This window comes from Rhodococcus sp. I2R (genome assembly GCF_020889545.1).
Lineage (GTDB): Bacteria > Actinomycetota > Actinomycetes > Mycobacteriales > Mycobacteriaceae > Rhodococcoides.
In genome coordinates, this window is sequence record NZ_JAHUTG010000012.1 from 115,343 (window position 1) to 173,013 (window position 57,671).

At 60.6% G+C, this 57,671-nt stretch carries 43 protein-coding genes (2 of these 43 running past the window's edge); 17 read left to right on the forward strand and 26 right to left on the reverse strand.

Annotated elements, in window-relative coordinates; translation table 11 throughout:
- The 3 genes in view from KVY23_RS14615 to KVY23_RS14625 are tightly spaced (each overlapping or abutting the next) and all read right to left on the reverse strand, a layout consistent with a single transcriptional unit that may run on beyond the window.
- Positions 1 to 2,564: the 5' portion of a helicase-related protein gene (locus tag KVY23_RS14615; RefSeq protein ID WP_230557202.1), read on the reverse strand. The gene continues 571 nt to the left of window position 1, outside the view; 2,564 of the gene's 3,135 nt are visible here — the first part of the coding sequence; the start codon lies at positions 2,562 to 2,564; the stop codon falls past the left edge of the window.
- Entirely contained in the window at positions 2,564 to 4,297 is a 1,734-nt protein-coding gene (locus KVY23_RS14620; RefSeq protein ID WP_230557203.1) for a UvrD-helicase domain-containing protein, read from the reverse strand. The genes KVY23_RS14615 and KVY23_RS14620 overlap by 1 nt, the downstream gene beginning before the upstream one ends.
- The gene (locus KVY23_RS14625) at positions 4,281 to 8,984 is read right to left on the reverse strand and encodes a DEAD/DEAH box helicase (RefSeq protein ID WP_230557204.1); all 4,704 of its coding nucleotides are present in this window, start codon (positions 8,982 to 8,984) and stop codon (positions 4,281 to 4,283) included. The genes KVY23_RS14620 and KVY23_RS14625 overlap by 17 nt, the downstream gene beginning before the upstream one ends.
- Before the next feature lie 271 nt (positions 8,985 to 9,255).
- Between KVY23_RS14625 and KVY23_RS14630 the strand changes: the two genes are divergently transcribed.
- Positions 9,256 to 10,500 carry a DNA cytosine methyltransferase gene (locus KVY23_RS14630; protein WP_268995124.1) on the forward strand — a complete coding sequence of 415 codons (1,245 nt, stop codon included), beginning with the start codon at positions 9,256 to 9,258 and terminating at the stop codon, positions 10,498 to 10,500.
- A 171-nt stretch (positions 10,501 to 10,671) separates the two neighbouring features.
- Here the strand turns inward: KVY23_RS14630 and KVY23_RS14635 are convergent, their stop codons facing one another.
- Together KVY23_RS14635 and KVY23_RS14640 are read right to left on the reverse strand one after the other, a co-directional pair.
- Positions 10,672 to 11,325: a response regulator transcription factor gene (locus KVY23_RS14635; RefSeq protein ID WP_230557206.1), complete on the reverse strand. Its 654-nt coding sequence runs from the start codon at positions 11,323 to 11,325 to the stop codon at positions 10,672 to 10,674.
- A 38-nt stretch (positions 11,326 to 11,363) separates the two neighbouring features.
- Complete coding sequence (locus KVY23_RS14640) at positions 11,364 to 12,569, reverse strand: histidine kinase (protein WP_308070942.1); 1,206 nt, start codon at positions 12,567 to 12,569, stop codon at positions 11,364 to 11,366.
- Positions 12,570 to 12,735: 166 nt separating this feature from the next.
- On the opposite strand from KVY23_RS14640, the gene KVY23_RS14645 reads away from it, so the two are divergent.
- Positions 12,736 to 13,359, forward strand: coding sequence for a DUF4352 domain-containing protein (locus tag KVY23_RS14645; protein ID WP_230557208.1), 624 nt, complete (start codon positions 12,736 to 12,738; stop codon positions 13,357 to 13,359).
- 269 nt (positions 13,360 to 13,628) lie between these two features.
- Complete coding sequence (locus tag KVY23_RS14650; RefSeq protein ID WP_230557260.1) at positions 13,629 to 14,123, forward strand: DUF3558 family protein; 495 nt, start codon at positions 13,629 to 13,631, stop codon at positions 14,121 to 14,123.
- 198 nt (positions 14,124 to 14,321) lie between these two features.
- On the opposite strand, the gene KVY23_RS14655 is transcribed toward KVY23_RS14650, so the two are convergent.
- Positions 14,322 to 20,327, reverse strand: coding sequence for a DUF3320 domain-containing protein (locus KVY23_RS14655; protein WP_230557209.1), 6,006 nt, complete (start codon positions 20,325 to 20,327; stop codon positions 14,322 to 14,324).
- A 270-nt stretch (positions 20,328 to 20,597) separates the two neighbouring features.
- Between KVY23_RS14655 and KVY23_RS14660 the strand changes: the two genes are divergently transcribed.
- Positions 20,598 to 21,746, forward strand: a complete 1,149-nt coding sequence (locus KVY23_RS14660) for a hypothetical protein (RefSeq protein WP_230557210.1) — start codon at positions 20,598 to 20,600, stop codon at positions 21,744 to 21,746.
- 146 nt (positions 21,747 to 21,892) lie between these two features.
- Positions 21,893 to 23,506 (forward strand): GIY-YIG nuclease family protein, encoded by a 1,614-nt coding sequence (locus KVY23_RS14665; RefSeq protein WP_230557211.1) that lies wholly within the window; start codon positions 21,893 to 21,895, stop codon positions 23,504 to 23,506.
- A 767-nt stretch (positions 23,507 to 24,273) separates the two neighbouring features.
- Here the strand turns inward: KVY23_RS14665 and KVY23_RS14670 are convergent.
- The 6 genes from KVY23_RS14670 to KVY23_RS14695 form a co-directional block, all read right to left on the reverse strand.
- Positions 24,274 to 25,467 carry an ABC transporter permease gene (locus KVY23_RS14670; protein WP_230557212.1) on the reverse strand — a complete coding sequence of 398 codons (1,194 nt, stop codon included), beginning with the start codon at positions 25,465 to 25,467 and terminating at the stop codon, positions 24,274 to 24,276.
- A complete protein-coding gene (locus tag KVY23_RS14675; RefSeq protein ID WP_230557213.1) occupies positions 25,460 to 26,200 on the reverse strand; it encodes an ATP-binding cassette domain-containing protein in 741 nt (246 codons plus the stop codon). The genes KVY23_RS14670 and KVY23_RS14675 overlap by 8 nt, the downstream gene beginning before the upstream one ends.
- A 432-nt stretch (positions 26,201 to 26,632) precedes the next feature.
- Positions 26,633 to 27,250: an IS630 family transposase gene (locus KVY23_RS14680; RefSeq protein WP_230557214.1), complete on the reverse strand. Its 618-nt coding sequence runs from the start codon at positions 27,248 to 27,250 to the stop codon at positions 26,633 to 26,635.
- Between the two features lie 730 nt (positions 27,251 to 27,980).
- Positions 27,981 to 29,036: a hypothetical protein gene (locus KVY23_RS14685; protein WP_230557215.1), complete on the reverse strand. Its 1,056-nt coding sequence runs from the start codon at positions 29,034 to 29,036 to the stop codon at positions 27,981 to 27,983.
- A gap of 126 nt (positions 29,037 to 29,162) precedes the next feature.
- Positions 29,163 to 29,756, reverse strand: coding sequence for a serine/threonine protein kinase (locus KVY23_RS14690; RefSeq protein WP_230557216.1), 594 nt, complete (start codon positions 29,754 to 29,756; stop codon positions 29,163 to 29,165).
- Between the two features lie 327 nt (positions 29,757 to 30,083).
- Positions 30,084 to 30,575: a hypothetical protein gene (locus KVY23_RS14695; protein WP_230557217.1), complete on the reverse strand. Its 492-nt coding sequence runs from the start codon at positions 30,573 to 30,575 to the stop codon at positions 30,084 to 30,086.
- A gap of 375 nt (positions 30,576 to 30,950) precedes the next feature.
- On the opposite strand from KVY23_RS14695, the gene KVY23_RS14700 reads away from it, so the two are divergent.
- Both KVY23_RS14700 and KVY23_RS14705 read left to right on the forward strand, forming a co-directional pair.
- On the forward strand, positions 30,951 to 32,396 hold the full coding sequence (locus KVY23_RS14700) for a phenylacetate--CoA ligase family protein (protein WP_230557218.1): 1,446 nt from the start codon (positions 30,951 to 30,953) through the stop codon (positions 32,394 to 32,396).
- Positions 32,393 to 33,493 carry a ThiF family adenylyltransferase gene (locus tag KVY23_RS14705; protein ID WP_230557219.1) on the forward strand — a complete coding sequence of 367 codons (1,101 nt, stop codon included), beginning with the start codon at positions 32,393 to 32,395 and terminating at the stop codon, positions 33,491 to 33,493. The genes KVY23_RS14700 and KVY23_RS14705 overlap by 4 nt, the downstream gene beginning before the upstream one ends.
- Positions 33,494 to 33,508: 15 nt before the next feature.
- Here KVY23_RS14705 and KVY23_RS14710 read toward each other — a convergent pair whose 3' ends face one another.
- From KVY23_RS14710 to KVY23_RS14720, 3 genes are read right to left on the reverse strand one after another with little or no spacing between them, the layout of a single operon-like run.
- Positions 33,509 to 34,933 carry a CHAT domain-containing protein gene (locus KVY23_RS14710; RefSeq protein ID WP_230557220.1) on the reverse strand — a complete coding sequence of 475 codons (1,425 nt, stop codon included), beginning with the start codon at positions 34,931 to 34,933 and terminating at the stop codon, positions 33,509 to 33,511.
- Positions 34,930 to 36,333: a hypothetical protein gene (locus KVY23_RS14715; protein WP_230557221.1), complete on the reverse strand. Its 1,404-nt coding sequence runs from the start codon at positions 36,331 to 36,333 to the stop codon at positions 34,930 to 34,932. Before KVY23_RS14715 ends, KVY23_RS14710 begins: the two co-directional genes overlap by 4 nt.
- Complete coding sequence (locus tag KVY23_RS14720) at positions 36,330 to 37,817, reverse strand: hypothetical protein (RefSeq protein ID WP_230557222.1); 1,488 nt, start codon at positions 37,815 to 37,817, stop codon at positions 36,330 to 36,332. The genes KVY23_RS14715 and KVY23_RS14720 overlap by 4 nt, the downstream gene beginning before the upstream one ends.
- A gap of 213 nt (positions 37,818 to 38,030) precedes the next feature.
- Here KVY23_RS14720 and KVY23_RS14725 point away from each other — a divergent pair, with 213 nt between their 5' ends.
- The 6 genes from KVY23_RS14725 (at position 38,031) to KVY23_RS14750 (ending at position 46,239) form a co-directional block, all read left to right on the forward strand.
- Entirely contained in the window at positions 38,031 to 38,840 is an 810-nt protein-coding gene (locus KVY23_RS14725) for a hypothetical protein (protein WP_230557223.1), read from the forward strand.
- The gene (locus tag KVY23_RS14730; RefSeq protein WP_230557224.1) at positions 38,837 to 41,407 is read left to right on the forward strand and encodes a tetratricopeptide repeat protein; all 2,571 of its coding nucleotides are present in this window, start codon (positions 38,837 to 38,839) and stop codon (positions 41,405 to 41,407) included. The genes KVY23_RS14725 and KVY23_RS14730 overlap by 4 nt, the downstream gene beginning before the upstream one ends.
- Positions 41,408 to 41,537: 130 nt before the next feature.
- Complete coding sequence (locus tag KVY23_RS14735; protein ID WP_230557225.1) at positions 41,538 to 42,023, forward strand: hypothetical protein; 486 nt, start codon at positions 41,538 to 41,540, stop codon at positions 42,021 to 42,023.
- 31 nt (positions 42,024 to 42,054) lie between these two features.
- Complete coding sequence (locus KVY23_RS14740) at positions 42,055 to 43,803, forward strand: hypothetical protein (protein ID WP_230557226.1); 1,749 nt, start codon at positions 42,055 to 42,057, stop codon at positions 43,801 to 43,803.
- Between the two features lie 475 nt (positions 43,804 to 44,278).
- A complete protein-coding gene (locus tag KVY23_RS14745) occupies positions 44,279 to 44,677 on the forward strand; it encodes a hypothetical protein (RefSeq protein WP_230557227.1) in 399 nt (132 codons plus the stop codon).
- Positions 44,677 to 46,239, forward strand: a complete 1,563-nt coding sequence (locus tag KVY23_RS14750; protein ID WP_230557228.1) for an AAA family ATPase — start codon at positions 44,677 to 44,679, stop codon at positions 46,237 to 46,239. The genes KVY23_RS14745 and KVY23_RS14750 overlap by 1 nt, the downstream gene beginning before the upstream one ends.
- A 381-nt stretch (positions 46,240 to 46,620) precedes the next feature.
- Here KVY23_RS14750 and KVY23_RS14755 read toward each other — a convergent pair whose 3' ends face one another.
- Together KVY23_RS14755 and KVY23_RS14760 are read right to left on the reverse strand one after the other, a co-directional pair.
- A complete protein-coding gene (locus KVY23_RS14755) occupies positions 46,621 to 47,517 on the reverse strand; it encodes a hypothetical protein (RefSeq protein WP_230557229.1) in 897 nt (298 codons plus the stop codon).
- Positions 47,514 to 47,915 carry a hypothetical protein gene (locus KVY23_RS14760; protein WP_230557230.1) on the reverse strand — a complete coding sequence of 134 codons (402 nt, stop codon included), beginning with the start codon at positions 47,913 to 47,915 and terminating at the stop codon, positions 47,514 to 47,516. Before KVY23_RS14760 ends, KVY23_RS14755 begins: the two co-directional genes overlap by 4 nt.
- A gap of 471 nt (positions 47,916 to 48,386) precedes the next feature.
- On the opposite strand from KVY23_RS14760, the gene KVY23_RS14765 reads away from it, so the two are divergent.
- Both KVY23_RS14765 and KVY23_RS14770 read left to right on the forward strand, forming a co-directional pair.
- Positions 48,387 to 48,782 carry a DUF3558 family protein gene (locus KVY23_RS14765; protein ID WP_230557261.1) on the forward strand — a complete coding sequence of 132 codons (396 nt, stop codon included), beginning with the start codon at positions 48,387 to 48,389 and terminating at the stop codon, positions 48,780 to 48,782.
- 14 nt (positions 48,783 to 48,796) lie between these two features.
- The gene (locus KVY23_RS14770; protein WP_230557231.1) at positions 48,797 to 49,177 is read left to right on the forward strand and encodes a hypothetical protein; all 381 of its coding nucleotides are present in this window, start codon (positions 48,797 to 48,799) and stop codon (positions 49,175 to 49,177) included.
- Positions 49,178 to 49,285: 108 nt separating this feature from the next.
- On the opposite strand, the gene KVY23_RS24945 is transcribed toward KVY23_RS14770, so the two are convergent.
- Both KVY23_RS24945 and KVY23_RS14775 read right to left on the reverse strand, forming a co-directional pair.
- Complete coding sequence (locus tag KVY23_RS24945; protein ID WP_268995126.1) at positions 49,286 to 49,417, reverse strand: hypothetical protein; 132 nt, start codon at positions 49,415 to 49,417, stop codon at positions 49,286 to 49,288.
- Positions 49,418 to 49,715: 298 nt separating this feature from the next.
- On the reverse strand, positions 49,716 to 49,973 hold the full coding sequence (locus KVY23_RS14775; RefSeq protein WP_230557232.1) for a hypothetical protein: 258 nt from the start codon (positions 49,971 to 49,973) through the stop codon (positions 49,716 to 49,718).
- A 254-nt stretch (positions 49,974 to 50,227) separates the two neighbouring features.
- Between KVY23_RS14775 and KVY23_RS14780 the strand changes: the two genes are divergently transcribed.
- Entirely contained in the window at positions 50,228 to 50,746 is a 519-nt protein-coding gene (locus tag KVY23_RS14780) for a DUF3558 family protein (protein ID WP_230557233.1), read from the forward strand.
- 9 nt (positions 50,747 to 50,755) lie between these two features.
- Positions 50,756 to 51,127 (forward strand): hypothetical protein, encoded by a 372-nt coding sequence (locus KVY23_RS14785; RefSeq protein WP_230557234.1) that lies wholly within the window; start codon positions 50,756 to 50,758, stop codon positions 51,125 to 51,127.
- Positions 51,128 to 51,266: 139 nt separating this feature from the next.
- On the opposite strand, the gene KVY23_RS14790 is transcribed toward KVY23_RS14785, so the two are convergent.
- From KVY23_RS14790 to KVY23_RS14820, 7 genes are all read right to left on the reverse strand, one after another.
- The gene (locus KVY23_RS14790; protein ID WP_230557235.1) at positions 51,267 to 51,797 is read right to left on the reverse strand and encodes an aminotransferase class III-fold pyridoxal phosphate-dependent enzyme; all 531 of its coding nucleotides are present in this window, start codon (positions 51,795 to 51,797) and stop codon (positions 51,267 to 51,269) included.
- A 130-nt stretch (positions 51,798 to 51,927) separates the two neighbouring features.
- Positions 51,928 to 53,190, reverse strand: coding sequence for an IS256 family transposase (locus tag KVY23_RS14795; protein WP_230557236.1), 1,263 nt, complete (start codon positions 53,188 to 53,190; stop codon positions 51,928 to 51,930).
- 368 nt (positions 53,191 to 53,558) lie between these two features.
- Positions 53,559 to 54,782 (reverse strand): type II toxin-antitoxin system HipA family toxin, encoded by a 1,224-nt coding sequence (locus tag KVY23_RS14800; protein ID WP_230557237.1) that lies wholly within the window; start codon positions 54,780 to 54,782, stop codon positions 53,559 to 53,561.
- Positions 54,779 to 55,039 carry a helix-turn-helix domain-containing protein gene (locus tag KVY23_RS14805; RefSeq protein WP_230557238.1) on the reverse strand — a complete coding sequence of 87 codons (261 nt, stop codon included), beginning with the start codon at positions 55,037 to 55,039 and terminating at the stop codon, positions 54,779 to 54,781. Before KVY23_RS14805 ends, KVY23_RS14800 begins: the two co-directional genes overlap by 4 nt.
- Positions 55,040 to 55,291: 252 nt before the next feature.
- Positions 55,292 to 56,395, reverse strand: coding sequence for an alcohol dehydrogenase catalytic domain-containing protein (locus KVY23_RS14810; protein WP_230557239.1), 1,104 nt, complete (start codon positions 56,393 to 56,395; stop codon positions 55,292 to 55,294).
- Positions 56,396 to 56,405: 10 nt separating this feature from the next.
- Complete coding sequence (locus KVY23_RS14815; RefSeq protein WP_230557240.1) at positions 56,406 to 57,365, reverse strand: ROK family protein; 960 nt, start codon at positions 57,363 to 57,365, stop codon at positions 56,406 to 56,408.
- Positions 57,362 to 57,671 carry the end of an HAD-IA family hydrolase gene (locus KVY23_RS14820; protein ID WP_230557241.1) on the reverse strand. The gene runs 359 nt beyond the window's last position, so the window shows 310 of its 669 coding nt (coding positions 360–669); its start codon lies beyond the right edge, outside the window; the stop codon is at positions 57,362 to 57,364. Before KVY23_RS14820 ends, KVY23_RS14815 begins: the two co-directional genes overlap by 4 nt.

A 57,671-nucleotide genomic window follows, 5' to 3' on the forward strand; every position in this document is an offset into this window, starting at 1 on the left:
CGTCGACCGACGCGGCTCGTCGACTGGATGTACTCGGACGAACTCTGTGGCTGCCCGGCGACAACCATGAGTCCCAGGCGGTCGATATCGAGACCAACCGAAATCATATTGGTTGCGAGGACCACGTCAGGACTGTGTGGCGATGGGTACGAGGTCTCCAAACTCCCCATCGCTGTGGGTATTTTGGTCTGGTCGACACGGGAGGTCAGTTCGACTGGCTCCTGGGAGATAGCTCTGGCCTCGGACTGGTGTCGAGCCGCGACGACCCCAATGCGGTCCGGTACGTCGTCTAAGACCTGGAGATACGTAGATCCCAGAACTCGCAAACTGTTGAAATAACCGAGCAGGGTCCAGTAATCGTCTCGCACGGCGTCGTCAGTCTCTAATTCGCGGACCGACTGCAGTAATACCGAGTACAGGCGCACCAGAAGAGTTGCTTGGCTTGTGCCTGGCGCCATCACCCCGACATAGCGGCGGGTTCCCTTTTGCTCGGGAGTCGCTTCGACAGCAAAATAATTGTCGGATGGGTTCAGGCCGGGAGGCGGAAACTGAACGGACTTCCTATCGAAGACTCTCTTTACCTGCTCTTGCGCCCGCCGGATCGTAGCGGTCGACGCCAACACTTTCGGACGTCCGGAATCCGTGCATGCTAAATCCAGCGCCGACTCATAGAGGCCGACCATCGTTCCCAGGGGGCCGGATATCAAGTGCAGCTCGTCCTGGACGATTAGGTCAGGCCTCGAATCTGGACCGTCGACCGACAGAAGTGACCCGACGCGCCACCTCCACGTCATAAGTGCGAATTTGTCGACTGTCCCGATTATCAGAGATGGTCGTATGCGGTAAACATCGTCGTCGGTGACAAAGCACGGGAGGCCATCGCGGAATTCGCACGAATAGTTCGGACATCGAATTACAAGCTCGCTCTTGTCGACGATATGATAATTCTTGTGAGTTAGTTTTGTGGAGCACCACGGGCAGCGCAGGAGCTGAACCGGTGTCGAACCTTCCGGCTGTTCGCCCGATGCGTACTTGTTGAGAATCGTCCGCGCGTCCTCGACCTTGTTCGGCGAAGCTTTATCGCCGACCCACAGACCTAGGGTGATTTCTTTGGATTGGGGTAGGTCGCGACGCCTGATCAGCTCGAGCGCGCATATAAGCCCTGCCGCACGTTCGAATTGTTGTCTGGTCAAGAGGCGAAGCGTGTATCGCATGACCGCCGACACCCCGCCATCGCTGGCGCGCCGAAATCGTCGGAGCAGAACAGTCAGTGCGATGCATCCAAGGTAGGCCTCGGTCTTACCGCCGCCGGTTGGGAACCACAGCAGGTCCACTACGTCCCGGTCACTGTGCGTCGGGTCGGCAATGCCGGGGACGTTCATAAGAATGAAGGCAAGCTGAAATGGTCGCCATGCTTGGGCTGAGGGAGCTTCGCCGCGCGCCTTGTCCTGTGCCTCTCGCTGTGCCACCATCGCTTCGTTCATCAGGCGGAAGGCGAGGCCCACCTTGGGGTCGTCGAGTGCCGCAATACCGGCTCTCATCCGCCGGGCGCATACCCTCGCCATGTCGATGTGCTCAACCGCGGCATCGCGAGACGACTGAGGCAGTGAATCGCTTTCGGCCTGCCGCTCCTCGATCCACAGTTCGTACGCCGAGACCATGCTCGACAATTGTGTTCGGTCGTCGGTTGCCGCCAGGTCGTTCATGATGAGTTGGTAGGACCCGAATGGATCGTCCTCGTCGCCGCCCGACGGCCGAGCGAGGCGCACATCATGAGTGGGGAGGAAAGTCGTGCGGAGTCGAGTTACGTCTGTGGCAGTTTCGTCCCATGAGACAGCGCACCCGTGACCGATGGCTAGGGCTGGCTCGTTTCGGTACAAGAACTCCGACGACCGCACATCGGGGTCAGTACTGGCTACGTCTCGCTGACGCCGGCGATCGACGAATTTGCCACTTTCTGTCGACACGGCGATTGATGGTCGGAACCAGCAGGACGGGTCGTCGTGGCCCTCGCCTCCGCTCTGAACATTCGTATTTACCAACGACAACGTAATTCGAACGATGTCGTCAACCGGGCTACGTACTACGCCTCTGAGCTGAAGGTTCTCAGCGAGGGTGATATTTACCTGGCGAGGTCGTGGGGAGTCTATTTCGACTGTTTTGACCGTCGCAACGTGAATTGGCAACCATGATCCGTCGCTTTGCTCTTCGTAGCGGCGGGCGAAAACATCGACGCGGACTGATGTGGTCTCCACTGAATTTACACTGAAAGTCACACCCATAGACGACGGCTTGTGCGCATGGGACCGTGCTACGGCCGACTCGGTCACGCCTACATCGACGGAAGACGACCGAGCATCCTCCAGCGGTTCGTCCGCCTCAAGCTTTTCGTGATACTCGATCTCGTGCGGTTTCTCGGGTTTTTGTGGGTGAAGAATCCCGACAATGATTCTGTTCAATGGGAACTCGGTGATGGGTCCGTCGGCCGGACCCATCAACTCATCTTCCAAGCTGTCGGCGATGCAGTCGCGCGCCTCGTACCATTGGGAAAGGTCTTCGGGCATTAACTTGGTCCCTCTCGTAGTACCTGAGCCATACCAAATGGCCGAGCCTGCAACCAAAACCGCGTACCTTCTGTCGTGGACCATCTCGATTCGACACCGTCCAGCGCGACGCTGCCGAGCTGCGGCCACCCGCCAGAACAGCGTCCTCGCAGCACTTTAGAGAGCTTCACACCGAACTCGGGTGTCGTCGCGCCGACGACATCTCCACCCACCTTGCAGCGGTAGCTCGGCCAACCCGACCCGGAAGACAGCAGTTCGAACTCGATTCGCTCACCAGGTACGAGCGATCGCAGACGGGATTGACCATCGCCGCCTCCGATCATGTCGTCAATACGCAAGTCCTCTGGGGTTACCAGCACCTCGATTGCGTAGTCGAACGCCGGGTGCGGGCGATACATGAAGTTGCTCCCTGGAGCAGTCTTGTAGTAAGCGCTCTCCCAATTCAGTACGACAACTTTGTCGCGCGCGCGAGACAAGGCTACAAATAGAAGCTCGCCTTCGGGCTCTCGCTTGCCTACTGGTCTGAGAAGCGCAGGGACATCGGCGACTGCCACGTTGTCCCATTGAAGGCCTTTCGCTTGATGGATGGTACTGACGACCGTTGTGCTCGCGTCACGCGCGAACCAAGGCTGTGCCCTATCGAGACCGATCGACAACACTCGCACGATCGATTCCCAGCTGACAATCGACCCCGAGTGGGTTGCGTGAAGGAGGAGTCGAAACCAGCCCACATCCACGTCGTCGCGATGCGACGCGAACTCGTAGAAGGCCGCCATCGATACGGACTGACCGGACACTGCGTTCCAGAGGTCGGTTACCCACGCGGCGGCTGTGATCTGCCGGGTATCTCGATGGTTGGCACGGCACGGCAAACCCAACTTCGCTAGCTCGTCGAAGAGCGCTACAACCTCCGCGTTCGTGCGTACCAGAACGGCCGTGGGGCCAGCCCAGCTGCTCCCCAGGTGCGCAAATTGCGCGGTGTTCAGGTGTGACAGGTTTGTCACCAAGTCGTCGAGCATCTCGAGGCGTTCGGCCTCGCTGGCGCGCCGCATCTCGCGAGCTGTCGACGATACTTTTTTGGGACCGCGCCGCCGGGCCCGGTACTCGTTGTCAAGAGTCAGCAACGAGGTCACCCCACGGTCTTGCAGGCCAAATAAGAGGCTATCCCACGCGGGCTGACCGCTGAGTACTGAAGCGTCGAGGAATTCGTATATGGACTGTAGAGGATCGCCGAAAATGGTTAATCCAGCGTCTTCGGGTAGCCGATCGATGAGTGCGAGCAGAAACATTCGCCTGACACGGGTAACGTCCTGCGCCTCGTCGACGATCAAGTGGACGACATTGTCCAACTCTCCATCGTAGTCGAGAGCCACCTTATCAGTGGCAGCCTCTACAACTTGATCGAAGTCAATCCGATCGCTGAACGAATTTCCGGTCGTGTCGGTCAATTCCCATGCTAAGGAGTCCAGGGTCATGGCGACAACGCCTTCGTTGGCTCCCCGGAGTCCGCTGTCGAAAGCGGAGATCGACGCGGCGATCGCAGCGCGGGAGAACGATACAAAAAGCACCTGCGAATCGTCGTCCTGGTCACCACTCGTACGAGAGATTATGTCCTCGACGAGCGCAACAGCGGTCGCTGTCTTTCCCGCGCCCGGGCCGGCCACGACGATGCGGCGGTCCGACATTCCCGCGTGAACGACTAGTCGCTGGGATTCGTCAAGATCGATGTGCACCTACCTCTGGCTCTTCCGTTTCGAGGATCTCCGTCAGACTGTCGTACACGATACTGTCACCGAACTCGACGATGTTGTCGAGCACATTGACAATGAGGACCTCGTCGCTTCCGCCATTTTTCGGCCCACGAAGCCCTCTTCCGATCATCTGCTGATATCGGACTTCGCTGCTGGTCGGCCTGGTGATGTATACGGCCCGGGTCATCGGCGCGTCGAATCCCTGGGACAGTACGGCGTAATTCGTGAGTACTCGCAGCTCACCGGTCTTGAAGCGCTGCACCGCACTTCTCCGGTCGTCTGGGCTAGTGTCGGTATCAATCGAGGTAGCGGGTCGCCCATGCAACGTCAGCAGGGTTGCGAGTGTCTTTGCATTTTCAACGGACGCGGCAAACACCACGATCGGCCAGTCGTCGGGTTTGCTCAAGATGGAGTCAAGGATGGTCCGGGTGCGGTCCTCGCGCTGTCCAAGCTTCTTTTCCGCATTCTTGGGCATCCAATACTTCTTGCGGAACTCTTCTAATTCTTGATCCGAAAGTTCGATCGAGACGCCGTGGAGGATCTCAAGGCGTGCACGCGCGAGAACTCGATCGCGTTGCAGACGGACCTGCGGTATCTCGTCACCGAACACACCATCGTCGAGCAGGTTGTCGTCAAAGCGTCTGAGAAGACGCATTGTCTCCTCGCTGTCCTTACGTCCCCGGAACGGTGTTGCTGTCAGACCCAGAAGCGGCTTGTCTCGCTCACGGCTGCCCCTGCCGGTCCATTCCAGGATCTGGGTGTACGACTTGTGAAGAGCCCCATGCGCTTCGTCGATTACCACCAACGGGCTGTCCGCAAGCCACGCAAAGTCAGGTTCATTCACTGCCCGTTTCAGAATCTTCTGCCAGGTGGCGACGACGACCTGAACGCCACCGCTTTCCTCTTCTGTCTCGTAATTCGACCAAAACCGGCTGAGCGCCAGTTGAGTATCTTGCTGGCCCTCGGCGCGCCACAAGTAAGACCAAGCATCGATCGCCTGCTCGCAGAGCTCTTCGCCGTCGGCTAGCCAGAGTATGGGGCCGGAAACGCCTGTAGTGGACCCTCCCATCGCACCGCCGCGAATGGCATAGATGATCGTTTCGACTGCGACGCGCGTTTTTCCTGCACCGGTGGGCAGGGACACGATTCCTCGGTTCGGGCCGTCACCGATCAGCATGCCAAGCAAACGGTTCGAGACAGCTTCCTGATAGTCGTGGAGTGGTTCCAGTTTTGTAGGGCCCTCAATATACTCCGTCGGCTTGTTTCGGCGCCCGGTCTTCTGCCCGGCCCACTCGTCTCCGAAGCCGAGCTCGCGAACCCACTTTCGAGTTTGGTAGGACCCGTGCCACGTCGAGGGTGGTGTGACCGGAAGACCGCCAGCCTCAACCCTGCAAACACGTTCCAGCGCACGGGTTCCGAGCATTGTGATGCAAAGCCTTGTCAGCTCAGGTCCGGTAAGCAGGGTGCCGGCGGTGGCGTTGAGGTAGTCGAGGGCATCCTTCGGGATGAGGGCCTTCAACCTGTCCTCTCCCGCGAACAGAAGAAGCCGCTCGCTGTCGTCGGCTGCGCCTCGGATCTGACGCATGAGTTTGGTATCACGTTTGTATTGCCGGGCGTCAAGGTATGAGTCAACCTGTTCGCGCGAGTCGTCCAATTCGAGGCAGGCAAGGACTTGTTGGAGAATGTCCCTCTCGTCCTCACCTGTGACAAGAATTGTGTCGCCTTCCCGACCGTAGTGACAATCGACCCGGACTTCCGGTCTGCCGGGAACTGCAGCAACCTTGCTGATCGAAAGGCACTTCTGGACTGACAAGTCATCTGGGTCGTCGTCCAGATCGGCCTCGTCGAAAATATCGAACAACTCCACGAGACGTGTTGGCTCTGCGCTAGTTTCGTAGGAGTAAGTGAGGGGTAGCTCCCGACCTTCTAAGCAACCCCAGAACTCTCGCAGGTTGTAACAGTCCTCAGCGGTATCCAGCAGCACGCAAGGGATGCCAAATTCTTCGAGGTCGCGCTGGGCCTCGACATTCGGCGCCACTGCTACTTGGCTCGTGGCGGCAGACGCCCAGGTCCCTCGCTGTCGGACCCAGATCGTGGGCGGTGCGGCTTCAGTGTGACTGTGGCACCACCAGCCGTAGACCCGTCCGACGCGCTCGATGTCGTCGCGGTCCTTGTGCACATCGACCAGCCATTGGAAGTCCGCAGCGCTCAGTTTTGCAATGTCAGTTCGGAGTCGCAGCAACTTGAAGATTTCGTCGCTGAGCTCCGAAATGTGTGCTGTAGGCAGCAAACCCTGAAACTCACCCAGTTCGACCGTCGGAGTGAACGCGTTCGACACTCGAACTATGCCGAGGCCAGTTGGGAGCATCCCTTCATTCTTGACCCACCAAAGCTCCGGTGCGATGTATCGGGCAGCTTGACCCACCGAGGGGTGAGAAATACGAATGTGCGAATCGTGCAGATCTTTCAATACCGCTACGGTAAGCGCGGCTCGGTTAGTCGGACTGAGTTCGGGGAGGCATTGGAGTGGTCGTAGAACAGTATCGATGTTGTCCACGTGTAGATTCTCACGGGCCTGAATGCCCAGCTTCATGTGTTCGCCGACGTGTTCTTTGAGTTCTTTGAGATATCGGCCTAACCATTTTTCTCGGGGCTGTGTTGCGTCTCTGACGGGTCGCGGCCGGACTCCAAGAAGCGCCAGTATCTCTGCGTCTGCAGCATGGTAAGCGCTATCCACGAGATGAGCCGCGTCTTCCTTGATCTGTTTCAAAAAATCCCCGGCGAGATACATATCCGTGGGAAGCACCCATTCCGAGCGTCCGTTCTTCACACGTACAACTTTTTCTGCGCGGCCATGCAGAATGCGATCGAAAGAGTCCTGGACCGATGATTCGCCCGACCCCCTCATCGCGATCCAGAGCGCGTCCCAGTCGACGACGCCTTCGCGAACCAGGGTGGACATCAGCTGGCTCATCTCGCCGCCATCTTCGAACGAGGTGATTCCAAGATGTTGTAACGCGGTAAGGGTCGATGCAGAACGGGTGACATCACCATCGATGAACACCGCTCCGCCTTGATCGGGGTCAGTTCTGATGAAGCAGCGCCCGCGCACCGGTTGCTGCAGTTTGCCGTTTTCCAGGAGGACGATCTGGGAGTCGCGCACGTCCAGATGCGCGTTTCCACCCAGCGCATCAATTTCAGCTGCAAGCTCGATCGCTGCGGCAGACTGCAGGGCAGTTGGAACAGCGACAACAGCCTCGATCCAGCTGATGATGCGCCCAACCCGATGCGCATTGTCCTGCATCAGGCGGTCTACCTTCGACACTCGATCTTTGTTAGCCGTGCAGTCGGGGTGAACCCACTCACTGCGGGCTCCCGTAATGTTCAGCCAGTGTTCGGTGTAATTCCCCACAATCTCACTGGGCACGCGACGCACGGAATTCGCGGACCGAAGCTGACCATCAAGATCGGGAAGGCAGCGCGCATCTCGGAGAGACTGGTACACAGGCTCGTTGAGCACGCCGTCGGACCAACTTCGCACCTCACGCCCGCGGGCTGGAAGAACGTCGATGTATCTGCCGTACGAACCTGCCGTAGCCAACTCCCTCCGTCCTTCAACCACGAGTTGAGGCAGGACATCTGCAAGTATCTCTCGGTTGAATTCGCATTCGATGACATTTATTCGATCGTCGGAGAGCTTCCACGGAGCGTTTACCCGGCCACTAAGCGATAAGTCGGATTTGACCGGAAAGAAGGCAGACAACTGTCCGAGGCCAAGCTTGCCAGTGATTGGCACGGCCCAGCTCACCGTTACGGCATCTCGACGTGCTGCATAGCCAGCAGAAGCTAGCGCTGCTTCGGACGGCTTGTGCTCGCGCGAAAGGACGAGCCACTCGCGCTCGCCGTCTTCAGTGGTAAGCGTGACCCGGTTGCCCTTCTTGGTCGCGGAAAAGGATCGTTCCTCGTCGGAGACATAGTCGCGAAGGTCCAGCTGACGAACGTGTGGCGCGAACAAGCTGAAGGACTCGTCGAACTCCGCAATCTCTTCCGAAAGGTGTGTTGCTGCGCCAGGCTTGAGCGGCACTTTGACCACGGTCACAGCCCAATTGGTCATCTCGGCAAGCAAAGGGTCGGAGCGAATTTCTAGCGTCGGGTCGATGACCCAGGAAAGCCGAAGCGAAGGCACATCAACGCCGTCGAAGTCCTGCCCCAATTCCTCCGTGAGCTCCGATGCGGTTCGGTGTCGGCTGAATTCGAAAGAGACGGTTTGGCTGAATATTTGTGGGCCGTCAGATACTCCGCTGATTGATTTGAAGCCGAGTCCGAACCGTCCGATCTCGTCTCCGGTTTTGTTGGACAAATGTGTGTACAGAAGCGCGCGGACACCGGCACCTTCGAACGGCTCACCTTGATTGGCAACGTAGAGCGCATCGTCCGTGAGAGTAACCTGGACCCGCCCTCGAGTACCACGAAGTGCATCAGCGGCGTTCTGGACCAGCTCTTGAATTTGTTTGCGACCGTAGCCGCCCTCGGCTATCCCTCGCTCCTTGCCCGCGTCTTCCTGCACCCGGTTGACATCCTGGCGGTACACTTGCACGCATTTCGCGTGAAAGTCATTGACGAGACCTATGAGTTCTTGACTTGGGGTGGACCAGCTTTGCGCGCGCATCGAGCCTCCGTGATGAGGGTGCTAGGGGCACCCTCTGCTTGTCTATGTCCAAATGGCTACCAGGCGTTACCGACAATGAGGACTGAAGGCATTCCGGGCGGTCTCCTTGTCCGTTGTACCTGTTGAGTAGCCTCGGATGGGCGGTTTCCGCATGCAAACCCCGATCTGCGTCGCAACCGGCGGTTGAATCCCTGCCGTAGGCGAACAACCCAAATTTGCGCCGCGAATGGTGGCTACGTGCAGACTGCGGTGTGAGGCCCGCTCAAGTTCTATGGGAGGGTCGCTGGCCAAGGAATCGAGGCGTCAACCCTCACTCCGTCTTGGAGAGGTGGTGGCCCGGCGTCTCGCGTCGGCAACGACAGCAGGGTTGAACACGATTCGGTCGGGCATCCAGATACGATTCAGTGCTGTGACCACCTGTAAGAACGACCTTCCTTCCCGTCATGAGGTGGTCGATCTGTTCGCAGGCCCAGGTGGACTCGATGTAGGGGCTCAATGGCTAGGTATGAAGACCACTGGAATCGAACTAGACCGCAATGCCTGCGCCACCAGGGCTTCGGCAGGACTGCTGACTGTGCAGGGCGATGTCCGAGACTTCGGTCCTCACGACTTTCCTGACGCGACAATCCTCGCTGGAGGTCCGCCATGTCAGACCTACACACTCGCGGGGAACGGAGCAGGTAGGCATGCGTTAGAAGAGGTTCTTGCGCTTGTGGATGAGATGGCAGGTGGTGCAGACGTATCGACCAGTCTGGCGATGTTTGAGGACGAGCGAACGGGGTTGGTGCTCGAGCCGCTTCGATGGACACTGCAGGCTATTCGTCTAAAGCGTCCGTACGAGGCAGTGGTGATGGAGCAGGTTCCTGCTGTGTTGCCGATCTGGCAGGCAATCCGGACGGTCCTGGAACGACAGGGGTATGGATCGGACTGCGGGATATTGAGGACAGAGCAGTTCGGTGTGCCCCAGACGCGCCGTCGCGCCATACTGGTCGCACGCTGGCAAGGTTCTGTGAAGCTGCCAGATCCGTCGCATCAGCATTTCCGCAAGGGAATACCCCGGCAAGCCGAGATGGGGCTGGCGCCGTGGGTTTCGATGAACGAGGCCCTCGGCCGCGGTGAAGGTTTTACGGTGGTTTCGAACTACGGAAGCGGCGGTGACCCTAAGAACCGAGGAAGGCGCGACTCTGGGGAGCCTGCCGCAACGGTTACGGGCAAGGTCACCCGAAACCGACTCGAGATGGCGGATGGCACGACTACCAAGCTGACTTTGCAGGAAGCTGGACGGTTGCAGACGTTCCCACTCGACTACCCATGGTCGGGTAACGATGTCGGTCAGCAGATAGGAAACGCGATCCCCCCACGACTTGCGGCTCACGTGCTAGCGGCCGCAACGGATGCGACAGTCGACGGTGAACTCCTCGACGGGGCTGTTAACGCCAAGTGGCTGGAATCACGTGGCGGTGTTTGCGGAATTACAAGAACGGGTTCAACGGAGCGCTCCGATGCCGCTTCTTAGGTCATCGGCGCACACATGTCCGGACAGCGTGCTCGTTGCGGGCTGGTCGGCAACCGGTGTGGTCACGTGGCTCCTTGTGCAATCGATTCGGGCAGAGGGAAGGTACCAACAAGGAGCGAGATACGTGGAAAAGGAAATCGATTGGCGATCAGCGCTTCTGGCTCGGCTCGCTCACGTGACCATGCCTGCTCGAAAGACAGCCAGTGCCGCCTCGACTCGATTGCGCACACCGAGCTTGACGAAGATCCCGGAGATATGGGACTTCACCGTCGTCTCGCTGAGATACAGCTCGGAGGAGCTGTCCGCGTTGGTAGAGTAAGTAGCCAGAATACGCAGCACATCTCGCTCTCGCGGGCTCAGCAGGTCCATCGACACCGATGTCGGGGCCACTGGCAACACCGCTGTTGCTACAATTTTCCGCAGCGAATCCTCACTGAACAACGTGTTGCCCGATGCCACCGCTCGAACCGACTGATGGAACGTCTCGGGTGCCTCGCTCTTGCTCAGAAAGCTGTGCGCCCCCGCCTCTATGGCCCGTACCACCAGATCGTCCACATCCATCGCCGTCATCGCAATGACTTTCGGTGGATGGGCCAGCGCCATCAATTCGCGAGTGGAATCCAACCCGCCGACCCGTCGCATCTGAAGATCCATCAGTACTACGTGCGGCCGGAACGCCGCCACCGCAGCCGGCACCTGGTCGCCGTCCTCTACGTCGGCCACCACTGAGATGTCCGGAGTCTTCGCGAAGATGTCGGTCACCCCACGCCGAACGAAGGGGTCGTCGTCGACGATCAGAACGGTGATCACGGCTGGCGCTGTCATGGTTCGCTGAGCTTAGAACGCGACTCCGACACTGCCCGTCAGGAGTACCACGGCAACCAGCACGAGACCACGAACTCGCCTGGCTGCGCGCCAGCGAAGAACCTGCCGCCCACCCCGCGGACCTGTTCGCCCAATCCGGCCAACCCCGCACCCGACCCATGCGCAAACGCCGGTTGCCCCATCAGCTGGTTGCGCACTTCCACGCGAACGCCCGCCTGGTCCGACCCATGCACCGCCACCCGAATAGCCGAACCGCAGGCGTGCTTCTGCGCGTTGGTGAGCGATTCCTGCACCACCCGATACGCCACATGACTACTCGCAGCGCCGACGTCACCGGGCGTAACGTCGAGCATCAGCGACGTGTGCAAGCCCGCATCCCGTGCCGAGTGCACCAGATCTGAGATGCCCTCGACACTCTGCCGGCCACCGCCCGAGTCGGTGACCGATCCGCGCAGCACGCCGATGATGCGCTTGAGCTCGTCGAGCGCATCGTGCGCGGTCTGCCGAATCATCGACGCCGTTTGGGCTACCTTCTCGGGCCCATCGGCGCTGTTGACCTGCATTCCGCCCGCGAACAACGAGATGCGGCTGAGGCTGGCGGCGAGGGTGTCGTGCATGTCGCGGGCGATGCGGGCACGTTCCGCGGTCAGCAGCATCTCCTCGCGAAGTGCGTTGGACTCCACCGTCACCTTGTCTCGCGTGACCACGGCCTCCGTCAGATCGGACCGTGTGCGGCGCAGCAACGCTCCACCCACGACCAACCCGACCAGTACCGCCGCGACCACCCACGGAATCCACCCCGCGACATCCCACTCGACCGGCACCGACCCATCCTCGGCCTTCGTCGAGCCGAGGGTCAGAACGGAGTAGTACCGACTGCGATGCGCGTCGTACGTCAACGACACCCCGCACGCGACGTACACCGCGACGGCAGCCGACACCAGCCGCTTGGTGCGTGCGAACGCACCGACGGCAAACAGTGCAATCAACGCGGCCGTCGCATCGGTCGCGAAGAACAGCGGCCCGGCCAGCGCCAGTCCCAGAACGATCCATGGCCGCTCATGTCGCCAGACCAACGCGACGCCCGCGACCAGGTTGAGCGCGACGCCGATGCCCAGGTTCCACCCCGGCGTCCCCGACGAGCCCGCCAACCCGGCGGTCATGAGCGAGCAGAACAGGCTGAACGCCACCGCCGCCGTAGTCCAGGCCTTGCGGCGCAGGGTGCCTGTCCGTTGCGTGCTCACGATCAGGAGCGTACGGCCGAGCACCGACATGGCGGATCGCCCGATCGGTTCACATCACCGCCGGTGATGCGACCGAAAGGAGGAGGGACACCGTCCGGTCTGCCGAGGCGCGGACACGGCCGACTGCGGTGTTGTTGGTGCATCGCCGAACGAAAGGAATTTCGACATGACCACCAACAATCCGAACCCCCAGCCGCAGTACGCCCCGCCCGCTCCCGAGCAGAAGAGGAATTGGTTTGCCCGACACAAGATCTTGACCGTCATCCTGGCGATCGTCGTGCTGGGTGTTCTCATCCGGCTTGTCGTTGGCGGTTCTTCGGAGACCCCGACGGCTCCCGCGCCGGCCGGATCCTCGGCGTCGGAGGCCGCGGCTCCTGCGGCACCGGCCGAGCCGACACAGCCGGGGATCGGCGTCCCGGTGCGCGACGGCAAGTTCGAGTTCGTCGTCACCGCCATCGCACCACCCGTCGCGACGGTCGGCTCGGAGTATCTGACGCAGACCGCTCAGGGCGAGTTCGTCCAGGTGACGATTTCCGTCCGCAACATCGGCGATCGAGCGCAGAGCTTGGACGCGTCCTCACAGAAGTTGCTCGACGCAGATGGCAAGCAGTACTCGGTCGACAGCCTCGCGACCGCCTACCTCGACGAGGGAATCGGCTACGAACAGATCAACCCGGGCAACGCGCTGGACACGACCGTCGTGTTCGACGTCCCCGTCGGTACCGTGCCTGCCGAGATCGAGCTGCACGATTCAGCGTTCTCGGGCGGCACGACGGTCGCTCTCCGCTGATCGAGGTCAACAGGACATGGCCGAGGAGAACGTCGCGGAGTAACCGGCGGTGTTTGACGCTGTCAAGGCGCTAGAAGCGTTCCTGGAGTCCGGAAAGGGTTCTTCAACGTGAGCGCCGACCAGATCGCGAGGGTTTCAGCGCATTGGCGAAACGACACTTGCGCGAGAAGGGGCCTCGTCATTCACTGATCGGAACCGATCGCCATGCTGGTGCGTCTAACCTATCGACTGGCTCTGGATGAGGGGGATTCGTGCGGGTACGGGAGGCGATGCTGGTTGCCGGGGCCGTTCTGCTCGGGGGGTGCAGCAGCGGCGTCGAAGGGAGTCCAGTCGCCGCGGAGCGGTGGGATCCGTGCAGCATATCGCCAGACGCCATTGCAGCGGCGGGCCTGGATCCTGAGTATCGCAACGAGGGATGGGGAACAGGCTTAGTCGTTGAGGACTGGGCAAAGTGTTCCTTCAAGCCACCGGGGACGGAGGTCCCATACTTTCTCAGCGTCGTGTCGTCGGTTGACCACACAATCGACGAAGCTCGCAGAAACTCCTCGAACATCGACGGTCGCGACATCGAGGTCGCCGATCGAGACGGCTTCCAGTACCGAACGCGGGTGGGCAACACCGGGAGGTCTTGCGATATTGCAGTGGATCTGCCGCCCGGAGTCGTGGTATTCGCGGTACTAGATATGGAAGAACTGGCGGACAATGAGCTGTGCAGGTTGGTGCTCGAGCACACCAACGACCTGGCAGCATCGTTGCCCAAGTGACCAAGTAGGAGTTGCAGACATGGGAAATTCAGGCGAACCACTCACGCATTGGCAGGCGACAGCCACATCACAGTCGTCGAAGAAATGAAGGTTGTGTTCAACAAGTTCTTCACTGCGACGGAAGCCGTTGACGACGCAAATGCCGCCAACGTTCAGGCACACGGGCCGAAGTAGCGAAACGCACGAACAACGACCGAACTACGACCCAGCCCGGTAGGTCTCGCCAATCTTGATCAGCCGCCCTCGGCGAACTCCTAGATCAATGACTGTTTCCAACCGCTCACGTGTCTGACCGGTCAGACGCTTCTGGTTGAAAGTCGACAAAGTCTGACGCAGCAGGCTGTCATAGTCAGGCTGCCCCGCCCGCGCGCAGACCGACATCATCGCGTTGATGATCTCCTCCGGCGCTACGTCGGACAGCGGACGCGCCAGGTCGCTGGGAGTTCTGCGGAACCCGCGCCAAGTCCCACGGTCCAGTTCCTTCGGCCACACGAAGTCGCCCAGTGCCTCGGACCGTTCGATCAGTTCCTCGGGTACGGACTGCAGGACGAAATCGCGCCGAGCAGCCGCCACCCTGTCGAACCCGAACCGTCGAGCAACATTTCGAGCCAACCGGTCAATTGAAATGGGGCCTTCGATCTCGACAGTCTCCTGAACGGCCCTCAGAATCGTGTTCTTCACCGCTGGTGAGTGCACTCGATCGAGATCGTCGCGGATACCCAGGTTCGAACTTGAAGCCTCGACGTACTCGATATTGCGACCGTGCCAATCCCGCGGCTGTACCAACGACAACGCAGGTTCGTCGACCGTCGCCCGCGCTATCAGAACCGGCTCCATGACTTCAGGTTCGCGGCTCTCCTCAGCGGAAGGTTTGAGCCACCGCTCGGCGTCGGGCGCGAACTCCTCGGGGGATTCGACGAGGAATTCGACCTCGGTAGCTGCCGACACCGCAATGGCCGCGGCTTGCCCCTCCGCTGCCGCGTCGATCTCCGCTTGTCTCGCGGCCATTCGTTCCTTGGAAGTGGCAACTGCATCGCCAACCTGGGAAATGGCCGAGTCGGGGTTGTCGATCCAGTCGGGCAACCACACCCGCACCGATGAACCCCAATGCATCATCGACTCCAAGAGCTGAGGCGTCAGATCGCGGTCGGCCACGGTAGGACGCTGCGCCCACTGAGGGCCGTCCAACATGACCGCTACCTGCCATCGCTCTGAACCGGGTTCACGGACAACCAAATCCAACACGAAATCGGACAACCCGTAATTCGCCTCGACTTCGTACCCATGATCACGCAGCGACTGAACCAACCCAGCCTGTACCTCATCGGTCGCGCCCTTCGACTGAACAGCCGGCGCGTCCTCCCCGCGGGAATCCTGAGCCGCATGTTCGAGATAGCCCCGCAGATGCGCCATTCCCACCGACCGTGTTCGCGACAGGTCGATGTCGGTCGGGTCGAACGAGGTGAAGATGACCACCTTGCGTCGTGCACGGGTGATAGCGACATTCAGTCGCTTCTCACCGCCGGTGCGCGTCAGCGGGCCGAAGTTTAGCGGCAGCTTGGGATCGTTCGGTTTCTTCGAGAACGCCGCACTGAACAGAATGACGTCGCGCTCGTCACCCTGCACGTTCTCGAGATTCTTGACGAAGATGCCGTCGTCACGGTCCTCACGCAATTGGTCGAGGATCAACGGATCGCCCGATGCTTCCAGTAGATCGCGTACCAAGGTCTGCTGCTGCGCGTTGAACGTGACGACGCCGATGCTTTGCGAGGCCAAATGGGCGTTCGCTAGCCGGCCGCGGATCTCCTCAACGATCGCCTCTGCTTCGACGATATTGGTGCGCAGACGGTCTTTGGTCTCACGGTTGAAGTGCCCGTCGACGCGCCGCCACTCCACACCTGCGGTGTCGTCGCCACCTGGTGATGGGAGGCTCGCGAGCCGGCCTTCGTAGTACTTCTCGTTCGAGAACGCGATGAGCGATTCGTCCTGGCTGCGGTAGTGCCACGACAGCCACAACCGTGGCACGCCGGATTCCACCGCTTCGGTGAGAATGCTGTCGAGATCATCAGGGATGACCTCGTCGTCCTCGGTGTAGTCATCGCTGTCGTTTGTGCTCACCACACCGATAGCTGTTGGCGGCATCTGCTGCGAGTCACCGACGATGACGGCCGAGCGGCCGCGTCCCAACGCACCGATGGCCTGCGGAACCGTCACCTGGGATGCCTCGTCGAACACGACGAGATCGAAGGTGACCGAGCCGGGTGGCACGAACTGCGCAAGGGAGGTCGGACTGACGAAGAAACACGGTGTCGCTTCGAGGATGTAGTTCGCGTAGCGATTCATCAACTGCCGGAACGTGGTTCCGCCGCGCTTGGCGTCGAGGGCGCGTCGAAGGTGGCCCACGTCGCCCGTCAACGAGCCCGCTTGAAACGAGCGCCGCCCAAGAAGCGCGGCCGGGAGCGCACTGATCTGCTCGGATCGACTCGCCGCGGACGCATTCGCGAAGTCGTCGATCTGGCCGTCCTTGATCGCCCGGTCGAAGTGCGAGAGACCGTGCTTGCGGCGGCGCTCGCTGAGCGATGTGCGTGCCACGCCTCGCATGAACGCGATCTCGGCTTGGTTCGCGGGGATCGTGCCGGTCAGTAGCTCGTGGACGAGGTCGGTCAGCCCCGCCGCGCGGAGAGGGTTGAGGAACGCGGTCATGGTGGACCACTGGCGTATCGGCGCACTGCCATCCGTCTGGACGGCTTCGAGCCACGACTGCGAGTCGCGTTGCCACGCGGCGAACCAGTGCGAGTTGTTTCGCCAACGGTCGATGTCGGTGTCGGTCGAGCCCAGAATCTGTCGCCAGCTCCGCCATGCCTGCGCGAGTCTGTCGAGCGTATCGGTGTCCTGCGGAGTCAACGGTCCGGTGGCAGTGAGGATCTGCCACAGCTGAGGTTGCGTCCGCACGAAGTGCGCAGTCTGCTCGACGTAATCGAAGGATGCTTGCAGTTGCTGAGTTGCATCCGCAGCGATCGGATTCCACGTCGGTGGTGCGAACTGGGTCAACAATTGGTGCATGTGCTGCACTGTCTGCGAGGTGAGTCCACGCGCTCCGGGAATCGACCTCAGGAGGGGGAGTGCGGATTCGGGATCGAGTTGCACGCCCGGTAGCAAGGCCGGTGCCAGGTCACGAACGAACTGTTCGCTGCGCTTCTTCTTCCCGAACAGTCCTTTGGTCGCGTCTTCCGCGGCGAGTGCGAGTGTTTCGGCGTCGCCGCTCGCGATGAAGCTGGGTGTGAAGACCGACGTGAGCGGGCCGCACTGTTGCTGCAGAAGCGAGATCCCCCCGAGCAAAGCCTGCTTCGACGCAGCCCACTGGGCAGATTGGGCGTTGGTCAGTACATCTGCCGTCGGAATCGGACGGCCGAATTGACGTCGCGCCTGGGGGAGCAGATGCTCTATTGCTTCAGGATTGGGAACCTGCTCGACCACGTAACGCACCGTGGGGCTTCGATGAACAGCGTCGAGCGCTGTAGACAGCCCAGCAGTGACCGCCCGGAAGTGATCGTCGGTTGCCTGAGAATCGATGATTCCAGCGATGGTCCAGGGGTTGTCGCGAGAAATCGAGATCGATCGGGCGGCTCGCTCGAACTGCTGCAACGCGCGGGTGATCTCGGGTACCGACACCGACGGGTTGCCGACGAACGAAGCTGGAACGGTGGCGACGGTGCCGTCGCCGAGACCGAGGAGGGTGTCGTAGGCAGACCACAACGAATGATCGACGCCATTCTTCTGGTGGATCTTCGTCGGATAGTCGTCGAGCGGGACGTGGTGCGACCGAACATCGGCGAGCTTGGCTGCCCACGACCGGTAGTTGTAGCTGGTGGAGTGTTCGATCGCACGCTTGAGCTGGTCGCGAATAGCGTTCGCGCTCTGGTTCTTTCCGTGCAGGTCAAGCGTGAATTTGGTGAGGCCGACTGCGTCGAGGCGCTTCTTGACGACGTCGAGCGCAGCCTGCTTCTCTGCTACGAAGAGCACGGACTTTCCCTGCGAGAGGGTATGCGCGATCAGGTTGGTGATCGTCTGGGATTTTCCGGTTCCGGGTGGGCCTTCGAGCACGAATGTGTGCCCGTCGGCTGCCAGCGCGACGGCGCGCAGTTGAGATCCGTCGGCGGGAATGGGTACTGGGACGTCGAGTTCGTGCACGGGTACTGATTCGATGTCGGAACCGTCCGGTCGACGCGAATCGCGGAACGACTCGCCCGCGCTGTGTGTCAGGTGGCGAACGATGGGGCTCTGTTCGAGGATGTCCCAGTGGTCGGTGAGGTCCTTCCACATCCCGAAGGTGCCAAACTGGCAGATGGCGACCGACGCCGTCTCGTCGATACGGAAGTCGAGGTTGTGCTCGACCAACGCAGAGCGAATGCCCTTGAGAGCTTCGTCAATATCGATCCCGTGCTCATCGAGCGGCGGGTTCTCGAGGGCAGGGATCGACGCATGGTGTTTGATCCGCAGCCATTCGACGAGGCAGTAGTTGGGTGTCGAGACACCTGTGGTGTCGACGGTGAGCTTGAACTGGCTTCGACCCGAACCGCCCACGACCTTCACCGGCAGCAGGAACAGGGGAGCGCGGGCGTCCTTTCCGCTGCTCGTCGTGTGGATCAACCCGCCGAACGTCAGGTAGAGGTTGGCATTGCCGGTCTCCTCGAACATTGTGTGCGCAGTTCGCTGCAGATGCTTCAGCCGCGCTGCGTACGTGTCTTTGGTGACGACGGCGTGAATCCGCTTTCGGTCGCGAAGGTAGTCGAGGATGGTGGCGTCGTCGATGTCTTGGGCCCGTCGGGCGCCCTGCAGTTCATGGATGGAACTGAGTTCGTCGTGGGGGATCAGTTCGATGTCGGTGCCGGCGTGGACGAGGTCGTCGAGTAGAGCCAGCCCGGAATTGGGGACGTGGAGGTCGATGACCTCGCGCATGGGCTTGAGGTTGAGAAGCCGGTTTCGGGTGCTCAGATCGAGGAGAGATCGCTTCCACTTCTGTACACGAGGTGGGGCCGTGTCGGTGCTGTCGAGCACGAGGTCCGAGGCGTCCTGCGCGTCGAGCAGGTCGGCCGGAAGCCCGAGATCGGCTGCCATTGGAACCGACGATGACGGTTCTGCCTTGACAGCGGCGACCTCGTCCAGACTCGGCAATGGCCGGACACCGTCTTTGCGTGCCGAGGAAATTGCGATGACGCCGCGCAGCGCGCCATGATCGGCGAAGTGCCGTCGCGCATCCGCGACAGCCTGCTTGAACGTGCCAGCAGATGTGGTGTCGTAGTACTTGGCTTCGACCGGTACGACGCGGCCGGACTCGACGAGGTTGAGCAGTGCGTTCGGTTCGGTGATGGTCGAGTGCGCCAGTTGGCTTTCGTCGCGCAGGAAACCCGCAAACGAGTGGCCGTCGATCAGCCAGATGACCGGCCGAATGCCGACGGCTTCCAGGCATGCGGCGAAGGTGACCGAGAGGTCGATGCAGGTGCCGAAACGCTCGTCGAGCACCTGGGAGGTGGTGCGGATCTTCTGTCCGGTGTCCTCGAACGACGCAGGCGGATTGATGTAGCGGATCTGCTGATGGCGTAGGGCTTCGTAGATTCCGGCCGCGATCTGCGCGGCGCGTTCCGGTCCTTTCTGATAGCCGCCGAGAGAAGGGTCGCCCGTGGCCGAACTGAGCAGATTCGAAGCAGCATCGAGAACGGTATTGACTGCGCGAGTGTTGGGCTGCACGAAGGCAGCGAGCGAATCGTAGAAGGCGGGAGCGTTGAACCACTCGTTGTGGGCCAGCACGCGAATCGGCGCGTTGAGAAGGATGTCCTCGCCCCACAACCTGGAAACGGTGACGGCGATGGTCGCAGAGTGGCTCTCGTTGAGCCCGCGCAAGTGAGGTACGGGCGGAACGATGGCTGAGTAGTTGGACCAGACCACGTCTTCGCCGGCGCGCAGCGCGCCGTCGTGGACGTCGACGCGCTGCGGCGACAGTTCCGTGCCGGCACCGAACAACTGAACCGACGCCTTCACATCCACGACATCTGTGTCCGAGAGGTTCACGATCTCGACGCTGGTAATCAGCGGAACGCCATTGTGGACGAGCGCGAGATTCACGGCAGGGTGGGCGTGGATCTCGATCGACAGCCCGTCGACCACCGTGCGAAACGGGTTCTGATCCTGGTCGAGATCCTGCATCTTTCCTCCGAACTCCGTCGTCCGGCGCCCCGATGACCGGGGCGACGAGTGACGGCAACGCCGTCAACCTTCACACGCTAGGGCACGCCACCGACAAAGTGCCGAGGAAACGGTATCGGACATTTCGGCGCGATGTTTGCCGATGCTAAAGATGTCGGGTGTGGTTCATTCGAATGAATGATGCCGCGTTGATTCCCCGTCGAGGTTCGCACATGGTTGTCGGCAACGTGGGCTAGCCTGCTGCCTGACGGACGATCCGAGGGGACCCGAATGAGTGACGTCGGTGTGCAGTGGCGGCCATACCCACTGTGGGGTGGGCGAGGAGACTGGTGCAACGAAGCGGTCTTTGGGACGCACGCCTATGTCGACGCCATCCGCGGGACTCTGGGGTCGGATTTCGACCCCGCTGGCTCGACCGTTCGACGCACTGTCGAGTTGATTCCCGAGCCAGACAATCCGCACGACCGATACGCAGTGTCCGTCCGGGCGTCGAACTACTTGATCGGCTACCTGGCGCGCGAACGCGCAATCTTGTTTCACAACCGGTTGATGGAGTTGATCAATCGCGGGCTTGTCCCCACGGCGCCTGCATCGATTCGCGCATACGATCAGAACCGGTGGAACGACAGGCCCGGAACACCGATTGACCTAGCCACCAATATCGAAGTGCAACTCAGTGAGCCCCATCTCATCCTCCCGGGCAACGAACCACCCGAAATGCCGTACACGCTTCTTCCGAGCGGCGGGGCTGTTCAGGTAACCAAGGCCGATGAGCACTTCGACGTCTTGCGGCACTTCGTCGAGCCGGAGGGCGAGCTGGAACTGTTGGTCACACTGCACGAAATCGACGTCAGCACAGCCAAGACCGAGAAGAAAGCCGTCGAGGTGCGCGTCGACGACCACAGGATCGGGCAGCTGACGCCTCAGACCAGTGCAAAGTTCCTGCCCGCCATGCGGCATTTGAAGGATCGCGGTTTGCTGACGGTCGGCCGCGGATGGTTCAAGGGTTCCTCGGTCTCGGCGCAGGTGTCGCTGATGGCTGCGAAAGCCCATGAGCTGCCTGAGGACTTCCTGACCGGGGAACCAAAGACCGTCATCTCGTTGAACCGGCCGCGTCGGACGCCAGTTGCTGCAGCGAGTGCGCCGGAGGCGTCGGCAGGCGAGACTGCCACAGTCGCTATCGATCTCGTCACTTCGCAGCCGCTGACGCCATGGCAGCAGAAGGAAGCGCTCAAACTGTTGCGTGCGGCGGCGTCGGTTGTGGGCGACACCGCCGAAGATCCTGTGGTGACAGCTAGTTCGGTCCGAGCAGTGGTCTTGCGAGAACACTCGGAAGCGATCGCAAACGCCATCGCGGGCATCGAGGATTCGGACTTTGCGTTGGCGAACGACTTCCGCAGTTCGATTGGCTGGTCCTGATCGATTTGTGTCGGTAGCGAGTTGTAGGCCTTGGCTGTCTCGAAATCTCCGTTCTGTGGGCTGTGTGAAATTTGGAGTTGAGCATTGATGACCATTCCTTTTGGCTGTGAAGGTCGCACTGAGCTCGCTGTGGGCAGGAGGGTGGAATGAAGCCGCTCCTGCACGAGACCGTCGCACGGTGGGCCGAGGATCATCGGTTCGGTCCGGAAATGAAGTTCACGGAAGTCGCAAGTATCGGTCTGCCCGCGAACGGCCCAAAGGCTAGTGGCTACTACCTCCTGCGATTCGAGAGCGACTCCTACTACCTGGGAGAGTCGGTAAATTTACGATCCCGGATGGGTGGGCACAAGACGAAGTGGGGCGATGGAATCGCGACGGTGCGTCTCTTGGCTGTGACCGCCTCCAAGCAAGAACTCAAACGGGTCGAACGGACTCTCACTCACGATCTGGAGTCAATTGGTGCGCCACTTCGAAATGTGCTGAACGCGAGCGTCACCGCTGGTGTCGACGCGCTCAGTGAGCTACTGGATGATGCGGCACAGGAAAAGTGGCTGGCGAACCCTGGTGCCGACAACGCTTACGATTCGACTCCGCTGAAATCAATTACAGTACAGTCGATTCGATATTCGACAGCAGCTCGCCGCTACGTCGAGCACTCCGACGAAGCGGCTGTCACCGCACTCCTGCGTACCTTCGTCGAAGCGTGCATCCCGGCCCCTCGCGCAACCGAGTTTCAATACTGGTCTGTGAGCACGGGGACATATGGCACCACCAGGTTTCCGCGTCGCTTCTGCGTGAGCGTTGGCAAGATGGAGGTCTTTGTCGTCAACGCAGACAAGCAGCGAGGAGGTCAACTCGGCGGCTTCGTCAACATTCGGGAAAGCGTGCTTGACTCCCTGGTGGATGACGTCGATGGCTTCCAGTCAGAGCACTCTGGTGTGGAGGTCTCGGAGACTCGCTATGACGACGCGGGAGCTGACACTTTCAAGCTGCGGGCTGAAGGGCTCGACGCACTCACCAAGCTATTGTCCGACCCCCGGGTGTCGAAGGCCGCTGGAGCGCTCGTTCTCGACCTAATGAGGAAGCACTTCTGCATCTATGCCAGGTATCACTGCCCGCAGCTGGTCGAGCGCGTCTACCCGGGCCTGAGCCGCGACTCAGGCAGTGAAGCGGAGGCTGTCATCTACACCGGTATTGGACCGACCTCCGTGGTGGAAGCCATTCAAAACGTCCCTGGCCGAGATTGTGCTGGCGATGAGTCCGAAAAGCAGGTCGAAGATCTTGGCGACGTAGAGATCTATTGGGTGGTCGGGCCGGGAAGCCGCGCCTCGAAAAGAAATCAGTTGTCAGACTTTGTTGCTCGTGGTGAGTGGCGAATGGATTCGAATTCTCGCTATGAGGCCAAAGTGGCCAACATGCGGGTAGGCGAGCGAATCGCCGTTCGAACGCGGAGAAACACAGGCGAAGACGTGCCTTTCGACAATCGTGACCACCCGGTATCGGCAATGGACTTCCACCTGCGCGGTGTCATCACACACAACCCGGGGGATGGTTGCTCGGTGGGGGTTCGGTGGGACGACGCCTTTGCTGTGCCGCGCCGTTTCTACCTCTATACAAGCCAGGACGTGGTGTGGCCAATGGTGCTCGGGCAGTCCACCAGTTGGGACCAAGTGATCAAATTTGCCTTTTTCGATGAACCACAGGACATCGATATGTTCAGAAATTCACCGTTCTGGTCTCGACGATTCGGTGATCGTTGATCGCCGCCGAGGTCGTACCGCTCAGGCGCATACCCCGCGTTCGTCACTTGCCAAGCTGAGCTCCGCTGTTCGGACGACATCGCTTGATTCCCGGGACGGCTAGCGTCTCGATGGTATGAGAATCGGTTTCGGTCATGTAGGAGAGTGCGTCACTTTGACTTTGTCTGAGTCTTGCATCCCTCGAAGGGTTCTCGGTATTGCCTGCGTCGCAGTTCTGGCGACTGCGGCGTGCTCCGACTCCAGCAGTGTGGCCCCTCCAGTACCTTAGGCTGATCAGCTCGCTGTGCAGCAGGTGGAGTCGTCGGCCACGTCCACCGCCGAAGCCGCTGCGTCATGTCCACTCACAGGCTTCGTCATTGCGTGGGATGATACCGAAAACGTGCACGTCGGCACCATCGACCCTGAGACTGTCGAATATGCCGTCGGACCAAATTTTCGAGATGGGAGACTTCGCGGTCGCTCCGAATTCACCGACGACCATTGACCAATCCTACTTTCGCCGGTTGGTCTCGCCTGACTTCGAATTCGCCTACGCGCAGCGAATCGTCGACGGTGACCCGCATGTCGGATGGGGTCGACACAGCCGGAAATTTTGCGGATGTCACTGCGAGCGTTGCCGGTCCGCGCACCGACCTGAGCGGTCCGCCAGATGTGAACGGGCACGGCTTTGATCAGCTCGGCAAAGGCCGACACACCAACCGAATGCAAGGTCGATGCTAATTGATGTCGCAGCACTATTTGCGTGTTCGCCATACCTCGGAGCGCAATCAACGTGACAAAGCGAGGCTGGCCTCGCCGAAAAGCATCCGAACGGAAAGGGTTGCCAGCACGAGCGATACAGCAGCGTTGACTGCAAGGCAAGCAGCAAGCGACCAGCCGTCATACTCTCCGGAGATCGTCTCGGATAGGCCAATTGCTACGTTTGAAAATGGGATGGTTTCGAATACTCGTCTGAGGTGGTCGTTGGACGCGACTGCCGATGCGCCTCCCACCGAGACCGGAATGAAGGCCACCAACGAGACCCAGTACTGCGCCTCCTTGATCGTCCTGGCCAAGCCGCTCACGAATAGTAACATCGCGCTACATAGCGTGAGTGCTGAGAGCGTGAGAATTGCAAGCGTAAAGGCGCTGCCGGCGCCGATACCGGCTTCGACTACGTAATCTAGACCGAGGTTCCACGCCCCCCGTGGCCTAACGTGACCGACGCAGATCAAGAAGGATAAGGCCAGTATTCCAGACGTCGCCGAGGTGACGACAACCGCGCAGAGCTTACCCATTATTATGCTCAGGCCGGGGGCGCCCGAAACACGCAGACTTTCGAAGGTGCCGTGTTCTTTTTCGGCCGCTATGCATTCGATGGCGACCGAAGTGCCCGCCAGGGTGAATAGGGATAACAGAAGCACTGGCAATAGATAGCTTGTGATGGCAATGTTTGCTGGAGCCTGGCTGAAGAAATTTTCCACCAGAGTCGTTGACCTTGCTTTGTCCATAAGCGTCGGCTGAAGCGGGTCCCAGACTCCATTTTCCGGCAGTCCTGAATCTGTGAATACTACTATTGCCTCGGCCGTCAGTGCAGTCGAATCCAGCGACATCGGGCTGGGTATGAGCTTCCAGGATTCGTCACTTTCCTGTATCAACGCTAAATCCGATTTTCCGCGCACGAGGTCATCCCACGGGGAATCGCTCCACTTGACATTCCACACGCGCTGTCCAGTGTCTCCGACATCCGTCCGGTTGAGCCTGTCGTCGATGTGTTTCAGCAGTCGCGAGTCATTAGGGCTGAAACTGTTCGAAGAGACGCTCAGCTCCTTGTGATCCAACTCAGAACTGGTGCCCTGCGCGAACAGTAGAAGGCAGAAGAGCGGTCCGATAAGGGTCGGGATGAACAACAGTACGAGCGAACGGCGGTCGCGCAGTTGCTGGCTCAGCTCTTTTTTGAGGACGACCCAGAGATTAGACATGACGGAACCCAGTCATTGCCTGTCGCAGCGCGTCGGCCGCGGGTGCTGGAGGTAGTTCGTCGAGAGAGTGGCGATTTGAGCTAGTCACTCCTCGTTCCCACAGCACCCAATAGTCGGCGCAATGTGACACGATTTCGTAGGCGTTGTGTCCGGAGATGAGAATCGACGTGTCGTCGAATGCCGCGCTGGCGATGAGCTCTCCGAAGAGCTGAAGTCCATCAATGTCCATGCCTGTGGTGGGTTCGTCGAGGAGCAACAGGTCGGGTTTGTGAACCATCGACCGTGCGAGTGCGACCCTTTGTCTCATTCCGCGAGACATATCGCGGACCTTCTTTGTGGAAAACCAGTCAACGTTCAAGCTTTTCATTATTTCTTTTGTCGCGGCTTTTGATTCTCGATGCTTCATTCCAGCGAGCTCCGCGAAATATCTGATGTTCTCCTCAGCGGTCAGGCTTCCATATAGGGAGGCATCGCCGCCTAGAAAGAGGCTGGTACGCCGGCGATTTGCCGGGCTTGCCCGGTGCGACGGTTCGCCGAACAGGAGTACCGTGCCATTATCTGGAGCGACAAGGCCGCTAATAAGCCTCATCAATGTGGTCTTTCCCGACCCGTTGGATCCGACCAGTCCTACCCGCTGCCCACGTGCGATATCAAAATCCGCTCTATCGAAGATCAGTTTTGAATCAAGGGTGAAACTGAGGGAGCAGCCTTGAACGATGATGTCCGCGGACACGCTGGTTCCTTCGGATTGGATTGAATGAAAAGTCCGGTGGAGAATTCCGGTGGAGAATGTTGACACTCTCCACCGGGCATCGCCGTTAACGACGACGATTATTTCTCTGCCACAGCGCGATTGTTGCGCCGAGAAGCGCGGCACCGCCAAAGAACAGCATGCGATTCACCTCCTTCTGGTTATTTACTGCGATTACTTCACATCGATGGCAGGTGAGTGTTTCGGAAAGAAGCACCTCCACTCACCCGTCATCAAAAATCAGAGTATTTGAGGTTTTCTGGACTGTCTGTCTGCTGTTCAGATGAGATTGGCGTCGGTTTCGATGATCCAGGAGGACGCCAGATTGCGAAATGCCCCTTGGGTATTGCGCTGTGATCGAAACATACTGCAGATCCGCGGGTCTGACCGCGTCTTCGATGTACGAAAAGGAAGCTAGTGGTCCGTCTTTGAAGTCGTTTTACGGGTGGTTTTCTTGAGGATTTGCTCCGGTGTCTTGGTCCAGACGAACGGCTGGGCGCGTGGGTTCCAGGCGTTGATGAACGCGCGGATCTTAGCGGTGAGGTCGCGTACGTTGCGGAAGGTTCCGCGGTGGATCGCCTGTTGTTCGATGATCCCCAACCACACCTCCACGAGGTTCGTCCAGGACGCCGAGGTGGGTGGTGTGAAGTGGACTGTGATGCGGGGATTGTTGGCGAGCCGGTCACGGACTTCCCGCTTTTTGTGCGTGGCGTAGTTGTCCATCACCAGGTGCAATTGCTGGTCCGGGCTCGCTACGTGTTTGAGGAACACCAGAAATTCCTGGTGACGGTGCCGTGGCCGGCAGATCCCGGTGACCTGTCCGGTGGCGACTTCGAGGGCCGGGAACAGTGTCGTCGTACCGTTGCGGGCATAGTCGTGGGTTTGCCGTTCGGGTATCCCGATCTGCATCGGCAGTGTCGGTGCGGTGCGGTCCAACGCCTTAATTTGCGACTGTTCGTCCACGCACAACACGATCGCGTTCTCCGGTGGCTCGAGATAGAGGCCGACTATATCGGTGGCCTTCGCAACCAAATCCAGGTCGGTGGAGAATTTGAATGTCTCACTGCGTCAGAGCTGGACGCCATGTTCCCGCCATACTCGGGCGACGGTAGCGTGCTCGATCTTCAGGTGCTCGGCGAGTAGTCCTGAGCTCCAATTGGGTGACGCCGTATTTCGCCGGTGGAGGTGTGAGTGTGACCGCAATCAGATTCTTGCGGTCGAGGGTGCGTGGACGTCCCGATCGTTCCTCGTCGAACAGTCATGCGGTGGGGCGGTTGAGGTAGAGCACGCATACTGAGTCGGGTGTGCTTCGGGGCTGCCGGTGAAGTCGCCCGTGGGTAGAGTCGAGTCTTTTCGTACTTGCCATTGGATGCGAGGTGGATTGCGAAGCCCCACCGGTTGGCGGAGCCGTTGTATCCGCGTGGTGAGCTGCGACCCATGGCTTGTTCACTTATTCCCGGTTCCGTTGCATGCAGAACAATTGACCCAGTTCCCGAAGTCGCTGTGCCCGCCCGATCCACCGCAGCGTGGGCACGTCGCGCGCCGCAAAATTGCCTTGATTACTGTCATTGTGGCTCCTTGCGCTGAGACTGATTCCGACATGCGTATGCAACCATGAATGATTGCCTGCGTGATATCGATCGTTCACCTGACAGACGCAGAGCTATTCGGTGCGCGGAGGTACTTTTTCAAGGATAGAAAGTCGACCATGATCGAAACGCACTGCGCATCGATATAGTGTCGACGTGCCACAGTGAATGGCCTACTTCTGCAATACGGTGCTGCCGTCCACTGGACGAACGGAGCTGACGAGTTTCGCGTAGCAATGGTCGCGATCCAAATTGTTGGCGACACACCAAGTATTCGCCGACTCGCCTGTCGGATAGGTTTCGCCCACGGCGGTTACCCACCAATCAGGGGATGAAAAGGTGCTCCACGATCCGCTCCAAATGAGGTGCGCAGACGGGTATCGGATCCTCATCTGGAGGTGCTCTAGCAGGATGTCGGCATTGGTCCATGTTTTTCCCTCGGCGACCAAGCCGGGCTTCTTCGAACTGATCTGAGGGATCCAGCGATCGGCGAGCGAGGAGGCAACGACGGTACGGTCGGAGTCCGAGATGGCGCGAAGTGCCTCCGCTGCAGCCATTTCTGCGTCACCCGATGTGGGTGCGGCGGCGGTCGATGCGGATAGCGAGACCTCCTCGGACGCCGATGCATTCGATGAGTCGCTGCTACCTGGGTCGATCTCGACTGAGGTGGATGACGACAGAGTCGACGGGACCATCCAGAAAGTTCCGAGCGGAAAGGTCAACGTCAAGCGACTGTCGCCGTCGCCGGTGAGCAAAGCGGGGGCGGACGAGAAGTCGAACACGCCTGCGGCAACGTTGGTCGGTCCGTCGACAACGTTGATGCGCACCGACGAACTCGACACGACAGAATCGACCGAGCATCCACTTGCAGCGGTCACGTCGAGCACCAGCCCTGACGTCGACAGACGCGCGTCATCGACGGATGCGACGGGCGCGGACGTGCAGGTACCGACGACATTGTTCGGTGCTTCCCCGCTGGCTGCATTCGCCGCTGGGCGAGCAGCGGTGTCCATCTGTACGTCGTCAGAACTCCGGGTTGTTCCGTAGACCCCTGCTGCGACTAGAACCGCCACCACGACGAGGCCGGCTGCCGCATAGAGGTACTTTCGGGGCGTGGCGGGGTTGCCTGTGGAGGGTTCTGATGCTGATAGCGATGGGTATGAGGTGTCGGTGGGAGTTGCAGCGGGTCGGTCCGGCAGCGGGAACAGTGGTTCGGGGTTATCGGGCATGCGACCCGACCTTTCTGGACGCAATTCTTTGCGGATCAGGGGCCACGCATGAGGGTAGTGCAACGTTGCATCGATGGAGGTCAGAGTGATGTCGTTCGATCGAATGACGCGGCGCGAAAGGGTAATTCAGCACGGCAGGATCAACGCCGGGTCGCTCGCAGTATTCAGCCACTTGCCGTAAGCGTCGCCACCCTGCAGGCGTACGTCGTTGCATAGTTCGGTTGTGGTGTAGCCCGAAGGCCGGTACACAGCGTAGATGGGATTGCCCTCTGTGCTCTGGTGCCGCAAGGATGGGCACGATCTGTCGGTGCGTAAGTACCTAGCGCCCGGATTCGACGCAAGCGCAGCAGCGACTTCCTGGGCATAGGCGCCGGGGCTGATGGCGCTGTGAATCACCACTATTCCCGATCCGTCGCACGCTGGAACGGTCAACGGCACGGAAAGGCCGAGGTCGACATCCGAGACGGGCGGAGCAGCTGCGGCAGCGGTAGGCGCCGGACTGACAAGCGCGGGTGCGATGGGTGCAGGATCGGCGACCTCGCGATCGGGCGCCGACGGGCTAGGAACCTCGGCTTCGGTGGACTCGGAAACTGGCCCTGGGGCCACGGGCTCAGCGACCGCGGGCCCTGCAACAGTGGGCTCGGCGCGACCGCGGTCGATTCCGTAGAAGGCTGCTCCGACCAGAACGGCTGCCACGGTGACGCAGATACCGACATACATAAGAGTGCGGTGTTTGCCGCTGCGCGGCTCAGAGCTCGCTGGGCCATTGAGTGTTGGGTATGCATCGGTGGTGGAAGAAGCCGACGGTTGGTTCGGCACCGGAAACAACGGATCGGGACTGTCAGGCACTCGCCCCTCACTTTCTGGACGCGCACGTTCAGATCGAGAGAAGGTGCACGTGCTCAACGCAACTTACTGCTTTGGGGTACCGAGCGCCGTCGTTCGAACAGCTGATTTCCGTCGACCGCTAGTTGCTGGAACCGACGGTGCCGGCCAGATCGATTCCCGTCGCACCAATCGATCTGACCGGTCACGAGGCCAGCGGGCTCACGAACTCCCGAGCTGCACGCCGCCCACGCTCGAAATCGCGTCCAGCTTGCGCAACAGCGACCAGCGCTTGGTGACGACCCGGTCGCAGGAGGCGGCCATTCCGACCCGCGAGGCCCACTCCGACATCCACACGTCTACCTCGGTTCCTCCATCGACTGAGTCCGACAAGTCAACTGAAATGACGGGGTTCTTCGAGCCAATGGAACTAAGGCCGATTCCCCGAGACTGAAAATTCAGTCGCCCGCTCCCGTTCACCTGCTTCCACCCGATGCCCTTGAAATGAGTGAGCACGGCTTGCTCGACGTCGACAGGTGGAGCTGCCACTACGACGTTCGATTGCTGTTTCGCCATCACGCTCAGCACGTAACCGAGGACGAGCAATCCGACGATGTAGACGACGACGAACACCATCGCAGTTTCCGGGCTGATCGCGACGCTCGCGAAAAATCCGACAAGGGCCACGAGTATCGCTATACCAAAGACCTGCATGATTTCCTTTCGAAGATTAGTGGAAATGGACCGGTTGTCTACTTCCAGTGGCCGCCGTGCTCGTTGCAGGTCGAGCCCGTGTTGTTGCATTTGCTGCAGGTCAGCTTGCCGAACATCCCGCTGGCCCGGCCGCCGTTGCAGGACGAGCAGTCGTGGACGGGGCGGTAGCACTTTCTGCACTGAGACATGGACAGTATTCCTTTCGAAAGGTGTGGTGGGTTCTATTCGAAACTGTGCATGAGACGGCGTGGCCATTCAATCATCTGGTCGCAGTACATGACTCGGTGATGATCGAGGGCGCAGAAGGGGCTCCGGGGGTTCGGTATGTCGTGCAGCAAGGCGATTCGCGTCTTGTTCCACGAAAGGAACTCGGCCATGTCTCCGATACGGACGACTCGAAGTGCTGCAGGAGTGAACGGCGCCCTGGCGACGTTCCGGAAGGCTGTCGAGACCACCGACGCCTATCCACGGTTTCTGTCCGAGCTGGGATTCGACCCGAACACCGTCGCGTCAGCACCGGACTTCTCGCTTGTCCCGCCTACGACGAAGAAAAACTACGTGCATGCCTACGAATTGCCACAACTCATCCCGGCAGGCGACGCCACCTCGACGCGCATCTATTCGTCCAGCTCAGGATCATCTGGTCCACCTACTCATTGGCCGCGTGCGAAGCTGTCGCTGGACCACAGTGTCGTTCTGCATGAGCGGATCCTGCGCCAGCTGGGTGCCGACAGACTGTCGACTCTCGTGGTGGTGTGCTTTGCAATGGGCAACTGGATCGGCGGAACCTACACACTTCGTGCGATCGAAGAGCTGCACGACCGCGGGTTTCCGGTGTCTGCAGTGGCTCCGGGGGTCCACGTCGACACCGTTCGTGTGGACGTGGCCTCACTCGGGAAGCACTACGACCAGGTCATACTTGCCGGCTATCCACCGTTCGTTCGCGACGTCCTGGACGGCGCCGGGCACGACGTCCTGAGTCAGAACATAAAGTTCTTGCTGGCAGGTGAGAGCGTCGGAGAGAGCTGGCGAGACGGAATTCTGAGGCTCGTGGGGAAAGTCGACCGACCGCAGGACATGTGCTTGGTCTACGGCACCGCTGACGCGGGGATGATCGGGCACGAGACATCGACGACGATCGCGGCGCGGCGTTTGGCGTTGCAGCACAACGAACTCGACGCGACGCTGTTCGGTGGGTCCGCCGCGTCGTCGACGTTGGTCGAGTACGATGCCTCTCTGCGATACATCGAAACCGACGAGCGGGGCTACCTACTGTTTACCGTCGACAACACGATTCCCTTGGTGCGCTACCGGATCAACGACATCGGTGAAGTCATCACCCCCTGTGAGCTCCGTCGTCGGTTGGCCGACCTCGGTCACGATCTCGACGTGGCGACCTCGACCGAGCATTCGCAGTTCGTCGTGGTGAAACAACGCGCTGATATTGCGGTCTCGTTCTATGCCGTGAACATCTACCCTGATCCGGTCCGCGCCGCACTCGCCGATCCACAGTTGACCGACGCGATCACCGGCAAGTTCGTTCTTGGACGTCGTACAGGCAATGACCTCCGCGACACCTTGCACTTGCACGTCGAGCTCCGGAAGGGCGTTGAGTTGCCAGTAGGTCCGAATGCGGAGTGCGCCAGAATGGTTCGCCGCAGTGTAGTGGACGCCTTGATGTCATCGAGTAGTGAGTTCAACGAGCTTCACGGAATGTACGGGGCCGCGGTGGAGCCAAAGGTGGAATTCCATCCATACGGGAGCGAGGGCTTTCAATTGCAGATCAAGCAGAGCGCTGTCGAGCGGGTAGGTTCGCTGTGATCGAGATACTGGACCCCAAGACCGACTCTCGCCGGATAGACGAATTGTTGCAGCCGAACTGCGGTATGCACTACGTCGACGGATGGAAGTCGGCCCGATCGGAGCTCGCCGCAATCGACGCGTTCGGACCCGCATCCGTGAACTGGGACGACGATCGGGTCATCGAGGACTCGAGCCGCTACATCGTTTATCCCTGGCGATCCACAATGGTTCGGCTCCCGGCTGACGAGCACTTCTATCGTTTGCGGACCGCGCGCAACAGGTACTTGCTGGACGATGATGAGCAGCGACAATGGGGATCAGCTTTGATCGGAGTCGCAGGGCTCAGCGTGGGTGCATCGGTGGTGTCGGTGTGCGCGCTGACAGGGGCGCGGCGATTCCGCATCGCCGATCCCGATACCTTGGGGCCCAGCAACCTGAACCGACTGCAGGGTTCGGTGTGCGACCTCGGGATGTCCAAAGTGACCCTCGCGCAACGCCGACTTCTGGAGACCGATCCGTACTGTGACGTTTCGGCACATCCGAACGGCTACGACAGCCTCGATGGCAGTTTCCTCGGCAGTGTGGGCGGAGAACAGCTATCCGTGCTCGCGGAGGAAATGGACGATCTCGCACTGAAAGTAGTAGTTCGGCAACAGGCTCGGGTACTTGGTATTCCAGTGGTGATGGCAACCGACAACGGTGACAACGTCATCCTCGATGTCGAGCGGTACGATCTCGATGCCGACTATCCGCTGTTCCACGGCAGGGCAGGCGAACTCACCGGAATGGACGTCTCGGAGCTCAACGACCCTCGCAACAGAATCCGCATCGCGAGCGCAATCGTCGGCAGTGACGTGACTCCTCGTACCAGGTATTCGTTGACGCAGGTCGGCCGTTCGCTTCCATCGTGGCCTCAGCTCGGCACCGCCGCCAACGCTGCCGGCTCAGTCGCGGCGTTGGCGGTGCGCTTGATCGTGTCGGGTGCAGACATGCAATCCGGTCGGTATCGCGTCGATCTCGACCGAATCCTGCTGGGTGACGCGGCTGCGTCGGCAACCCGGTGGAACGAACTCGACGAGTACGCCTTCGCAGCTTTGATGGCGCAACGCTACTAGAACCTGGTGGCGCACTCAGTCCTCGCGCGCGTGTAAATACGATGGGGAAGGCGTCGTCACTTTCGTTCTCGCGGCGGCAACGGTCGTGGTCAAGGACGCCCACACGAGAGGGGAGTGGGCGATGTTGCCGTCGCCCGCAACCCACTTCGCCAGTTGCTCTTGCTGCCAACGATAAAGCGACTGCAATGGGTTGGCGCTGGCGTGTGCGCGATCCACCGCAAGCGCAAGATCGACGGTAGGGACGACAGACTTTCGAAGACTGGCAGTCGTATGGAACGCATGATCGGTGGGAAGCGTCCAACGTGTGGTGGTGACCAGCGACGCGCCGGAATCCACCATGGCCATGACCAAGCCGAAAGTCTCCACAGAACGAAAGTCGACGCCGCCCTCGCACGCAATCAGAGCAACACGTGACGGAATCGGCCAAATTTCGTGACCAGACAGCGGTCTATTTGAACCGTAGGCCCTCCAAACTTGTGGATCGGTGCACTGCTGCGTGCCCAACAGAAAGTCCAGCGCGCACATTGGGAGATGGTCACCTGGATGGGCGGGTGCTCGCTCACCGAGACGGGTCCGCGGTCGCAGCGCCTCGGCCATTCCCCAACGGCCCGCATCGGAACTCGGTGCACCTGACGTGTCGTGCAGATGGATGGACGCCGAACCCGGTTCATCCGTGGTCGAAGATACGTGCCCGAAGTAGAACAATCTCGAGCGCGGGATGCGTAATTCGCGCGACAGGTCGACTCTGTCGACAGTCTGCGACGCGTTCAACCCCGTCGAAGACGCCGCACTGGCGGAAGCGTTGGCATGTGCTGCCAACCCAGCGAGGAGGGCGTTCTTCGCGATGCCCGACAGTGTGCGGCCGAGCCCGTGGTCCATGGCGCGGGTTGGCAAAGATGGATCAAGGATGTGCAGCGCGGGAAGGTGTTCGACCTCGCTCCATGCAGGCGGGAGGACGGTGCGTTCGGCATGCACCGTCGTCGGGGGGTCCAGCGTGACCATCGCGACGTCCAGCAACCGCCGATCAGGTGTGACGAACAACAGCTCCCACGGCACGCGCGCCAACCGTGGACTGGGCGTCACACGTAGGTGGACACCTCCATGACGCAGCGACCGCTCGACGATCTCCTCACGCAGCGTCGTCGGAAACATCACCTCGGTGAGGGCCGCGGACAACGTTCTTTCGCTGTCAGGCTTCGCAAACGCGCCCGTGAGCAGCGCGCGACGGGTGGCCGCGTCCTTCGATTCGAATTGGTCCGTGCCGACAGGCAAGGGTGCGAGCAATGCACAATCGAGTAGATCGACAACGTCCTTCACCACGGTCCCGTCGAGCCTGACCGCCTGCGAACTCCCCGGGGTGTCCAACCAGGTCCACGACAGGTAGGTATCACCGGCGTCGGCGGCCCGAACCAGGACCGTCGGTTGATGCGCGCTGCTCATTCGCTTCCCGACAACGGCGATGGCAGTAGCTCGGCCAATAGCGGCTGCGCTCCTGCGGGTTGGTCGTGTCGTGACTCCAACCGGTCGACGAATGCTTCGATGGCTGCAACTCGGTTCGCGACGAGGATGGCAAGCGGTGTGTCCGAGGCGTCGGCAGCCGCCTTCAGGACATTCAACGCTGTCAGCGCCCGGCCGGCTGCTTCGACCGCGTCGCGCACGAAGCCATCCGCGGCCGACTGGGCAAAGGCTAGAACGTCCTCGTCGGCACCGAGATTCACGGCCGCGAGAACGGCGTGCGCGGTACGATTGAGCATCCACGCGTCGAGCATGTGGCGGTCGACGCTGATCAGTGGTTCGGCCATCGGTCCCGAGCGCAGACGCCGAGGTGGGGTGTCGGCGTCGAACAGTCCGAATACGGTTGTATCAAAGGATGTTTCGTCTATCGGAAGAGATCCGACGAGCGCGTGGCCCTGCACCATCATCGGTATCGTTGCGATCAGCTTTCCAGTTCGGTCGGCAGCGAAGCCGAGGATCCGGTTCGCCTCACCACACTGCGGGTCCACGGCTGCGTCGAGCTCAACTGAGAGCAGTACGCGGAGCGTCGGCGTGGTTGTATCCACCTCGGCTGTCCACTCGGGAGTACCTGCACCGCTCCACCGCAGAATTCGCGGGGGCAGCACGTGCGGATCGATGTACCCCCGTTGCACCTCGGCGCGGGCGATCGACGGGCCGCCCGCCATACCCACATCGACGAGGCCGAAAGACTTGTCGTCGACGAGCTCCTCCAGCCAACGCTCGAGCTTCGTCTCGTCGATCTCCCGGACCGTATCGACCCGGTCGGCCATCGAGAGCAACGGATAGCCCCAGGACAGCCCTGTTGTTGCAGCGCTGGCAGCCCTGGTCAAGTTGGCCAGCTCGGATAGTGCGCCGCCGGAGAGTTCGCCGTTCACTGCGTCGTCGACAAGTGAATCCAAGGCCGGAAGAGCATGGGCGACGAGCCTGCTCGCGCCGTCGGTGTCGCCTGTTCGGCGCCGTGCACCGGCCTCATCCAGCATCAATGCGCCCTCGTCGATCGGAGACATCCACCAGCGTGCGACCGCCGCGGTCGTAGCGCGTCGTGTCCAGTCGGCATCGAGATGAAAAGCCTCGCAACTGATCACGGCTCCAGGACCGTCGAACTCGAGCAGGTGCGCAAGGTCGGACTCGATACACGCTCGGGCCAGGGAGCCCACGTCGGCATCGCGTGCGATGGTCCATCCCATCAGCGTCGACGGATCCGCTGCATCGACGACGACGTTCACTCCAGGTGCCAGTTCTAGGAAGACTTCTGCTACCGCGGGCGCGGTGTCGCCGTCCCAGTGCATTCCTGCGTCGTCGACGCGGATCGGGTGGCGGTTCATCCCGCATTACCCGTCAGGCGATCCCACGCGACTCGATGTCCGCGCAGTGCGCTCAGCACGTCGGCGGTCTTCTCGGACCACGTCTGATCCGGCTTCCTACTGCCGACCAATTCGACACCATCGTTGCCGAATACGTCGTCGTCGTGGATAGCCATAGCGAGCGCGCCCCTCGTCAATTGCAATGCCAAAGAAATCGATGCGGTGCGGGTCGGCGCCAATGTGTCGGATGGGCGCACTTGGTCGTACCTCTCACGTAAGGTCTGCTCGAGCGCGCTCGCACTGTGTCCGGCGACCGAGCCGGCGTCTGCCAAGATCTCGAGCGCTATCGCCCGCTCCCAGCACATCGCCTGCCCATTCCACTTCCAACTCCACGCATTGTTCGATTCGATTGGAGTTTGTGCCAAGTACGAGCGGGCCTGTGTGAACAGGGTCTTGATTTCGGTGCTGCGGTAGCCGAGTTCCAGATGCGATGTGTCCAAATCGCTTGCCGACTTCCTCGCGCTCGCCCTGATCAGCGCACGCTGCAGATCCTGCCTCGCACGCGCGAAGTTCGAACCGTAGACCTCGGCTATCGTGTTCTCGTCCAGCTCGGCGGCATCCATATAGAGTCTGAGCAGGTTCCGTCGCGCGCGACGCCACGCCTCGCCGTGCACGTCCGCGGTGGTGTAGAGGGTGCTGCCTTCGAGTAGCGGGAGATCCGAACGGAATCGAGTGGAATTCGATTTTGTCAGGAAGCGGTCGAGCTTGTGCTCGACGTACGAGATCTCGTGCTCGGTCGGGAGCCGATCCGACACGTCAGCTTCTCCGTATAGCTCGGTCAGTCGCTCGATTGCGGCAGCGACCGAGGCGGAGACCCTTTCGTCGGACACATCGTCGATACGTTCGCGATACTCCGTCAGCTTGCCGTTGTACGAGCGCATCGACGCCGCGACAATCGCCGAACGAAAGCGGTTCGGGTTTTCGATGTAGTGGTCCGCGTGGTTGCGTGACGCCACGACTGTGCCGCATGCCTCCGAGGTGACCATCGCTTGGCGAGCGGCGGTCCGCGGTGGACCGTCCTCGTACTTGCGCAGCACCTGCGCAATACGTGCAGGCAGTCCGACAGGGCGTTCCAGGCGGACGTCGGCAACGACACCAGCCGAGCACCGCGCAAAGGTGTCCCCGTACTCGACAGCGACGGCACTCACCAGATCCCACTGATCGACGCCTCCGAGAACTTCATTGGTGCCCAGCCGCAGGCGTCGAGAAGCTTCCGGCGAAAACCGTCGCGCCACCCACTCGGCAGAACCCAGCGTCCCCATCCAGGCCGCCAAGTCTTCGGCCAGGTGTTTCACATTAGGCTTCGGCTCCGCAGTCGCTCTGACCCACAGAGCGATCAGCTGGTTGCGCGAAACGGACTCTTCGGCGTATCGCCCCCTGCCGAGCTCCCTGCCCACCCACCATCCACTGATTGCCCAGTCAGTGCGAGCCGACTGAAGCGGCATGCAATCGACTCCTTCGGTTCTTTGGTCCCGGGTCATGGTGCCAAGAAAACGTGGCCCTGCACAGCGGCGTCATTCATTCAATCTACGGGCTGTGTCCTTCTGCCGAACGACTACCGCGCACCGTGGATCTGGTCGATCATGTATCCCGCACTCGAGGTCTCGAAGTGTCTCGCATCGCCGCGCCCGCGGCATGGTCCAGCGGAAGTGAGCGGCATGACCGCGGTTGTAGTCATCTTGGGAACCGCAATGATGGTGACCTACTTCGTGCTCGGTCGCAGATTGATCGATACCCGCGACACAAGACCGAAAACGCTGTCGGACCTGTACCCCTACGGAAGCGCCTTCTTGGCGGGGTTCGTAGCGACCGCCGCATTGATTCAGATAGGTGGATCGGGATCGATTGCGGTCGGTTCGGCTGGAACGCTTGGATTGATTGTCGCAGTGTTCGCCCTCACAACTGGTTGGCTACAGAATATTCCGCCAGTCGAATTGGGTAAAGATCTGCTGTATTCCGTTCTCGGTCTTGTTGCCCTGATACCGGCTCTGTCAAGTGTCACCGCGCCGACAATCTGCGGGGTCGAGAGCAATATTCCATTGCGGATCAGCGTGATAGCGCTCTTCCTTGCTCTCGCAGTCCTCTGCGGTGGCTTCAGCTTCTATCTTCGACCCAAGCGATACTCAGCGGTTAGCAGCGTCGGACTGAGCTGGTTCGGTGCCAGTGAGATCGTCTTGTTCTTGGCCTCTCCGGTCGGGTTGGCAGGTGGGCCCGGACCTGAAATCGCCGGTATTGTCGGGGCCGTCGCTCTGGGAGTAATCATCGGATTCACCCCGGAGCACGGCTTGTTGACGGTAGGCGTGGGGCTTGCCTGCGTCTTCCTGTGGACCTCGGCGACGGGGACGACGTTGGACTGCCAGCATGTCGATTCGCTCGGCTCGGTCACTGTTTTCACTACCTACGCGGTCGTGTTCGGCCTCGGACGTTTTGTGATCGGGAAGGTTCGCACGGGGAGGGTGTCCAGATGACTTCCGAGACCGCATCTTTGGATGCAGAGATGTACGCGGGTGTCCGCTTGGTAGAGGAGGGTCGCGCGCGCGACGGACTGCACGTATTGGAACAAGCGTTGGCCGGGTGCGAGCAGGCGGGTGATGTGCGTCGTATCGGGTTGTGCTTGCGCTGGGTCGGCGCTGCCCATGCTGAACTTGGGTCGAGTGAGATGTCCATACGATCTCTACACCGAGCGATCGTGAATTCGTCGAGTGCGGACGACGTTCCTCTCGAGGCGGACTGTAGGGGATTGCTGGGTCTGGTGTTGTTCGACAGCGGCCATACCGAGGACGCCGTCGAACAACTTCGTCAAGCATGCGCGCTGAGCGAATCGTGCGGCGACATCGAGTCCGAAGCGAACTGTTCGAGCGCTCTTGCCGAAGTGTACGAAGAGATGAGCTGCTATGAGCCGGCGAGAACGTTCTATCAACGTGCGGCCGAGCTCTTCTGGTCGGTCCACTATGCAGCCGATTCGGCCGAGAACCGAGAGAGTGCCGGCCTGTGTTCGATCGATCTTGACGAGTCAGAGGCTGCGCGGGATGACTTCGGGTTGGCTTGTGAGCTGTTCGCGCGCGAAGGTGACGACTTCGCTGTGGCACGTTGCCAGTTCTTGCTCGGTGTGTGTTCCGTCGAGGACGACCCTGCCGGGGCTGAACGGAACTTCAAAGCCGCGATCGCGCATCTCGACGGGCCCGAACACGCGGATCTGGAAGGGGATTGTTGGGAACAACTGGGTGATCTGTACCTCGACGCTCAACGCGTCGACGAGTCGTTCACAGCCTTCGGAAACGCCCTTGCCCTCCACGAGCGAACCGGGCGCGCTGTACGAAGCGCCCACTGCCACAAGCAGGTCGGCCGACTACACGCACACCTGCGAGCGGTCGGACCCGCGGTCGAGTCGTTCGAGGCCGCACGCAACCTGTACGTGGATGTCGATCCTGGCGAAGCCGTCGACCTCGACATCCTGCTCGGTCGCATCTTCGAGGACCTCGGAAAGTACCCCGCCGCGATAGCCAGCTACACCCGAGCCCGGAAGACAAGTATCCCGCTTGATGACGATGTTGTGACGGCGTTGTGCGACATGAACACCGGCACCGTGCGAATGCATCTCGGCGACCACACCACGGCGCGAGCTCTTCTGGTCGGCGCTGCCGACATCTTCGCGCGATACGGGGCGCGGGTCGAGGAGGCGCAGTGTCTGCGATACCTATCGGCCGTTCAGCCCAGCACTACGGAGCAGAGCGCCGAGTTGCTCGCCAAGTCCCTGCGGCTGATCGACGGCCTGGGTGAGGTCGAACTGGAGCTCGACTGTAACCAGGACCTCGCGCTCGTCCAATACACGCAGGGAAACTACGAGCGCGCGGTGGGGGAGTTCGAATCGGTACGAGAGGTATTCCTCGCCCTTGGGATGGACATGAAGGCGGGGCTGTGCTTGCAGAGCGTCGGAATGTGCCTGATGAGCTTGGGACGATACGAGAAATCCGCACGCGCACTGATCGAATCGAGGGCCGTTTTCGTCAGACACGAAATGCCCGCTGCAGTCGCCATATCGGACGCTCACCTCGGCCAGCTCTACCTCGATACCGGTCGATTCGACGACTCCGAACACGCGTTCCGTCGTGCACGGCAAGTGCTCGAGACCGTCGGCGCGATGGATCGACTCGCAATGGTCGAACAGAACCTCGGCGGGTTGTACCTGGCACGAGGCGATCTCGATGCTGCCGAGCTCGCGTACTCGCGGGCGCACGAGCAGTTCGCAGGTCTCGGTGACTCTGCGAAAAGTGCCGTCTGTCAGTGCAACATCGGGGCTGTGGCGTTCAAGAAGGAACAGTTCGCACGAGCATCGTCCCTGATCGGTCAGGCTCTCAGCCGCCTCGAGCGCGACCCAGACCAGCGGAGATTTGTCGCCTGGGCGCACCGCAACCGCGCATGCGCCGAATTGGCGCAGGGCAACAGTGAACAGAGTCTGGTCTTCCTCGGTTCGGCACGACGTATGTCGAAGGAACTCGACGCGCTGATCGATGTGGCGAAGTGCGACTTCATGGCCGCGCTGTGCCAGGCGTCGGTTCCTGGTCACGACCGTCTGCGAGCAGCCGTTGATCTAGCGCTGCCCGCACTGCTGTACCTCGATGCCCAACGGTTCCAGTTCGCCGGTGCGGCAGCCCGTAGGTCGTGGTCAACGACGATATCGTTGTGGAACTCGCATGTATTCAAGTGGGCACATGAACTGGGTGACGCGACGCTCTTGGCTGATCTGATCGAGTCGGCGATCAACTCGGGTACCCACGTCTCAGAGGTGTCAGTCGACGCGCATGCAGCGCTCTCCGAAGTGAGTTTCAGCGCCGACAGTGACGCACCCACTATGGACGTCGCCGACGCGGTGGCTGGCGTCGCGAGGACTCTGATCGCCGGCTCCGTTCTACCCATGCGGCCGCCGCCGAGGTTGTCGATGCCGGGCGGCCGGATCGTGCTTGGGCAGTTCCTCCAGTCCGTTGACACTCGCTATGGTCTGGTCGTTCGTCCCGCAACGGTGAACGTCGCATGAAGTGTCTGTCGAAGTCCACTGTTCCGTCGATTGGACGACAGACACGGCTGCGCTCGGGATCTAGTGTTGCAAACTGTCGCTACCCGTCACAGAGTGACGTGTTCGTCCGGACGAGTAGGAATCGAGAGCTTTGGCCGAGATAAGCAGAAGACGATCCGCGCATCGTGCAGACGCAGTATTACTGCAGCCGATAGGCAAGCCCAATGCCCTTGCCAAGGGTGCGCCGCCCAACAATTACCAGCTTTCCCAGCGGATGAAGCGTCGCTCCCGAGAACTTCTCTTAGCAGTCGGCACAATCGACACGTCGCTAGATCCGCGGGCCAATGCAGAGATCATGAAATTGATCCGAGACGATTACGATGCACGTCAGGGCGGGGCGCTGATCGGGCTGTTCGGCCGCTGCTATCTCGGGCCACCTTACGTTGACCACAAACTCGATATTTACGGCAACATTTGTCAGCACTACACGGCTTCGGACACTGTCGAAATGCCCTACAACAACGCACGTGCACTGGTTCGAAACGACGCATATGCGTTCGTGGAACTGTACTCGGACGGATCGATCGTCCCCGTGCGCGACGACGGCGAGCCAGTACGAACCGGATCAACCTTCTAGTGAACTACTGGCCGACGAAAGGGCCCGTGCAATGACCGAAGACTACACACGCAATTTTCAGCAGGTCCTCAATGCAGTCAGTTCCGTGAACCACAATCTGTCGACGGTGAGTGACCAGGTGACCGATGTGACCACTCAGGTGGGGGTGGTATCGCGTGACCTTACCGTCACCACTGATGAGCTCCGAGAGCTGCGCAAGGACTTCCAGGAATACGTTCTGCAGGCCGAGCGCACAGCCAACGTTCAGCGGTCTGAAACGGTCCTCGGCAACGTCGAGGCTGCCCTCGAGCGCGAGTACGGTCACTACAAGGTGGTGCGCCGTACCTCGATCGGAACGCTTCAGGCGTTCGACCTCGGGAACGTCAGCAATCATACTGTGCAGCAGGTCAGCGAGGAGCTGATGATTCAGACTCCGCGCTACTGGCTTGCGCCGGCACTCGTAGCGCTCGCGAGTTGGTCACGCGACGACGAGGATCTGTGCTCGCGCTCGATCGACGCAGCCTTCTCGCGTGATCCCCGCAAGACAAGCCTTTTCTTCGCGCTCACTCTGCGACGCCAAGGTCGCTTGGAATCGTCGACGAGGTGGCTCAAGCACTACCTGTCGTCACTCGATCCGCACGCCCTCAGCCGCGAATTCGCAGTGATCCTGGAGGCGGCAGCACAGGACGCATTCGGTGCACACGGCCAACAGCTGATTGCGGCGCAACTCACCGAATGGAACCAGAGATTGCGCGCCGACCAGTCGGTCGTCGCCGCTCAGATCACAGCCTGGCAGGACGAAATTTCGCTGCATCGACCAACTGTGGTGGACGCCGAGTTCCCTCACCTATCCAAGATCAGCCCACAATGGGAGGAGGTGAAGCACGCGCTGGAGTGCGCGGGAGCCCTCGGTTTCACGCAGGCCAAGTACGCACAGATCAAGAACTCGCCGAATGATCTGGGGCTATCGACCATCGACCGTTTGGACGACATACTCGAACTGTTGGTGACCGAGTTCGACACCGAGGAACTCCCTTTTCAACGCGACGCGGTCTACCATCGTGCCGTCATCGAGCATGCTGGCGACCTCGATCGCGCCCGGCAGGAAGCCGACGCACTCAACGTCGCCCTCGAAGAGACACTCGACGTCATATCTCTTCAGACCCAATCAGCTTTGCGGCCCGAACTGTTGGGTGTTTCGATCGGCACCCAAAAGGTGGCAGTCGGCGTGTCGCGAGACGACTTTCAGCATGCTGTCGGCGCTTTCACCGCCGACTACCGGATGAAGCATCTGGACAAGGTGGAGTTGACGCTCGACCAGAACCACTCGAACTATGCGCAGACCCTCGGGTTCAAAGGCTGGAGAACCGATACCGAATTGGCCCAGGCAGAGGCGGAGAAGTCTCTGGCCGGAGTGTGGGAGTCATCGGTCGCCGAGTATCTCGAACGGGTCCGTTTCAAGGAAAGCTACTACCTCAAGGCAGGCGGAATCGCTCTCGCTCTTTCGGTTCTCGGTTTCCTCATCTTCGGTCTCGGCGGGCTTCTGGTGCTTCTCGTGTCCGGTGGCGCGGCCGGTTACATGATCTGGAAGAACAAGACCGACGCCGAGAAGAAGTACCAGGAAGCACTGGCGATGCGAGAGCAGGCATTTCAATTCTCCGTCGATATCTACCGAGCTGCAGTGGCCGAGTACGTCGACACGAAAATCCTCTATTCGGATGAGGACGCGAAGGAACAACCCTTGTTGAATCTGGTCGGCACGTGGCCCACAGTGGCAGGTAGGCAGGACGTCTCCGCATGATTGAAAACAACACAAGTTCTCCGATCGTTCGTCGGACGCAGCGAACGCCTTTCGTTCCGCCGAACCCGGAGCAAGCAGAAGGCCCAGCGGTGTCGCGGCTATGGTCGCTTGGTGCGCGGTCGTCGGGTAGAACGGAACTCCCACGTAATCGGAAGATCGCCGGAGATCTACCGTCCTGGGATCCGATGCCGCCCGGAGAGGTGCTCGTCCGCCGTGGTTCAGCTACGTGACAACAAGTAGTAGCGGCTATGAATTATGGGTGCGGGCACTGCGGACATGGGCGACGGATCCAGCGTATCCAATGTTGGATTTGCCTGTCTTGACAGAATCGTCGTTGCCCCCCAGCGCATACCAGCGACTTCTCGGGCATCTGAATATAGCCTTGTCCACCGCAATGACGCGTTGGTCGTCCGAATTCACTGTTCAGTGGGGTCGAGCCACAACCGAACACGACCGTGAACGCGCAATGGTTCAGATGCGCACGAAACTTGCACGTCGGTTGCAGCTCGCGGCACACCCATCGCTCCCCGCGGTGATTCGAGACCTCCTCTCGGAAAGCGCAGCGACTGACATCTGCAATCTGCAGCAGGAGATCGAAGACAATCTGCTCAAGAGCACCGAGAACGCGTCGAGCGACAGAAACGTTCGAGAACGGTTGTTGAAGACAGCGAGAGTGAACTCATTGACCGCCATCCTCGAACCCAACTTTCCGCTCGACGCACTCTTGCGTCCAGAGCCTGCTGCTCCGCCCACTGAAAGGCGAGTGGCGCTGGACGAGGGCTTGAGACACGTAGGTTCGCCTGGGGTGCAACGCAGTTCGAAGCGCAGGCTGGTGGTTGTCGAATGCAATCCGACCGAGGAAGGCCACAAGTAATGCCCAGCAAGGTCGACACAGCAGACATACTCGAGCGGTTTCTGAAAGCGCGGGTTCCTCTCATCGTTCTGCGTACGATCGAGGGAACGCGCGGCCTCGATCTGCTGAAAGGCGTTGCGTCCAAGTTCCGGGCGATGCCGTTTTACTATCACTCGCGGGCTACCGGATTGTTCGACATCACCAGTCCGACCCCTGTAATCGATGATCGCAGCTTTGTCGGGGCGCTCGACTTCGCCACAGCAACATTCTCCGCACGGAACAATGCCAACTTCATCCTGACGGACGTCGACGATATCGAGACTGATAGCTCGTCGGCGAGGCATCTGGCAGAAATCTCGAGACTCGCAGAGACTCATCAGGGATCGATCATTGTAATTGCCTCGGGGCCCGTATGGTCGGGCCTGTCCAGGTTGGGAATGTCGGTGGCTCTCGATTTGCCTGATGCCAGTGAGCTGTACACCGACGTGGTCAAAGCTTACGTCGACGACCATCGCGCCGTGATGCGCATCGAGTGGGAACACGAGGAGATGCGGCTCGCATCCGAGGCGCTCGTGGGCGTCACCGAAACCGAAGCGATCAATGCCATCACCACGATGCTTGCACGGGGGTCTCTGCTCAAGGACGATCTCTCGGAGCTTTCCGTCTTCAAGGACCAGATTTTCGGTGAGCTGAGTGGAATCGAACGTGTCAAATTGAAGGAGAACGACTATCAGGTCGGGGGCCTCACAACACTCCGAGAATGGTTGACAACGCGGCGCGAACTCATTCGTGCCGACCTCAGCGGAACCCATTTGCATCCTCCGAAGGGGGTATTGCTCGTCGGCGTACCGGGATGTGGGAAGTCGTTGAGTGCAAAAGCCATTGCCGCTGAGTGGAAGTTACCGCTTTACAGGTTGGACATGGCGTCAATCCTGGGCATGTATGTCGGGGTGTCCGAAAGTCGATTGAAAGAAGCACTCGATACTGCAGACCGGATCGCACCATGCATCCTGTGGGTCGATGAAATCGAAAAGGCTCTCGCTGGAGGCAATTCGGACTCTGGTACCACGACTCGACTGATCGGACAGTTTCTATTCTGGCTACAAGAATCGACGTCGAAGGTGTTCATGGTGGCGACTGCCAACGATGTGTCGGCGCTTCCTCCGGAGTTGCTTCGCAAGGGTAGGTTCGACGAACTATTCTTCGTCGATCTTCCGGACGAGCGGGATCGATCGGAGATTATCTGCCTCTACTTTCGCAAGTACTTGCAGGTCGAGCCCACCGCGGAACTCTTGGCCGCTCTGGCGGAGCTATCGGAGGGCTTCGCCGGCTCGGACATCGAGTCCGTTGTCCACGACATCGCGGCAGCGATGTTCATGCAGCATCGGGACACACCGCCCGGCGACGAATACATCAAAGACGTGTTCGCGAACGTCATGCCGTTCAGTCGAACCAACCCGGAAGAGGTGGCCGCAATCAGGGCGTGGGGTCGCGATCGAGCAATACCAGCAGGGCGATCGACTCCACTCGACGCGCGTCAGGCATCCGCGACAACGTCTCGCCGCCTAGTGATTTTGAGCTGAGAGCGTTCCCCGGACGTTATCCTCGACGGGTTGGCGTTCGCCAGGCGACATGATATCAAGTTCTCCGGGGGTGGGATTCGTGGTGGAATTTCTGGGCACCGAACCGATGAAAGTGGTGCCGGACGAGTTGCAGGTTTGTGCCAGTCAGCACGAACTGCGGCAGACGAGCTTGCCAGCCGCGTTCGGATCGCACGAACAGGATGTCATTCGGGTCTCAGATGGATGGTCGGGAGCCGCTGGAAGCGAGTTCAACGCCGCGGAGTGGCTCGACTCGAATGTCGCTGGGGCGCAGTCGCATCTGATCGAGCGAGAGGGGAATCTTCCCTCATGCAGAAGGCCCGCCATTCCCGACCTCCGCCAGTCGGCGGACTGGAGTGAAACTCAGGCGATGTGTGAGCGGTTCCGAGAGAGGAGCGGTCGGAAGACAGTAACCGCGAATCCCATGAACACTATTGCGACGATGGCAAGCACGACGACCTGGCCGACTGCGGCGTTTGGATCCGAGCGGGCCATCATGACCGCACCCATAGCTGCCACGGACGGTGGAACCAATGCGAACCAGCCGAGCACTGCGTACAGCGCTTTCTGGGCAGACCGTGTTCCGCGGAAGAGTGCGGCCGCGGTGATGGTGGTTGCTGGAACCACGAGACCGAGGTCGAGCAGGACAATGGACCAGAAGAAGGTGCGTGCATCTGCGAATTCGGAGGGCATCGCACCGCCGAGGATGGGGCCGAGGTATCGCGACACTACGAACGCTGCCAGCGCGAGCACGACTACGCCGCAGATACGTTGTCTGGTCGGTGTCATGTCAGGCATCGAAGCAGTGTCGGTGATCGTCCAGGCCCAGACGGCGAGAACGGCACTCAACGCGAAGATACCGAGGTCGAACAACACAACCGAGTTGAACGTCGCATATTCCGGGCCGAGCACATACTGCACGAACATGTACGCGGTGTAGGCGGCTGGGCCGAAAGCCAGCGGGCCAGCTGCGCGGTGACCTCGCAACGCCAGCACTCCGGCGGCAATGCTCAACGGGGTGACCAGGATGAGCGTGACGAGCTCGAGGCCGATCAGCTGGTTCTGCAAGGTGGTCGAGATCGGATAGTCGATGATTCCGATACCGAGTGGCCCGAGGAACGAATTCGATACCAGCAGAACGGCCAGGACGAACATGCCGGTTGCGAATGCGGCGTGCGCACTCGACAGCGGCGGCGGTGAACCATTGTTGACGCTCGCCGGCGACTGATCTCCTGGTCTACCAGGTGTTTTGGGCGTCACGGCAGGCCGCGTTGTTCCGAAGTGCCGGTGTGGTCGGCCGTTCGGGTCCACCAGATCACCGCGGCTCCGGTGACGAGGTAGATCACCTGCAGGAAGTGAAACGCGCGAATGGATGCGATCTCCGCGACTATCCACACAATCATGATCACCCCGGACAGGATGCTGGCCAGCTGCCAGCCCTCAATCCGTTTGACCATCGTCGACGCCGCGAACAGCGAGCTACCTCCCACGATCGCGAGCAGGATTACACCGGGGAAGTAGAGACTGTTGAAGTCTGTGTGCTCGACCCACGTGGGTTGTTCAGGGATCATTCCGGTCATCAGTGCAATCCCGCCGACGACCGACGACACCCCGTTGAAAAGTAGCAATCCGAGAACGAATTTGCTGACTTTGTTCATACCTGGCAGCCTATGCCCGCGACCGTGATTCGTCGCGTCGTCTACTCCCAAATCGCCGTCAACTTCCCGATGGACAGGTCTACTGCATCCTTCCCAACGACCAGCGGCGGGTGGTTCTTGAGCGTGCTTCCGAAGCTAGAACCGGTCAGAGTATTTGTTGTCCGCCCAACGGCGACGGCAGTGGCGTGGCCCGGCGATGCGTTCACGTATCGAGCTACCGCGGCACGTCATGACGGACGGCGCCGGATGACGTTGCCAGCTCTGCGCCGGTTGCGTCCGAAAGTCGAACGGAACCAATTGCCGGCTGTCGGCGTCTAACCTATTGATCGACGTGATCGAGGGGGTTTGGTGCGTAGACGGGTGGCGACGCTGGTCGCTGTGGCTACTTTGCTCGTGGGGTGCGGCGGCGGAGTCGAGGGGAGTCCGCTCGCGGCCGAGCGGTGGGATCCGTGCAGCATCCCCGCGTCCGCTATGGAAGCGACGGGGCTGGATCCGACCTACGTAAGCGCAGGGTGGGGCGAAGGGATATCGGTGCCGGATTGGTCCCTATGCACTTTGAGGGGGCCATCTGAAGACCCGTCGTACTTCTTCAATGTCAAATCGTCCGAGTCGCGCACCATTGCCGAAGCCCGCTCTGACGATTCACATCTACACGGTATCGACCTCGCGGTGGGCGGTCGCGACGCATTTAAATTCAGAACTCAAATGTCGCGCTCGATTACAGACTGCAACATTGCCGTCGCAGTCCCTCCTGGTGTCGTGGTGTTCAGCGTCGACTCCATGGGCACCAAAGAAATCGGTGGGGATCCTTGCGAGCTTGTGTACAAACACACAACAGAGCTCGTAAGTCTGCTACCGCCAGCCTGACACGAGGAGTAAAGATGGGCGATCCAAACCAGCCGACAACATACTGGCAATCCCTTGCGATTGCAGCTGATCAAGGCCATTTGTTCCTCAACCCAAGTGCTGCATCGGCATGCTATCGCGCGTGTGATGAGTACATAGCCAAGCTTCGAGATCACCAGACCAAGGCCGGGCAATTGGGAAAGATCAGCGGTTGGGGTGATTTCAAGTCCGGAACTGAGCTTCGTGACATGTTTGCGGCAAAAGCCGTGGGCGGGGACGACAACATGGTCGATGTCCTGCAGAGCCACATCGACGTAGTCGAACAGATGCAGGTCGTGTTCAAGAAGTTCTTCACCGCGACGGACAACGTCGACGAAACCAACGCCGCCGACGTGCGGGCCCAGGGTCCGAAGTAGAGCGCACCGACAACGCGCCAGCGCTACCTGATCTCAACGCCCAACATCGCCGCCAGCTCGCCGACGTACAAGTCCACCTCTTGCGCAATACCCCAGCGGTGGATGGATCTAAATCGTGTTCCCGGAATACCCGGTCGCCGAGATCAACACCCCACACTCGCGCATGGCGTTGACCACCCGCAGCGCCTCGGCCGGATGCGGGGCCTTGCCGGCGCCGACGAACTCGGTGCCGACGAACAAACCCGCGCCCCGGACGTCACCAATCGAAAAGCACTGCCGATTGGGCGGTGAATCAGAAGCAGCCTGCCCGCATCGATCTCTGACGCCGATCGGATTTCGACGCGCCCCCAGGCTTGTGACGCGCCCCCCCCAGGCTTGTTCAGCATCGCAACCTCCGCTGACTCCCACGCAGTGAGGAGGTTGGAAACAATGCACGACATCGACTACTCGACATTCGGTTGCAGGCAAAAACCGTCACGGAATCGAGTGCGTAAGGCTACTTCGAGGTTGGGTCCATGGCGTCCCTGAGCAGTACCGATCATTTCGCAGTAGGCCCAGGGATCGGCCCCCACATTGGATTCCCGAACTCGTCCTTGCCGTCGGTCGGCTCGATGTCACGATCCTCGGCGATCGCGAAGGGCATCGAATCGTCGTCTCTCGGCTCCATCGTCTGAATCACAAGGCGGTCTTGGTGCACCTCGAGGATCTCGACCAGATTGCCCTGGTCGATACCTACATCCTTCAGGCGGTCCGTAACCACCAACGCCAGCTCGAACGCTTCGAAATTGCTGGCCATCTCAGCTGGTCCATCCGGCAAGCGGCGTGGTTGGGCGGATGGCATCGTCCGCTTGAAGTGTCCAACCGCTGCTGTCCATCGTCTTCTTGCTGTCGCACAACGCTGCCCGGTGAGTTTCACGAGAACCGCGTTGACCCCTCCGTCCAGAGTGAAGTACCGATTATTGATAGCAGAGTATGCCTTCACCTGTGGATCGGAACCGATCGGCGCGCTCTTGCGTCTAATCTATCGACTGACGCTGGAGGAGGGGATTTATGCGGGCACGGGTGGCGATGCTGATTGCCTGGACAGTCCTGCTCGGGGGGTGCAGCAGCGGTATCGAGGGAAGTCCCGTCGCGGCTGAGCGGTGGGATCCGTGCAGCATTCCCGACGAGGCAATCCAGGCGACGGGGCTCGATCCTGCGACCAAGGACGAGGGCTGGGGTGAGGGAATAGTTGTCGATGATTGGGCGATATGCGAGTACTTGCTGCCAGGTGCCAGGGCGGCTTATGCGCTAGCCGTGCTGTCGTCTGTTGATCACACGATCGTCGAGGCTCGCGCGAAATCGGCCAATCGAGACGGCCGCGATCTCGTCGTGGGAGGCCGTGACGCGTACATGTATAAGACCGAGTTCGGTGCCGCAATCAGGGACTGCAACATCGCACTCGAAGTACCGCCGGGAGTTGTGGTGTTCACAGTGCTTTACCAGAGAGATGATGGCGCGGACGCATGCGAGGTAGGGCTCGAACATGTCCATGATCTGGAAAGTGCGGTTCCGGCCGCGCCCAAATAGGAGGTTTCGATGGGTGAACCTGCAACATACAGGCAGGCGCTCGCTGTGGCTGCCGATCAAGGACAGTTGTATCTCAATCCCGCGGCGGCGCAGGCTTGCAGCGCGGCTTGTGACGAGTACATTCTCAAGCTGGAGAACCATCAGCGAGAAGCACGGGTGCTGGCCAACACCAGCGGATGGGGAGACTTCGATTCAGGAAAGGAACTCGCGAGAATCTTCTCGGAGAAAGCCGTGGGCGGGGACGACAACATGGTCGATGTCCTGCAGAGCCACATTGACGTCGTTAAACAGATGCAGGTCGTGTTCAACAAGTTCTTCACCGCGACGGACAACGTCGACGACACCAACGCCGCCGACGTCCGGGCCCAGGGTCCGAAGTAGCGAGCACCGACAACTCGCCAGCGCTACCCGATCTCCAACACCCCCGCCAGCTCCTCGACGAACCAATCGACATCGACCCCACCTATGACCAGTGGCGGCCGAATCTTGAGCGTGTTGCAGAAGCATCCGGTCGCCAAGATCAACACCCCATGCTCGCGCATCGCGTTGACCACTCGAAGCGCCTCGGCCGGATTCGGTTCCCCACCAGGCCCGACGAACTCGACCCCCACGAACAAACCCGCACCCGGACGTCACCGATCGACCCGACCTCCGAAGCGACCCCTCGCAACCCAGAGACCAACCGAGAGCCCATGACCGAGGAATTGGCCACCAACTCCTCGTCACGGATCACGTCGAGCACCGCCTGCGCCGCCGCGATCGTCACCGGATTCCCGCCGAAAGTGTTGAAGTAACGCAAGTCCCGACCCAACTGCTCGGCCAGCGAACCCTGCATCACCAATCCTGCAATCGGCACCCCGTTGCCCATCGGCTTACCCATCGTCGCGATATCCGGCACCAACCCGTGCCGTTCGAAGCCCCACATCGAGGAACCCAGCCGGCCGAACCCGGGCTGCACCTCATCGGCCATCTTCAGCCGCGCCCGCGCCAGCTTCCACGCACCATACTTGTGATAGTCGAAATCCCAAGCGTTGCTGAGCTTGTGGTTCATACAACCCCACAAACCCCACTTGACGTCGGCAAGCGCGCTACACACCTGCACTCGGGAGATCATTGACCACTCGGCTTTGCCGTAGAACTCGGGAGTGTCCGATTAACGGTGGATCCGATCTCGGCGTCGGTTAGTTACCGTTCGGGGTGATACGTCCTTCGAAGGTGATAGCAAATGCATTGAGTGCTGGCTTCCACCTCATCGCCCATCGTGCCTTACCTTTCCCGGTGGGGTCCAGTGCACGCGTCGCCAGATATAAGCATTTGAGCGCAGCCTGCTCGGTCGGGAAGTGCCCACGAGCCCGCACGGCACGCCTGTAGCGGGCGTTGACGGACTCGATCGCGTTCGTCGAGCAGATCACCCGCCTGATCTCGGCGTCGTAGTCCAGGAACGGAACGAACTCGCTCCACGCGTTGTCCCACATCTTGACGATCGCAGGATACTGACCACCCCACTTTCCGGCGAACTCGGTGAACCGTTCCTTCGCCGCCGACTCCGAAGGAGCGGTGTACACCGGCTTGAGATCACGTGCCATCTCATCCCAATATTTCCGGGACGCGAACCGAAACGTGTTGCGTATCAGATGAATAATGCATGTCTGCACCACCGCCAGCTCCCACACGGTGTTGATCGCCTCCGGCAGACCTTTCAGTCCGTCGCACACCACGATGCAGACATCGGCAACACCTCGGTTCTTGGTCTCGGTGAGCACCGCGAGCCAGAATTTCGCGCCCTCACCACCCTCGCCGGCCCAGATCCCCAGAATGTCGCGTTCACCATTCACAGTCACGCCGATCGCGACATACATCGGCCGGTTGGTGACCTGCCCGTCCCGAACTTTGACGTGCACGGCATCGATGAAGATCACCGGGTACACCCGCTCGAGCGGCCGGTTCTGCCACTCGGTCATCTCCCCGACGACTTTGTCGGTGATACGCGAAATGGTGTCCTTCGAAACCGTCGCCCCATAGATGTCCTGGAAGTGCGCGGACACCTCACCGGTGGTCAAACCCTTTGCAGTCAAAGACAAAACGATCTCATCGATACCGGTCAATCGACGCTGTCGTTTCTTGACGATCTGCGGCGCGAACGAGGAATCGATGTCCCGCGGGACGTCGATCTCGACCGGGCCGATCTCGGTGAGCACCGTCTTCGAACGGGTGCCGTTACGAGAATTGCCGCTGCCGCGGCCGGCAGCGTCGTGTTTCTCGTAGCCGAGATGCTCGGTCATCTCCGCATCTAGTGCGGTTTCGAGGACGTTCTTTGTGAGCTGATTGAGCAGCCCGTTCGGACCCATCAACTCCACGCCCTGCTCCTTGGCCTGAGCCAGGAGCTGCTCGGCCAACTGCTTCTGATCCACCTCATCCGCCATAGGCTCCAGTGTTTCGGTCATCTCTGATCCTTCCCGCCAAGCTCAGCTCGGCGTGTCGAACCAAGATCGGATCAACCGTTTATCTGACAGTCCCTAGAACTCCTCGATCAGCTCCATCGTCTGCCGGAGCAAAGTTCAGCATTTGGGAGTTGTGGTAGGTCAGACGTGCGATGTCGTGGCTGCTTGTCGCTTGTTTCTGTGGCAAGGTGGTGCCTTGGTAGGCCTGTGGCTGTCGCGTTGGTCGAACAATGAACTTGTTGTTGCGGTGCCGTTGTGAGGTAACTCTTGGGGGAGTGGTCTGTTGGGGGAGATGTTGGGCGCTGATCTCGATGAGATCAGGTCGTTGGGGGCGCAGTTGCGTGTCAAAGCGGTCCAACCACAGGTCGAGGTCAGGACAGCTCGGTGCAGCGCTGATCGAGTAGCTGCTTCAACTGGCGCGTTTGCTTGTCATCGAATCCGATCACGTCGACTTCATCGATCCCGTTTCGAACGCCTGCGCAGACGTCGTCGAGTATGCGTCGTGTCGCACGTTCGGGCATTCCCAACCGGCCGGCGGACTCGACGAAATGCGCACGTGTCCAACGGTTCGCGCGCCCGTAAAAGTTCAACGCCATCGGGTCACTCCAGGACGCGTAGGGCTGCGTGCACAGAAGGTCGTAGGCGGGTGTGATCGACCAGATTCCCCGAGTGTTCTTGTGTATCGAATAGTTCTTGCCGTGCAGATCGCCGTTTCCGATCGCATACGAATAGGCCGTCAAGCGAAGAAGTTCGGCGGTGGCCTGGCGCGCGGAACCGCCGCCGCGCTCGACAGTGTCGGCGAGCAGCGCAATCACCGCTTCGGTCTTGATTCGGTACTTGGACGCGGGATAGAGCCCGGATACTTGGCACGCATCCTCTTGCGGTTGCCGTTGTTCACCGATCCGGTCGAATCGCGCCACGAGCAGACCGCTGATTCCCTTGTCGTCCTCGATCACGCGGTGTTCTGGTACCGAAAGCCCGCATCGACGTGCCAGATTCATGAAGAAGCTCTCGTTCTCGATCAATCGCGGCAGTCGCGCCGGCGGGGCGAGTTTCAAAATGGCGGGCCCGGCCGTAGTCGACACCGGGGTCGAGTACATCTGCGCGGACACTTTGCCCTGAACGCCCGGCAGAGCGGACGGATCCTGGCTCACCGACTCACCTGTGGACAGGGAATCGAAGAGGCGACGAAGATCTGGAACACGGTGCCTCGAATCGAATGCATTGCTCGCCAACGACATCTCTTGACCACGTGGAAGCACACGAACGTCCCCGATGGTGTCCGATCCGACCGCCAGCAGCAGTGTGAAGTGATCGTCCTCGGACGTCTTGGTAGCTGTTACCACTCCGGTGAGACGAACGCCTTCGGGCAGCAGGCCCGCGAAAAAGGCAGGGACGCTACCGCCCGATGCCCGCGTCTCGGGTGACGACTTCGGAATCGACCACGCGAGATCCGGCGCGCAAGCGCTGTCGAGGTAATCGCTGTCGTACAGAAACACGACGTCGTTCCCCACACGCGTCAGTGAGCCTGCGAGAAGATCGCCCTTGTAGACATCGGCTGCATCGACATCCCGCAGCTCGGATACTGGGATCATGTCGCGTCCAGTGGCGGCACGGGCGATCCGGCGCGCGTGAGCAATGTGATCTCACAGCCCAGCGCTTCCGCGACAGCAACCGCGCCGTCGAGCTGCACCGTGTCTTTTCCGCCCTCGAGCGCCTGGACTGTCGAGCGCCCCACGCCGGCGAGCAGCGCCAACTCGGTTTGAGTCATGCGCAACTGATGCCGACGCGCGACGAAGGCTCCGGCCAGCTCGCCGGAGTGCTTCCGAGCTCGTCGTCGTGGTTCGGGCATAGTCGCTCCTTGTGCTTGCGCAGGCATGCATATCGGAGCTTACATCGTGAACTATCCAGTGAACAGCTCCTATGCCTGTCAGCATAGGCATAAAAGAGCCGAATGAACATGTAGCCACGCTCCCCACAGTTATGCATGCCTTCTCATGCGTAAGCATCGGGTGAGCGAGGGACGCGGTACGGCATCCGGCCAGCACACACCGGCCGTGCGTTAAGGCGTGGAGGTCGACGAATAGTCCGGAGCGAGCAGCGGTCAGTCGTGGCTGTTGAGGTCTACGACCAATCGGATCACGAGTTCCCCGTCGACGACTCGCGTTCGTTGCTCGCAGATGGTGTTCATCAGCGCGGTTCCCTCGTCGATTCCGCGCCGATGTGTGAGGAGTCTGTCGATCGAGTTTTCGGCATTGGTCAACGCCGTTGCTGCCGCGGTGAGTTGACTGTTGGTCACGCCCCGATTGCCCGTCAGTGCCACGCGCTGAGCGCCGCGGGTGAATGTCGTGACTGCGGGCGGCGTCGGGCCGCCGGTGTTGGCCTGCCGAACACCGGCGATGTCCACACCGGGCAGCAGGTCGGAGGTGGCCTTGGCCGGAACACCGCCTATCGGATGCACAGCCACTACTCGATCGCCGAGCCGACGCAGCGCCGCATCGATGGACGCCACCGTCCCGGCGCGGTGCGTGGCCACCAGAACCGCGACCGATCCGGTCAGGTCCCGTTCCCAGTCGTCGTCGACGGAGAAGTTCTTCACCGATGACAGATAGTTCGCAGTCCACTTCGCGCCCAGTTCGGTGCGATGCACCATCGCGACGTCCACAGTGGGGAACAGGACGGACGGCGCGAGAGTGGCGGCGAGATTGCCGATCATTCCGTCACCGAAGATCAGGAGCGTCTGCGGCGTCTCCCTTGCCAGGCACGAGAGTGCGTAGCGCACGACTGCATACGGTTCGACGAGAGTCGCCCGGGCACTGGACAAACCGGGCGGAAGAAGCGACACCAATCCACCGCTGACGGCGGACGCACCGATGATGACCCGCTGCTGGAACAATCCTTCCACGTTGTGGCCTAGCAGGAACGACGAGTCGTGCGGGTGCGTCGGATTGACGACAACACGATCACCGACGGCGAATTCCGTCACCCCGGCACCTACCTCGACGACACGGGCCGCTCCCTCGTGACCGACGATCGGAGACGGATCGTCCCGATCTCCGCGCACGATCTGAATGTCCGTACCGCACAGCGATACCGATTCCGGAGAAATCAGCAGTTCGCCGGCGCCTGGTGACGGCGTCGGGCGCTCTTCGACGGCCGAGTGACTGCCGTGCCGAACGATGGCACGATGCGTCGAGTGTGTTGTCATAGCTCCTCTTTCACAACTTGGTGATGCGCAGATAGCCGTCGGCGATGGCGTCGGCCCCGGCGAGAGTGTCGATGTCGCCGGGCCGGCAGAGATGGATGATGTCGGCGATGCGCTCCGAGGTGAGGGAATCGGCGTACGAGCGTGTCTCCACGAGTTGCCCCTCCAGCTCACGTTCGTAGAACTCGCAGAGGCCCTCCGTGACGCCACCGCCGATGCCGATTCGGTCCAAACGAGGGTCGAGGGTGATCATGGTCCTGATCAGTTCGGCGATCGGTTCCACCACTATCCGTAGCAACCTGGCCGCGTCTGCGTCTCCGGCCGTAAGCGACGCCGCGAAGGTGTCGACGTCGTAGCGAATGTCGAGAACCTCGGCCACCGCCTGTATTGCAGGCCCGGACGAGATGGACGAGACGTGCCCGATGCCGCCGCATGCGCAGGGTAACGTCCGCACTGCCTCTGGGGCAGAACTCGATGCTCGGAGATGACCGACCTCACCCTGTAGGCCTCGGTGGTCGACCGGGATGGTTCTCTCGGTGAGAAGCGCAGTGCGCGAGGCGATGCCGCTGCTGATCGTGAGGTAGGCGATGTGACGATCGGTGGGTCGAGCGAACCCGAGCGCGAACGACGCCAACCCGGCCGTCACGTCGTTGACGAGCCTCCATTGCACATCGGGGCGGCGGGACGACAGGACCTGCAACAGTGGAATTTCGCCGGTCGGCGCTCCACCCCACAGAGGCCCGGAACCGAGGGCAACACCGTTCTGCTCGTCGAGTGCAGCGCCACAGGAAATGTTGGCCGAAGCACCCTGTGGCACATGAAGATCGAGCGTGTCCACCAGTTGTCGAAGGAGGTCATCGGGCGACGTGCCGGGCTGTCTGATTGTGCTGGGAGACGGCAACCGCTCGGTGGCGTCACCGCGTCGAATGCGCAGCCACGTCCCGCCGAGATCGACCGAGACGGTTGCGCTCATCGCTCCGAATCCACGTCGATCGTCAGTACACGGTCTCGCATCGCGACCCGCAACCCCTCGAAGTCGTTCACACGGGCAACCTGCGGACCGGACTCGTTGCCGATGGCAATGCACCGCGCGCCGGCGGCATGAGCTGCGGCAATCCCGGCGTCGGCGTCCTCGAAGACAATGCACGACGCGATCGAGACTCCCAATTGCTGTGCGGCAAAAAGAAATCCCTCGGGATCGGGCTTGCCGACGGCGACGTCCTCGGCGCACACGGCGACTTGCGGCGTCGGGAGCCCGGCCGCGGTGAGGCGTCGCACC

Bases quoted from the DNA above. Each gene is read 5' to 3' on its own strand.
- KVY23_RS14625 (WP_230557204.1), bottom strand. From the start codon at position 8,984: ATGCGCGCGCAAAGCTGGTCCACCCCAAGTCAAGAACTCATAGGTCTC.
- KVY23_RS14630 (WP_268995124.1), top strand. From the start codon at position 9,256: ATGGGAGGGTCGCTGGCCAAGGAATCGAGGCGTCAACCCTCACTCCGT.
- KVY23_RS14635 (WP_230557206.1), bottom strand. From the start codon at position 11,325: ATGACAGCGCCAGCCGTGATCACCGTTCTGATCGTCGACGACGACCCC.
- KVY23_RS14645 (WP_230557208.1), top strand. From the start codon at position 12,736: ATGACCACCAACAATCCGAACCCCCAGCCGCAGTACGCCCCGCCCGCT.
- KVY23_RS14650 (WP_230557260.1), top strand. From the start codon at position 13,629: ATGCTGGTTGCCGGGGCCGTTCTGCTCGGGGGGTGCAGCAGCGGCGTC.
- KVY23_RS14655 (WP_230557209.1), bottom strand. From the start codon at position 20,327: ATGCAGGATCTCGACCAGGATCAGAACCCGTTTCGCACGGTGGTCGAC.
- KVY23_RS14660 (WP_230557210.1), top strand. From the start codon at position 20,598: ATGAGTGACGTCGGTGTGCAGTGGCGGCCATACCCACTGTGGGGTGGG.
- KVY23_RS14665 (WP_230557211.1), top strand. From the start codon at position 21,893: ATGAAGCCGCTCCTGCACGAGACCGTCGCACGGTGGGCCGAGGATCAT.
- KVY23_RS14670 (WP_230557212.1), bottom strand. From the start codon at position 25,467: ATGTCTAATCTCTGGGTCGTCCTCAAAAAAGAGCTGAGCCAGCAACTG.
- KVY23_RS14685 (WP_230557215.1), bottom strand. From the start codon at position 29,036: ATGCCCGATAACCCCGAACCACTGTTCCCGCTGCCGGACCGACCCGCT.
- KVY23_RS14690 (WP_230557216.1), bottom strand. From the start codon at position 29,756: ATGTATGTCGGTATCTGCGTCACCGTGGCAGCCGTTCTGGTCGGAGCA.
- KVY23_RS14695 (WP_230557217.1), bottom strand. From the start codon at position 30,575: ATGCAGGTCTTTGGTATAGCGATACTCGTGGCCCTTGTCGGATTTTTC.
- KVY23_RS14700 (WP_230557218.1), top strand. From the start codon at position 30,951: ATGTCTCCGATACGGACGACTCGAAGTGCTGCAGGAGTGAACGGCGCC.
- KVY23_RS14710 (WP_230557220.1), bottom strand. From the start codon at position 34,933: ATGAGCAGCGCGCATCAACCGACGGTCCTGGTTCGGGCCGCCGACGCC.
- KVY23_RS14715 (WP_230557221.1), bottom strand. From the start codon at position 36,333: ATGAACCGCCACCCGATCCGCGTCGACGACGCAGGAATGCACTGGGAC.
- KVY23_RS14720 (WP_230557222.1), bottom strand. From the start codon at position 37,817: ATGCCGCTTCAGTCGGCTCGCACTGACTGGGCAATCAGTGGATGGTGG.
- KVY23_RS14725 (WP_230557223.1), top strand. From the start codon at position 38,031: ATGACCGCGGTTGTAGTCATCTTGGGAACCGCAATGATGGTGACCTAC.
- KVY23_RS14730 (WP_230557224.1), top strand. From the start codon at position 38,837: ATGACTTCCGAGACCGCATCTTTGGATGCAGAGATGTACGCGGGTGTC.
- KVY23_RS14740 (WP_230557226.1), top strand. From the start codon at position 42,055: ATGACCGAAGACTACACACGCAATTTTCAGCAGGTCCTCAATGCAGTC.
- KVY23_RS14745 (WP_230557227.1), top strand. From the start codon at position 44,279: ATGCGCACGAAACTTGCACGTCGGTTGCAGCTCGCGGCACACCCATCG.
- KVY23_RS14750 (WP_230557228.1), top strand. From the start codon at position 44,677: ATGCCCAGCAAGGTCGACACAGCAGACATACTCGAGCGGTTTCTGAAA.
- KVY23_RS14760 (WP_230557230.1), bottom strand. From the start codon at position 47,915: ATGAACAAAGTCAGCAAATTCGTTCTCGGATTGCTACTTTTCAACGGG.
- KVY23_RS14765 (WP_230557261.1), top strand. From the start codon at position 48,387: ATGGAAGCGACGGGGCTGGATCCGACCTACGTAAGCGCAGGGTGGGGC.
- KVY23_RS14770 (WP_230557231.1), top strand. From the start codon at position 48,797: ATGGGCGATCCAAACCAGCCGACAACATACTGGCAATCCCTTGCGATT.
- KVY23_RS14775 (WP_230557232.1), bottom strand. From the start codon at position 49,973: ATGGCCAGCAATTTCGAAGCGTTCGAGCTGGCGTTGGTGGTTACGGAC.
- KVY23_RS14780 (WP_230557233.1), top strand. From the start codon at position 50,228: ATGCGGGCACGGGTGGCGATGCTGATTGCCTGGACAGTCCTGCTCGGG.
- KVY23_RS14785 (WP_230557234.1), top strand. From the start codon at position 50,756: ATGGGTGAACCTGCAACATACAGGCAGGCGCTCGCTGTGGCTGCCGAT.
- KVY23_RS14790 (WP_230557235.1), bottom strand. From the start codon at position 51,797: ATGAACCACAAGCTCAGCAACGCTTGGGATTTCGACTATCACAAGTAT.
- KVY23_RS14795 (WP_230557236.1), bottom strand. From the start codon at position 53,190: ATGACCGAAACACTGGAGCCTATGGCGGATGAGGTGGATCAGAAGCAG.
- KVY23_RS14800 (WP_230557237.1), bottom strand. From the start codon at position 54,782: ATGATCCCAGTATCCGAGCTGCGGGATGTCGATGCAGCCGATGTCTAC.
- KVY23_RS14805 (WP_230557238.1), bottom strand. From the start codon at position 55,039: ATGCCCGAACCACGACGACGAGCTCGGAAGCACTCCGGCGAGCTGGCC.
- KVY23_RS14810 (WP_230557239.1), bottom strand. From the start codon at position 56,395: ATGACAACACACTCGACGCATCGTGCCATCGTTCGGCACGGCAGTCAC.
- KVY23_RS14815 (WP_230557240.1), bottom strand. From the start codon at position 57,365: ATGAGCGCAACCGTCTCGGTCGATCTCGGCGGGACGTGGCTGCGCATT.